This is a genomic window from Enterobacter sp. CPE_E863, from assembly GCF_046521465.1.
In the GTDB taxonomy this organism is placed as follows: domain Bacteria; phylum Pseudomonadota; class Gammaproteobacteria; order Enterobacterales; family Enterobacteriaceae; genus Enterobacter; species Enterobacter adelaidei.
In genome coordinates this window covers 1,152,073-1,209,743 of the sequence record NZ_JBKFZX010000001.1, presented here as the reverse complement: position 1 = coordinate 1,209,743, position 57,671 = coordinate 1,152,073, and the positions used below count along the sequence as shown (strand labels likewise).

Sequence of the window (57,671 nt, the reverse complement as noted above, 5' to 3'; positions counted from 1 at the left end):
CACGCTCACCGCTAACACCCATCTACGCGCGACAAATTTAACCATTGTGTTCTCCTGCCTGTTGTAAGTTATAGCCGCGAAAAGGCGTTGTCCTGACGCGGGGGGGCCACAAAATGGCCCGGACCGACTTCACGCAGCGTGACTCGCTCTACGACCTCGCCGCGTTTACGAATATTGCCCGGCATTTCATCCTGCAGCAGCACGCGCTGGCCGTGACGATGCGCCGGATCGGCAACCGGTACAGCAGCGATAAGCTTGCGCGTGTACGGATGCTGTGGGTTCTCAAACACCGCCCTTCGCGGACCAATCTCCACGATTTGCCCCATCAACATAACTGCCACGCGATGGCTGATACGTTCTACCACCGCCATATCGTGAGAGATAAACAGGAAGGCGATGCCCATATCCCGCTGTAAATCGAGCAATAAATTGATGATTTGCGCGCGGATAGAGACATCCAGCGCCGAGACGGACTCATCGGCAATCACCACTTTCGGGTTTAACGCCAGCGCACGGGCAATGCAAATACGTTGCCGCTGACCGCCGGAAAACTCGTGCGGATAACGCCAGGCATGTTCCGGCTTCAGGCCGACGCGTTCCAGCAGCCAGGCCACGCGACGCTGTGCCGCGTCGCCATCGAGCAGGTTATGTACCCGCAGCGGCTCCATAATCGAGTATCCCACCGTATGGCGTGGATCGAGGGAGGCGTACGGATCCTGAAATATAAACTGGATATCCCGCCTTATCGCCTGCAGCTTACTGTCTGGCAACGTATCAATACGTTCTCCGTTAAAGGTAATGCTACCTTCCTGAGATTCCACCAGCCGGAGCAACGCGCGCCCGGTAGTGGATTTCCCACAGCCTGACTCCCCCACCAGCGCCAGCGTTTCGCCTGGCCATAAATCAAAACTGACGTTTTCCACTGCATGCACTTCGCGCTTCACGCGATTAAGAATGCCGCTGCGCAGTGGAAAACGGGTGACCAGATCGCGCACCTCCAGAATAGGCTTGCCTGGCACCACCGTGTCCTGCTCGCGTTCCTCCACTTCCGGCCCTGTTGCTTCAGGGGAAATCAACGGGAAGCGGCGCGGTAAATCACTGCCGTTCATGGCCCCAAGACGCGGGACCGCCGCCAGCAGCGCTTTGGTGTAAGGGTGAACGGGCGCGTGGAAGATTTGCTCAACCGTACCGGTTTCCACCGCATTGCCCTTGTGCATCACCAGAACGCGATCGGCAATATCGGCGACCACGCCCATATCATGGGTGATGAAAATCACCCCCATTTCCATCTCCTGTTGCAGCACCTTGATGAGCTGCAGGATCTGCGCCTGGATCGTCACGTCCAGCGCCGTGGTCGGTTCATCGGCGATCAGCACTGCCGGGCGACAGGAGAGCGCCATCGCAATCATCACCCGCTGGCGCATGCCGCCAGAAAGTTGATGCGGATAACGTGCCAGAATGGTCTGTGCCTCCGGAATGCGCACCAGCTCAAGCATCCGTCTGGCTTCTTTGAGTGCTTCATCGCCGCTCAAGCCCTGATGTAACCGGATGGATTCGGCAATCTGTTCCCCGACCGGGAAGACCGGGTTCAGGGAGGTCATCGGCTCCTGGAAGATCATCGCAATATCCGCCCCGCGCACGCCCTGCATCTGGGCGCCGCTCAGCGTGTTTAAATCAATCACCTGGCGGTTGCGACGGCGCAGGAGTATTTTCTCGCTGCTGATTTGCCCACCGGTCTGTTCCAGCAGGCGCATCAATGCCAGCGCGGTGACCGATTTTCCGGAACCGGATTCACCGACAATGGCCAGCGTTTCGCCGCGCCTGAGCGCGAACGATAAATTCTGTACTGCGGGGATGAACTGCCGCTCTTCCTGAAACGCAATATTCAGTTGATGGACAGCCAGCACTTCGCGGTTGTCCAGCTCTTCACTGTGCGGCACGTGTTGCCCCCTTATTCACGATAGATCCCGGTACTGGGTTCATCACCGGCATATCCCCATGCGCGGTACATGCCTTCGCTGTTGAACGGCAATGCCACATTGCCCTCACGATCCACCGCAATGAGCCCGCCGACGCCGCCGAGCGCAGGCAGTTTTTCCATGACTACCCGCTCGCAGGCCTCAGCCAGACTTAAACCACCGTAATCCATCAGCGCGGTGATGTCATAGGCCGCGAGCGCGCGAATAAACACTTCCCCGGTTCCGGTACACGATACGGCCGCCGTCGCGTTATTGGCATAGCAGCCGGCACCGGGCAATGGACTGTCGCCGACACGTCCCGGCAGTTTGTTGGTCATTCCACCCGTGGAGGTGGCTGCCGCGAGGTTCCCGGCTTTATCGAGTGCCACCGCGCCAACCGTGCCCATTTTGGTGGTTTCATCGAGCGGTGTAGTGTGGTCAAGCTGCGTCATGCCCGCCGAACGGGCTTCCAGAAGCTGCTGGTAACGCTCCGGCGTTGAAAACAGGTCAGGAGAAACAGATTCCATCCCATGTTCAATGGCAAATTTTTCCGCGCCTGCGCCCGTCAGCAGCACATGCGGACTCTCTTCCATGACCAGACGCGCAGCCAGCACCGGGTTCCGTAGATGGCTGACACCTGCCACGGCCCCTGCTTTCAGGGTAATACCGTCCATCACGCAGGCATCCAGTTCGTGCGTTTCATCCCGGGTAAAGACCGAACCGATCCCCGCGTTAAATAACGGGCACTCTTCCAGCAGACGAACCGCCTCGGTGACCACATCCAGCGCGCTTTCGCCCGCTGCCAGCATTTTCTGGCCTGTTTCCACAATGGCATACAGCGCGTCTATATAGCGCTTTTCCTGTTCGGGACTAAGCTGTGCACGGGTGATTGCCCCGGCGCCGCCATGAATTGCGATTACCGCATTACCCATTCGCATCACCCGTTAGCCTGATTCGCGGCTTTTTCTATAAATATCATTATCGTCGATGAAACTTCAGATGATTTTTGAATATAGAAAGACGCAACTGTGATGTAAAGCGTACACCCATCGGGTCATACAGTTAGCCGCACTTTTCTGCCATAATGAGCGCTTTCGTTGTTACTGTGCAGGAGCCCACCATGGATTTTACCGCCGGACTGATGCCGCTTGAGACGGCACTCACGCAGATGCTTGACCGAATTTCCCCGCTGCATGACGTTGAGACGCTGCCTCTCGTGCGCTGTTTTGGCCGTATTGCCGCGCGCGATATCGTATCTCCGCTTAACGTGCCGGGATTCGATAACTCCGCGATGGACGGTTACGCGGTACGCCTGGTGGATCTCCAGACGGGTAACGCCCTGCCGGTGGCAGGTAAAGCCTTTGCGGGTCAGCCGTTTAGCGGTGAATGGCCCGCGGGCACCTGCGTGCGCATCATGACTGGAGCACCCGTTCCGGCAGGCTGCGACGCGGTCGTGATGCAGGAAGAGACTGAACAGACGGACGACGGCGTGCGCTTTATCGCTGGCGTTAAAGCGGGTCAGAATATCCGCCGCACGGGCGAAGACATCACCCTCGGTGCGACCGTTTTTGCCGCCGGGCAAAAGCTGACGGTGGCGGAGCTGCCGGTGCTGGCCTCGCTCGGCATCGCGGACATCGACGTCGTTCGCAAGGTGCGCGTCGCTGTATTCTCCACCGGCGACGAGCTGCAGCTTCCGGGCCAGCCGCTGCGGGACGGCCAGATTTATGACACCAATCGTCTGGCGGTACACCTGATGCTGGAGCAGCTGGGCTGTGAAGTGATTAATCTCGGGATTATTCCAGACGATCCGGAACAACTTCGCGCGGCGTTTATCGAGGCGGATAAATCTGCCGACGTGGTCATCAGTTCCGGCGGCGTCTCCGTGGGCGAAGCGGATTACACCAAAACCATTCTTGAAGAGCTGGGCGAGATCGCCTTCTGGAAGCTGGCTATCAAGCCAGGCAAACCGTTCGCGTTTGGCAAGCTCACGCACAGCTGGTTCTGCGGCCTGCCGGGTAACCCGGTCTCTGCCGCGTTGACCTTCTACCAGCTGGTGATCCCGCTGCTGGCAAAACTTTCGGGCAACCACGCCAGCCCGCTGCCGATGCGCCAGCGCGTACGTGCCGCCACGCGCCTGAAAAAATCACCGGGTCGTCTCGATTTCCAGCGCGGTATTCTGGCGCGCAACGCGGACGGTGAACTGGAAGTGAGCACCACCGGACACCAGGGTTCGCACATCTTCAGTTCCTTCAGCCAGGGCAACTGCTTTATCGTGCTGGAGCGCGAACGTGGCAACGTGGAAGCCGGTGAATGGGTTGAGGTTGAGCGCTTTAACCACCTGTTCGGAGGCTAAGATGACGGGGGAACTGACTGACCAGGAGATGATGCGCTACAACCGCCAGATTGTGCTGCGTGGTTTTGATTTCGAGGGCCAGGAAGCGCTCAAGGCGGCCAGCGTGCTGGTCGTCGGTCTTGGCGGTCTGGGCTGCGCCGCCGCGCAGTACCTTGCCGCAGCGGGCGTGGGCAGGATGACGCTGCTGGATTTTGATACCGTGTCAGTGTCTAACCTGCAGCGCCAGACGCTGCACAGCGATGCGACAATTGGCCAGCCGAAAGTGGACTCTGCCCGCACGGCGCTGGCTCGCATCAACCCCAACGTTCAGTTCACCCTGATTAACGCGATACTGGATGACGACGCGTTGCGCGCCCAGATTGCGCAGCACGATTTAGTACTCGACTGCACCGATAACGTGGCTATCCGTAATCAGCTAAATGCAGGCTGTTTTGTCCATAAAACCCCGCTGGTGTCCGGCGCGGCGATCCGCATGGAGGGGCAAATCAGCGTCTTCACTTACGCTGAGGGAGAACCCTGCTACCGCTGCCTGAGCCGTCTGTTTGGCGAGAACGCGCTGACCTGCGTCGAAGCGGGCGTGATGGCGCCATTAGTCGGCGTGATCGGCTCATTGCAGGCGATGGAAGCGATCAAAGTGCTGACGCACTACGGCACGTCTGCAGCAGGGAAAATCGTGATGTATGACGCGATGACCTGTCAGTTTCGCGAGATGAAGCTGACGCGTAACCCGGGGTGTGAGGTTTGCGGAGGTTAAAGCAAACGGCAACCTTCAGGTTGCCGTTTTAGTGTTTGCTCCCTCTCCCTGTGGGAGAGGGTTGGGGTGAGGGCATCAGGCCGCCCCTGTCAGATAGACGTCCGCCCAAACGCCCCCTGCCAGTCCTGCTCAAACTTCACAATCGCCGCATCCACTGCCGGAGAGGTAATAAACTGCTGCGCCACGTCCAGCGGCAGAGTAATAGACTCACAGCCCGCCAGCAGGCAGTCCAGCGCCTGACGCGGGGTTTTAAAACTCGCGGCCAGCACTTTTGACTGCGGGGCATGCAGCGTCAGCAGCTGCTGCAGTTCAACCACGGTCTGGATCCCGTCCCCGCCCTGCGCGTCCACGCGGTTAACGTAAGGGGCAACATACTCTGCGCCCGCCAGCGCCGACAGCATCCCCTGTGCAGCGCCGTAGACCGCCGTACCCAGCGTCGGGATCCCTTCCGCTTTCAGCATTTTGATTGCCGCCAGCCCTTCCGCCGTTACTGGCACTTTCACGACCAGATCGTGAATAATCGCACGTAGCTTACGTGCATCCTCAACCATCCCGTCTGCGGTCGTTGCCATGACTTGTGCAAACAGACGCCCCTTCCCACCCAGTGCGTCATGTAGTTCCGGGAGCAAAACATCCAGCGGCGTTTTACCCGCAGCAACAATACTTGGGTTGGTGGTCACGCCCGCCAGCGGGAAGATACGCGCCAGCTTTTTAACTGCCGCAACGTCAGATGTGTCGAGATAAAGTTCCATGATGTCACCCTCAAAATTAGCCTGCATTTACCCTATCACAGCAAAACCTGCTCAGGAGTTGACCTGCATCAAGATAACTTTCATTCGAAAGTAATTTAATCTTCATATGCAATAAAAGAGGCGAAAACATGATCTTCAATATTCAGCGTTACTCCACCCACGATGGCCCCGGTATTCGGACCGTGGTGTTCCTGAAAGGCTGCTCGCTGGGCTGTCGCTGGTGCCAGAACCCGGAAAGCCGCTCCCGCAGCCGGGACGTGCTGTTTGATGCGCGCCTTTGCCTGGACGGCTGCGACCTATGTCAGCAGGCGGCACCGGGCTGTATCGAGCGTGCGCTGAATGGCCTGGTCATCCACCGTGAGAAGCTTGATGAAGCCACGATCAACGCCCTTACCAACTGCTGCCCGACGCAGGCACTTACCGTCTGCGGTGAAGAGAAGCAGGTGGAAGAAATTATGGCAACCGTGCTGCGCGACAAACCCTTTTATGATCGCAGCGGCGGCGGGATCACGCTTTCCGGCGGCGAGCCGTTTATGAACCCTGAGCTGGCTCAGGCTCTGTTTAAAGCTAGCCACGAACAGGGGATCCACACCGCCGTTGAAACCTGCCTTCACGTGCCGTGGCACTATATCGAGCCCTCATTACCGTATGTTGATCTGTTTCTGGCCGACCTGAAGCATGTGGATGGCGAGGTATTCAAACAGTGGACGGACGGCTCGGCCAAACGGATCCTGAACAACCTGAAACGCCTGGCCACTGCCGGGAAAAAAATCACCATTCGCGTGCCGCTGATTCAGGGCTTCAACGCCGATGAAGCTTCTATTACCGCCATTACCAACTTTGCCGCCGACGAACTCGGCGTCGACGATATTCATTTTCTGCCATACCACACGCTGGGCATGAACAAATACACCCTGCTCGGCCAACCCTATTCTGCCCCTGACAAACCGCTTGATAACCCTGCGCTACTGGTCTTCGCTCAGCAGTATGCCTGCCAGAAAGGGTTAACCGCGACCTTACGAGGATAAACCTATGACGACCCTGAATCTCAACACCCTTAGCGAGCGCATTAAAGCGCACAAAAATGCCCTCGTACATATCGTTAAGCCGCCGGTCTGTACCGAGCGCGCCCAGCATTACACCGAAATGTACCAGCAGCATATGGACAAACCGACCCCGGTGCGCCGTGCTCTTGCGCTGGCACATCACCTGGCGGAACGTACTATCTGGATCAAACACGATGAGCTGATCATCGGTAACCAGGCAAGCGAAGTGCGCGCCGCGCCGATTTTCCCGGAATACACCGTCTCGTGGATTGAGAAAGAGATCGACGATCTGGCAGACCGCCCGGGCGCGGGCTTTGCGGTAAGCGAAGAGAACAAACGCGTGCTGCATGAAATCTGCCCATGGTGGCGCGGGCAGACAGTACAAGATCGCTGCTACGGCATGTTCACCGACGAGCAGAAAGGCCTGCTGGAAACCGGCATTATTAAGGCAGAAGGCAACATGACGTCAGGTGATGCACACCTGGCCGTTAACTTCCCGCTGGTGCTGGAGAAAGGTCTCGACGGCCTGCGCGCCAAAGTGGCCGAACGCCGCTCGCGCATCAACCTGACGGTGCTGGAAGACCTGCACGGCGATCAGTTCCTGAAGGCGATTGATATCGTGCTGGAAGCGGTAAGCCTGCACATCAAACGCTTCGCCGATCTGGCGCTCGAGATGGCCTCTACCGAGACCCGCGAAAGCCGCCGCGACGAGCTGCTGGCGATGGCAGAAAACTGTGACGTGATTGCTCACGAGCCGCCAAAAACCTTCTGGCAGGCGCTGCAGCTGTGCTACTTCATTCAGCTGATCCTGCAGATCGAGTCCAACGGCCACTCCGTCTCCTTCGCGCGTATGGATCAGTATCTCTATCCGTACTACCGTCGCGACGTGGAGCTGAACCAGAGTCTTGACCGCGAGCACGCGATCGAACTGCTCCACAGCTGCTGGCTGAAATTGCTCGAAGTGAACAAGATCCGCTCCGGCTCGCACTCTAAAGCCTCTGCCGGCAGCCCGCTTTACCAGAACGTCACTATCGGCGGCCAGAAGCTGGTGAACGGTGAGCCGATGGACGCGGTGAACCCGCTCTCCTATGCCATTCTGGAATCCTGCGGTCGTCTGCGCTCCACCCAGCCGAACCTAAGCGTGCGTTACCACGCGGGCATGAGCAACGACTTCCTCGACGCCTGCGTGCAGGTGATCCGCTGCGGCTTCGGTATGCCCGCGTTCAACAACGATGAAATCGTGATCCCGGAATTCATCAAGCTCGGCGTTGAACGAGACGATGCTTACGACTATGCGGCAATCGGCTGTATCGAAACAGCGGTGGGCGGCAAGTGGGGTTATCGCTGCACCGGCATGAGTTTCATTAACTTTGCCCGCGTGATGCTCGCCGCGCTGGAAGGCGGTCGCGATGCCACCAGCGGCAAAGTCTTCCTGCCGCAGGAGAAAGCGCTCTCTGCCGGTAATTTCGATAACTTCGACGAAGTGATGGCGGCATGGGATAGCCAGATCCGCTACTACACCCGTAAATCTATTGAGATTGAGTATGTGGTGGATACGATGCTGGAAGAAAATGTTCACGACATTCTCTGCTCGGCTCTGGTGGACGACTGCATCGAGCGCGCGAAAAGCATCAAGCAGGGCGGCGCAAAGTATGACTGGGTTTCCGGCCTGCAGGTGGGGATCGCCAACCTCGGCAACAGCCTGGCGGCGGTGAAGAAGCTGGTCTTCGAGCAAGGAACAATTGGTCAGCAGCAGCTTGCCGCTGCCCTGGCAGATGATTTCGACGGGCTGACCCACGAGCAGCTGCGCCAGCGCCTGATCAACGGTGCGCCGAAGTACGGCAACGACGATGACAGCGTGGATATGCTGCTTACCCGCGCCTACGAAACCTATATCGAAGAGCTGAAGCAGTACCACAACCCGCGCTATGGTCGCGGCCCGATTGGCGGTAACTACTACGCGGGTACCTCGTCCATCTCCGCAAACGTGCCGTTTGGTGCAGCAACGATGGCGACCCCGGACGGACGTAAGGCGCACACTCCGCTGGCGGAAGGGGCAAGCCCGGCCTCCGGTACGGACCACCTTGGCCCGACTGCGGTGATCGGCTCCGTGGGTAAACTGCCGACGGAAGCGATTCTCGGTGGTGTACTGTTAAACCAGAAGCTGAACCCGTCGACGCTGGAAAACGACAGCGATCGCCAGAAGCTAATGGTGCTGCTGCGCACCTTCTTTGAGGTGCATAAAGGCTGGCATATTCAGTACAACATCGTCTCGCGCGAAACGCTGCTGGAAGCGAAGAAACATCCTGACCAGTATCGTGACCTGGTGGTACGCGTGGCGGGCTACTCGGCGTTCTTCACCGCCCTGTCGCCGGATGCGCAGGACGATATTATTGCGCGTACTGAACATACGCTGTAACGGTGCATCCTCTAAGGGGAAATGCGCAGGCTGATGCCCTCACCCCGCCCTCTCCCACGGGGAGAGGGAGAAAACACTAAAAACGGCAGCCCTGGTTGCCGTTTTGCTTTTACTTTCGAATGAAATTAAATTTGTGCTCTCCGTCACCTTGTTATTAGAATGTTTCAAACGCAGTGATCCAGGAGCGCAATGTATGACCGTAAAAGTTATCGTCACCGATATGGACGGAACTTTCCTTAATGATGCCAAGCAGTACGATCGTGACCGCTTCCAGGCGCAGTTTGAACAGCTTAAAGCCCGTGATATTGAATTCGTTGTCGCCAGCGGCAACCAGTATTACCAGCTCATCTCCTTCTTTCCGGAGCTGAAAGATCGGATATCCTTCGTGGCCGAAAACGGTGCACTGGTGTTCGACCACGGCGAGCAGATTTTCCACGGCGAGCTGACGCGTCATGAATCGCAAATCGTGATTGGCGAACTGCTGAAAGACAAAGGGCTGAACTTTGTGGCCTGCGGGCTGGAGAGTGCTTACGTTAGCGACAAAGCTCCGGACGCGTTCGTGGCGCTAATGTCAAAGCACTATCACCGTTTAAAACGCATCAGTGACTACCACGAAATCGACGACGTGCTGTTTAAGTTCTCCCTGAACCTGCCGGACAGCGATATCCCGAATCTTATCGACAAACTGCATGTGTCGCTGGATGGCATTATGAAGCCCGTCACCAGCGGCTTTGGTTTTGTCGATTTGATTATCCCCGGCCTGCACAAGGCCAACGGCATTAGCCGTCTGCTGAAGCGCTGGAAGATCTCCCCGCAGGAGTGCGTGGCTATTGGCGACAGCGGCAACGATGCCGAGATGCTGAAGCTGGTGAAATATTCCTTTGCGATGGGCAACGCGGCAGAAAGCATCAAAGAGATCAGCCGCTACAGCACCGACGATAACAATCATCAGGGTGCGCTGAATGTCATTCAGGCAGTGCTCGACGACCATTCTCCTTTCGACGCGTAATCCTCTCCTTGCCGGGGCTTTGCTCCGGCTTTTCCCTTCTTTTCCATCCTGTGGCACACGTCAAGTTTTTAAACTTGCATTAACTTATTTTTAACTTAAAGTATCACTTGTAGATATTTTTACTTTCGAATGAAAGATGCGAGGCGATTATGACGTTTACCAGTGAAATTTTGCCAGCAGATCACAAAGCAGCAATTCGCCAGATGAAGCGTGAATTACGCGCCCAGATTGGCGACGTTCAGGCAGTATTCAACAAGCTCAGCGATAAAATCGCCACTCGCGTGGCGGAAATCAACGCGCTGAAGAACAAAGGCGAAACCGTCTGGCCGGTGATCCCATTTGCCGATGTAAAAAACGGCACGATTGGTGCGGAACAGCGTGAAGCCGTTAAACGTCGTGGCTGTGCGGTCATCAAGAATCACTTCCCGCGCGAGCAGGCGCTGGCGTGGGATCAGTCGATGCTCGACTACCTCGATTTGAACAAGTTTGACGAGGTATATAAAGGACCAGGCGATAACTTCTTCGGCACCTTGACGGCTTCTCGCCCGGAAATTTACCCGATCTACTGGTCGCAGGCACAAATGCAGGCGCGCCAGAGCGAAAAGATGGCGCAGGTGCAGTCGTTCCTGAACCGTTTATGGACATTCGAGAGCAACGGCAAACAGTGGTTCGACCCGGACGTGAGTGTGATTTACCCGGACCGCATCCGCCGCCGCCCGCCGGGAACCACCTCGAAAGGACTGGGCGCGCATACTGACTCCGGCGCGCTGGAGCGCTGGCTGTTACCGGCCTATCAGCAGGTGTTTGCCCGAGTCTTCGACGGCAACGTCGATAAATACGATCCTTGGAACGCCGCGCACCGTACCGAAGTGGAAGAGTACACAGTCGATAACACCACCAAATGTTCGGTGTTCCGTACCTTCCAGGGCTGGACGGCGCTGTCGGACATGATTCCGGGTCAGGGGTTGCTGCACGTTGTGCCGATCCCGGAAGCGATGGCTTATATTCTGCTGCGTCCGCTGCTGGATGACGTGCCGGAAGATGAGCTGTGCGGCGTGGCTCCGGGGCGCGTGCTGCCGGTTTCCGAGAAATGGCACCCGCTGCTGATCGAGGCGCTGACCAGCATCCCGGCACTCGAAGCGGGCGATTCCGTATGGTGGCACTGCGATGTTATCCACTCCGTCGCACCGGTGGAAAACCAGCAGGGCTGGGGCAACGTGATGTACATTCCTGCCGCACCGATGTGCGAGAAAAACCTCGCCTATGCGAAGAAGGTCAAGGAAGCGCTGGAAACCGGCGCGTCACCGGGCGATTTCCCGCGTGAAGATTATGAAAAAAGCTGGCAGGACCGCTTTACCGTGAACGATCTCAACATCCACGGCAAGCGCGCGCTGGGCATGGTTTAACTGTCGTATAGCCCTTCCCGCTCAACGGCGGTGCGTCGTTTCCCCTGACGTATCCGCCGTACCGATTCCCGCACGGTCAGCGTGCCGTTGAGCAGCAATGTTCCTACAGGCGCGTCCGGTCGCATCAGCCGCTGCTGAAGCATATGTACCGCTTCCGTTCCCAGTTCATCACGCGGAACATGCACGGCCGTCAGAGGCACATCCTGAATCGCCGCCAGATTAAACCCGTCGATACTCATCACCGACACGTCCTGCGGCACGCGAAGACCGTGGTTTTGCAGCGCGCTGATGGTGCCCGCCGCCATAAAGTCGCCCCCCACCAAAAACGCGGTAGGTAAATCCTTCCCCTGCATGTCGTCGAGCCAGCTGCTGACCAGCTGTTCCGTTTCGCGTGCACTGAAGCTGGGTACCACCAGCAGATCATGTTTATCGCTGAACTTCAGGTTATGGGACAGCCACGCATCGCGGATCCCCGACAGACGCTGCTCCATAGTGTAGCGTCGCAGACACAGCACGTTCATCACCTCACGGTGTCCCATCTCGAACAGATATTCCGCCGCCCGCTCGCCAATGGCGCGATGATCCGGCGCGACGGCTGGCAGACGCATATGGCGGTCACGACAGTTAATCAGCATGCAGGGTTTACCCACATCCACCGCCAGATCGTGGATATGCGGATCGTCAATGCCGAGCAGAATGGCTGCCTGGGTATCCGGTTCGTTCATGCGTGCCAGAAAAAGTTGCGCGTCGCTGTCGTTCTCTTCCAGCGCGCAGTAGCGTAACCGCACTTCATGGGATGCCAGCCCTTTACCTACACTCTGGATCACACGGTAGTAAAAGATGTCGGACCGCTCGTCAAACGCCCTCTGGGGGGCAAAAACCACCAGGCTGTTAAGCAGCAGACGCCCTGCCGCCATGCCGTCCATTACCCCCAGCTCGCGCGCGCACGCCAGCACCTTTGTACGCGCTTTTTCGCTGGTATTCGCTTTTCCCGCCAGCACACGCGATACGGTGCTGATTGAGAGCTGCGTTCGGGCGGCGATTTCGGTGATTTTTAGCCTTTTGTCCATTTTGTGATCTGGCTCCATTTGCGAAATGAAAAAATTTTCATAGCGTATCTATCCGGCAGTAACTGACATAAAAGCCATCATGCCAGAGGGTTCAGGTCAGTTATGAGAAATTTTGCACAAAATCCACTATTGCCCACTCATTTTCTCCCTTAAGGTGAACTTGTCACACAACTTCCATACTAGTTGTATACCAATTAAGGCAGTATAACCGGATAGAAATCAAAGCCATAAAAAACTGTGTGACACCTGAACCTCCGTCCCCTTACCGTCCGTCTTGTGGAGAGTAAAATGAGTCAGGACATCAATAACACTGTTGCGGCAAGCAAAACCCGTCGCATCATCAAGAACCTGCGCTGGTACGTGCTGGTGCTGTTCTTACTTGGCGTCACCGTTAACTACATCACCCGAAACTCATTAGGGATCCTCGCCCCGGAACTGAAAGAGAGCCTCGGGATCACCACCGAGCAATACTCCTGGATCGTGGGAGCATTCCAGATCGCCTACACCATTTTCCAGCCTCTGTGCGGCTGGTTGATTGACGTCATCGGCCTGAAGATTGGCTTTATGGTCTGCGCCGGGATCTGGGCGCTGATGTGTATTTTCCATGCAGGTGCCGGAAGCTGGCTGCACCTGGCTATTCTGCGCTTCTTTATGGGTGCCTCTGAAGCCGCAGCTACCCCGGCGAACGCCAAAACCATCGGTGAATGGTTCCCGAAATCAGAGCGACCTGTTGCCGCCGGCTGGGCGGGTGTGGGCTTCTCCATCGGCGCGATGCTGGCTCCGCCTATCATCTACTTTGCTCACGCCTCGTTCGGCTGGCAGGGCGCGTTTATGTTCACCGGCGTGCTGGCGCTGCTGTGGGTGATCCTGTGGTGGGCGTTCTACCATAACCCGGAGCAGCACCCGAACCTGAGCAAAGACGAGCTGGCGTTTATCAAGCAGGATAACGAACCGCCTGCGGTGAAACTGCCCTTCCTGACCGCGCTGAAAACCGTCTCGAAGAACAAACGTTTCTACGGCATCGCCATTCCGGCCTTTATGGCGGAACCCGCCTGGGCGGTACTGAGCTTCTGGGTGCCGCTGTACCTCGCCAAAGAGCACGGCATGGATCTGAAGCAGATTGCGATGTTTGCCTGGCTGCCGTTCCTCGCCGCGGATCTCGGTAGCGTGGCGAGCGGCTACCTGACGCGTCTGTACACCCGTCTGTTCGGCTGCTCCCGCGTTAACTCGGTGGTCGCAAGCTCCGTGACGGGCGCGTTCCTGATGATCTCTCTGGGCATCGTCGCCATTACCCGCGACCCGTATATCACCATCGTGCTGATCTCCATCGGCGGCTTCGGGCACCAGATTATCTCCTGCATGCTCAGCGCCCTGGTCGTTGAGTCGTTCGACAAAGGCCAGATGGCGACCGTCAACGGCATGCGCGGCTCGGCGGCGTGGATCGCCAGCTTCCTGTTCTCGCTGTTAATCGGTGTAACCGCCGACAAAATCGGCTTTAACCCGCTCTTTATTGCCATGGGCTTCTTTGACCTGATTGGCGCTGTCTTCCTGGTAGCATTTATTGCTGAACGTCGCGCCAAGCGCGCCTGATAGTGGATGTAGTGATTATGAAAACCCTGAAAAACTGGACCATTGATACGCAGTCGGCAAACCATCTGGAACTGCTGGTCGATAACCAGCACCACTTGTGCCTGTATGTGCTGGAAGAGAATCTGTTCCGTGTACTGATCAAACGCAAAGGCGAACTGGCGCTGGACCGTACCTGGAGCATTGCCCCGGAGCATGACGTGCCGTGGGAAGGTCGCCGTCGCGATGATTTAAGCGGTTTCACTTGTCCTGTCTGGACGCTGACGCAGCAGGATGAGACGTTAACCGTGGCAACCGAACAGCTGCGCGTGACCGTACACCAGCCGCTGTGGCTCGAATGGCACTACCGTAACGATGCAGGTGAATGGCAACCGCTGGTGAATGACCGTCCGACCAGCGCTTACCTGCTGAACGCCCACGGCGACGGCGTGGCGCACTACCTCAGCCGCCGCAAGGACGAGCGTTTCTACGGCCTGGGCGAAAAAGCGGGCGATCTGCAGCGCAACGGCAAGCGCTACGAGATGCGCAACCTCGACGCAATGGGTTATAACGCAGCAAGCACCGACCCGCTGTACAAGCATATTCCCTTCACTATCACCCGTCGCGATGACGTGAGTTACGGCCTGTTCTACGACAACCTGAGCAGCTGCTGGCTGGATCTGGGTAACGAAATCGACAACTACCACACCGCCTATCGTCGCTGGCAGGCGGAAGCGGGTGATATTGATTACTACATCTTCACCGGTAAACGCGTTCTGGACGTTACCAAAGCGTTTGTGCGCCTGACCGGGAAAACGCTGTTCGGGCCAAAATGGAGCCTCGGGTACAGCGGCTCGACCATGCACTACACCGACGCGCCGGACGCGCAAAACCAGCTGATGAATTTCATTCGCCTGTGTGAAGAGCACGCCATTCCATGCGACTCGTTCCAGCTCTCGTCGGGCTATACCTCGATCAACGGCAAACGTTACGTCTTTAACTGGAACTACGACAAGGTGCCCCAGCCGAAGGTGATGAGCCAGGCATTCCACGACGCGGGGCTGAAACTTGCCGCGAACATCAAGCCGTGCTTGCTGCAGGATCATCCGCGCTATAACGAAGTGGCAGAAAGCGGCCTGTTCATTCGTGATTCAGAAACCGATGCACCTGAACGTTCCAGCTTCTGGGATGACGAAGGCTCGCACCTCGATTTTACCAACCCGCAGACGGTGCAATGGTGGCAGGAAGGCGTGACCACGCAACTGCTGGAAATGGGCATCGACTCCACCTGGAACGACAATAACGAGTATGAGGTATGGGATGGTGAAGCCCGCTGTTATGGTTTCGGTAAAGAGATCGCCATCAAGCATATTCGCCCGGTGATGCCGCTTTTGATGATGCGCGCCTCGCTGGAAGCGCAGCAGCGTTTCGCGCCGGAAAAACGTCCGTATCTGATCTCCCGCTCCGGCTGCGCCGGGATGCAGCGCTACGTTCAGACCTGGAGCGGCGACAACCGCACCAACTGGGACACCCTGCGCTATAACATCCGCATGGGGCTTGGCATGAGCCTGTCCGGGCTGTTCAACGTCGGTCACGACGTGGGCGGTTTCTCCGGCGACAAGCCGGACGCCGAGCTGTTCGTGCGCTGGGTGCAGAACGGCGTGATGCATCCGCGCTTTACCATTCACTCGTGGAATGACGATCACACGGTGAACGAGCCGTGGATGTACCCTGGCGTCACGCCAGCCATTCGTAGCGCCATTGAGCTGCGCTATCGTCTGCTGCCGTATCTCTACACCCTGCTCTGGCAGGCGCACGCTGACGACGAGCCGATGCTGCGCCCGACGTTCCTCGACCACGAACACGATGCGCAAACCTTCGAAGAGTGCGATGAGTTCCTGCTGGGCCGCGACCTGCTGGTGGCCAGCGTGGTCGAAGCCGGTCAACGCGAGCGCCGTGTCTGGCTGCCGGATAACGACACCGGCTGGTATGATTTTTACACCCACGCGTGGTTTGCTGGCGGCCAGTCGATCGTCCTCGACGCACCGCTGGAAAAACTGCCGATGCTGGTGCGCGCCGGTGCCGGTCTGCCGCTCAGCGAACGCATTACCCACGTGTCCGCTGAAAAAGACGATACCCGCGAGCTGAAGCTGTTCCCGGTGAAGGGCGTCGGGACCACCTCGGGCATGCTGTTTGAAGACGACGGCGAAAGCTGGGGCTACCAGAACGGCAATGCACTGTGGGTGGAATGGGAAATGGTGTGCGATGGCGCATCCATCAACCTGAAGGTAAACGCGCGCGGGGATTATCGTCCGGCGTGGAAAGCGCTGAAGGTGTCGCTGCCTGTAGGGGAAAAACGTACGCTGCTGGTGAACGGGGTTGAAGGGGGTGAGTGGGTGCTTTGAGCATTGCCGGGTGGCGGCTTCGCCTTACCCGGCCTACAAACTGACTCGTAGGCCCGGTAAGCGTAGCGCCACCGGGCTTTTTTTAGTTCTCGATACCTTTACTGCGCAGGTAATCTTCGTAGTTACCGGTGAAGTCCACCACGCGTTCTGGCGTAATTTCGATCACGCGGGTCGCCAGCGAGCTGACGAATTCACGGTCATGAGAGACGAAGATCAGAGTACCCTGGTACATCTCCAGCGCCATGTTCAGCGATTCGATAGATTCCATATCCAGGTGGTTGGTTGGTTCGTCCATCACCAGGATATTTGGTTTTTCCATCATGAGCTTGCCAAACAGCATACGCCCCTTCTCACCACCGGAGAGCACTTTGGCTGGTTTTTTGATGTCGTCCTGGCTGAACAGCAGACGGCCCAGAATACTGCGTACCGCCTGCTCGTCGTCGCCTTCCTGCTTCCACTGGCTCATCCAGTCAAAGACGGTCAGGTCGTTTTCGAACTCGTATTCGTGATCCTGCGCGTAATAACCAATCTGCGCGTTTTCAGACCACTTCACGGTGCCATTGTCCGGCTGCAGTTCGCCGACCAGGGTTTTGAGCATGGTGGATTTACCCACGCCGTTGGCACCGAGGATGGCAATCTTCTCACCCACTTCCAGCAGTAAATTGAAGTTTTTGAACAGCGGACCTTCATCGAAACCTTTAGTAAGGGCTTCCACTTCCAGTGCGTTACGGAACAGTTTCTTATCCTGCTCGAAACGAATGAACGGGTTCTGACGGCTGGACGCTTTGACTTCTTCCAGCTTGATTTTATCGATCTGGCGCGCACGCGAGGTCGCCTGACGGGATTTAGAGGCGTTAGCGCTAAAGCGGCTGACGAAGGACTGCAGGTCAGCAATTTGCGCTTTCTTCTTGGCGTTATCGGCCAGCAGACGTTCACGCGCCTGGGTTGCAGCCGTCATGTACTCATCGTAGTTGCCCGGATAAACGCGCAGCTCGCCGTAATCCAGATCCGCCATGTGCGTACACACCATATTCAGGAAGTGACGGTCGTGCGAAATGATGATCATGGTGCTGTCGCGATCGTTCAGCGTCTGCTCAAGCCAGCGGATGGTATCGATGTCCAGGTTGTTCGTCGGTTCATCGAGCAACAGGATGTCCGGGTTGGAGAACAGGGCCTGCGCCAGCAGCACACGCAGTTTCCAGCCTGGCGCGACTTCGCTCATCGGGCCGTAGTGTTGTTCTACCGGAATGCCAACGCCCAGCAGCAGTTCACCTGCACGCGCTTCCGCAGAATAACCGTCCATCTCACCGTATTGCGTTTCCAGTTCGGCCACTTTATAGCCGTCTTCTTCGCTCATCTCGGCCAGCGCGTAAATACGATCGCGCTCTTGTTTTACTTCCCACAGCTCCGCGTGTCCCATGATCACCGTGTCGAGCACGGTGAATTCTTCGAAGGCGAACTGATCCTGACGCAGCTTACCGATACGCTCGTTGGGATCGAGCGATACGTTGCCGAGCGTCGGCTCCAGGTCACCGCCGAGGATCTTCATAAAGGTGGATTTACCGCTACCGTTGGCACCAATCAGGCCGTAACGGTTGCCGCCGCCAAATTTGACGGAAATGTTTTCGAACAGCGGCTTACTGCCAAACTGCATAGTGACGTTGCTGGTAACTAACACGGAGAGATTCCTGCGAAAAGTGTGATAAACACGGCATTATGCCACAATTCCGAATTGAGATCCCGCGTTGCCGCAATCCACTAAACTTTAACAAAATCGAAAAAAGTGTGATTTCGTACACATCTGAATTCCCTGTTAGCGGGAATGCACATATAATGCGCTCCCATCACAGATTCAGACTTATCAACTCATCGCCAGAATGGCTTAGATACCTCGCACAACATGAACATGAAATTAACAACGCTTTTTGCGGCGGCGTTAGCCGTAGTAGGTTTTTGTAAGACCGCGTCTGCGGTGACGTATCCCCTGCCAACAGACGGTAGCCGTCTGGTAGGCCAGAACCAGGTGGTGACGGTACCAGAAGGTAACTCTCAGCCACTGGAGTATTTCGCTGCACAGTACCAGCTGGGCCTGTCTAACATGCTGGAAGCGAACCCGGGCGTTGACCCGTATCTGCCGAAAGCGGGTACCGTGCTGAATATTCCACAGCAGCTGATCCTGCCGGATACCGTTCACGAAGGTATCGTCATTAACAGCGCGGAAATGCGTCTGTATTACTACCCGAAAGGCACCAACACCGTTATTGTGCTGCCAATCGGTATCGGCCAGTTGGGCAAAGACACGCCAATGAACTGGACCACTAAAGTTGAGCGTAAGAAAGCAGGCCCAACCTGGACGCCGACGGCCAAAATGCACGCGGAATACATCGCTGCGGGCGAACCGCTGCCAGCCGTTGTACCGGCAGGCCCGGATAACCCGATGGGTCTGTACGCGCTGTACATTGGCCGTCTATATGCGATCCACGGTACCAACGCTAACTTCGGTATTGGCCTGCGCGTTAGCCACGGTTGTGTGCGCCTGCGTAACGAAGACATCAAATTCCTGTTCGAAAACGTACCTGTCGGCACGCGCGTGCAGTTCATCAACGAACCGGTGAAAGCCACGTCTGAGCCTGATGGCAGCCGTTATATTGAAGTGCACAACCCGCTGTCCACCAGCGAAGATCAGATCAACAATAACGAAATCGTACCGGTTACGCTGAACAGCGCAGTGCAGTCAGTAACCTCTCAACCGGACGTAGAGACGACGATTGTTGACCAGGCCGTGCAGAACCGCTCCGGTATGCCGGTGCGTTTGAACTAATCAACCTGCTCCACATAAGTCTCTTAAAAAGACCCCGAGTTATCGGGGTCTTTTTGCTTTCCGAAACCGAACACTCTCATCATGTCTTAATAGCAATTTTGCCATAAGTCCCATTCTTGCCATTTTCTGCTAACCCGGCGGGGTTACATCCGCCCCTCTAAATGTTATGATGCGCGTACTTGTAAAATCAGTTTAATCTGTATTTATCAGGTTTTTTTATTTCCTGGAGCCCGCTCAGTTTGATGATCAGTATTAACTTAACAACGACAAAATCGCGTCTTTATCTCTGTTCGCAAACAGTGTGGTCACTGGCGAACCAGAGTAAAAAGGTCGATCAAATTGTTGTGTGGGTCTCCAGTACACCTTATCTCAGTGACGAAGGCATCACTGAAGAGCCTGAATGGGCGCAGAAAATTCGCCAGACGGGCACCAATCTGGTCTTTAAATGGGTTAAAAATACCGGACCATATCGGAAATTGTTTCCGGCGCTACAAGCAGCAACGGAAGACGATATTCTGATTTATGCTGACGATGACGCTATTTACAACGAAATTTGGGCGGAAACACTGCTGGATGATTTTTACCGCCACAATCAGGAATTTGTGGTGGCTGCGCGTGTGCGAGAAACGGTAAAAAAGAAGAAAGATCTTCTTGATACCTATCGTAATTTCCCGCTTATCACGGTCCCAAAAGTCGTTGAACAGAACTATATCATCACAGGTCTCGGGGGCGTTGTACTCAAGAAGAGAATGATCCCGGAATATTTCCATTATAACGAGGACTTCATTAAGGTTTGTCCTCGAGCGGATGATATTTGGATCAGCAAACTGATTCAGCTAACCAAAACACCTGTCTATGTTTCTGCACAAAGCATTCGTTTTGTTCATGAGATAATCCATGACTACGGATTATCACGTGACAATACCAGCAAAATAAAACGTTCCTGGCTTCAAAAAGTCCGTTTTACATTTAAGCCAGGTCAAATCCAGCATCTGTGCCAGAACGATCTTTATATACAAGACACCGACAGCTATTTCGAATCGTGCGCCTGACAGTGTAGCTAGCCGTTATTGACGATCACAATCCCGCCGTGATCGTAACGATAGTGACAGTGGGCATACTCCAGTGGTGTGCCATCTTCCAGATAAATAACCTGCTCCACTTCCAGTACGGGATCGGTCTGCTCGCAGACAAGATGTTGTCTGTCCAGCGTATTGGGTTTTAACGCCCGTACAATCCGGTACGACCCCATAATTTTCAGCCCCAGCGTCTCCTGGACGTACTGAAATACCGAACCCTCGAGATGGCTTTTCGTCAGGCCGGGGACCAGGTTCATTGGCATCACCGTTGAATCCAGCGACATAGGTTCACCGTTGAGCAAACGTAAACGAATAAAGTCATAGACAGGCGCATCGGCGTTAATCATCAGCGATACCTGCTCTTTCTCGTTCGGGAAACGCAGCTCAAAGTGCACCACCTGGCTGGTCACCGTTCCCAAATGTTCCCACGTTTTAGTCGCCCCAAAGTAATCACTGCCGGAGAGATCCCACTGTGAAAGCTGGAGGAAATTTTTGCGGATGAATGTCCCCTGCCCCTGGCGGGTATAAACCAGTCCTTCCACAATCAGCTGCCGCATTGCCTGCTGGATGGTCATCCGGCTGGAGTTGAACTCCGCCGCCAGCGCAAACTGATCCGGCAGCGGTTCATTGGCGGCATACTGCTGACTGATAATGCGTTTCTTAATTTCCCGCGCTATGGTGATGTACTTCGCCGCCATCGTCCTTCCTTTCTGCTAGTTTTCTATCCCGCTGTTTTTCAACGCCACTCTCTCGGCAATTTTGAGGAAAGGCAGGTAGAAGAATACACCAAAAACAATGATTGCCAACTGCACCACCACCGCTCGCCAGTCTCCTGCTGTCGCCAGCCAGGCACTCAGGATGGGTGGCGTTGTCCAGGGAATCATCACTACACAACGCGACATTAATCCCAGCGTGGTACAGAGCCAGGCAAAGTAGATGCCAATGGCAGGCAAAAGTACAAAGGGGATCATCAACGGCAGGTTAAACACTATCGGCAAGCCAAAAATGACCGGCTCGTTGATGTTAAACAGGCCTGGCGCCAGCGACAGGCGCGCCACCTGTTTCGCCGATTTTTGGCGCGAGAAGATAAAAATAGCTATCAACAGGGAAATAGTGCTGCCCGTGCCACCCACCATGCCAAACGTCGGCACGAAGATGTTGTTGATGATGTGCGGGATCGGCTGGCCGTTGGCGAAGGCCAGCATGTTCTCATTGGTGTTGATCAGCAGGAACGGCTCCAGCACCACGCTATTGACCACCGACTGATGAATACCGAGCGTAAACAGGAAATTACCAAAACTGTAGATAAAGATCGTGCCCGGCAGACTGGTGTTGATGAGTCGAAGTGGCTGCTGAATAAAGGTAGTGATCAGATGGATCAAATCCGTATGCAGCACGCTTGCCAGCAGAGCCGCCAGTACCGCAAACAGAGAGAGCGTGAAAATAGTTGGGATCAGCGCAGTAAACGATTTACTCACCGCAGGTGGCACATTCTCTCCGAGCGAAATATGCAGTGCTTTCAGGCGCGAAATAGCAATAAACAACTCCGTTGAAAGCAAACCAATCAACACCCCGGCGAAAATCCCGGTGGAGCCGATATTGGCAAACGTCAGCACCTGGGTGACGTTCACCGTGGTATCGCTGCCGACGGGCGTGAGCTGTAAGCGCATCGGCATCATGATGATAAAACTGCTGACGGCGATAACCACTGCCGAGACCGGATTGTCGAAATCTTTGTTGCGCGCCAGCGACCAGGCAATCATTGGAGCCAATAGCAGCGCAGCGATATTCAGCGTGCCGTTGATTATCGCCTCCCCCCACAGCTTACATTGTGCCAGCGTGTCGCCTTCAAAGATCCACGGAAAGACCACGTTATTCACCAGCACCGCCAGACCCGCGAGGATGAAAATCGGCATTACCGTGGCGAAAGCATCGCGCAGGGAACGCAGGTGCACCTGGTTTGCCAGACGCGCCGAGAACTCTACAAATTTATCGACAAAGGACTGCATATGCGGTGTTATTTTTGTTTCAGACATAGCGGATATTTCCCATCAATCAGTCACAAAAACGGCCCGGCAGCGTACAACTTACATCTCGCGTCCGTTGGTATGAATAACCTGTTTTAACCACGCGTAACTTTTCTTGGGCACACGTTTCAGGTCTTTCAGGTCATGGTTTTCACGGTTGACGTAAACCACACCGTAGCGTTTACGCATGTCCCCCTGAGAGCTGAGAATGTCGATGAGGCCCCAGCCGAGATAGCCGATCACTTCCGCCCCGTCCTCGAACATCGCCTCCTTCATGGCCTCGATATGCGCCCGGTGATAGTCGATACGGTAGGTGTCATCAATCGGGTTCACGCCGTCCCAGGACTCAATCACCCCAATGCCGTTCTCGATCGGGAACACCGGCAGGCGCCAGTCGTTGGCGTAGCGGGTGATGATGGTGCGGAAGCCCAGCGGATCGATCTGCCAGTTCCACTCGGTGGCCTTCAGGTACGGGTTGTTTTTCTCGCCGTGCAGCAGGTAATAGTTCACCGGTGTGCCTTCGGGGATTGCATCACTGTCCAGGGTTTTACTGGCGTAGTAGCTGAACGCCATGAAGTCGTTTTTAGTGCGCGCCAGAAGCTGGAGATCGTCGGCACGGTAGATGTCACTAAAGCCTTCCTGCTCCACCACTGCCAACACCGCCGGGCTGTAGCCCTGACCGGCAAACACTCGCAGCAGGTTTTGGTTGAGGAATTCATCGTATTGTTGTGCACAGAATATATCGCGCGGTTTGCAGGTGGCCGGATAGATCAGCTGATGCGCCAGCATGCCGCCCATCAATTTCCCCGGTTTGGTCTGGTGCAGATACTCAGTCAACGCCATGTGCGCCACCATTGTATGGTGCTGTAGCTCGTACAGCTCGCGCAGGGTTTTCTCCCCTTTCATGTAGCCGGATATCCGGAAGGCTTCCGGCATATGGAAGATGTTCTGCTCGTTGAAGGTCAGCCAGTACTTCACGCGATCGCCGAAGCAGTCGATCATCTTTTTGCCATAGCGAATAAAGGCATCCATCACATGGCGATCGTTAAAACCGTTGTACTCCTGCGCCAGCGCCAGCGGCATATCGAAGTGGTAGAGACAAATCATCGGCTCAATACCACGGGCAATCAGATCGTCAATAAAGCGGTCATAAAAGGCGATACCTTCGTCATTAAAGTCACCATCACCCTGCGGGCAGACGCGGCTCCAGGCGATCTGAAAGCGATAGCAATTCATGCCCAGGTCCTGCATCAGGTCGAAATCTTCCCGATAACGGTGGTAAGAGTCCGTTGCGACTTTCCAGTCGGAGACGTTTTCTCCGGCCTCACGAATGTCATATACCGACATCCCCTTCCCGCCCTCGTTCCATGCGCCTTCCGTCTGCATGCTCGACACCGAGTTACCCCATAAAAAGTTGGCTGGCAGTAATTGATTCATCGTCCCCTCCCTTATGACTAGTCATTTAAAATTTCATGACTAGTCATATAGGCGAAGATGAAAAATCAATCAAAGAGGAGGATCGTTTTTTGTGAGCAATGCAGGAAAAAAAACCGGTGAGCAAACTGTCACCGGGATAAGAAAGGTTACTGTTGCATTAACTGATTGCGGCGATATTCTCCCTGCCGCTCCAGCATCCAGCCAGGATACTCGCGTGGCAACGCGCTTACGGCATCGAGCTGTTTTAGCTCTGGTTCGCTCAGGCTGATCCCGGTCGCGGCAATATTATCGTCCAGTTGCTCAACACGTTTGGCACCAATTATCACGCTGGTCACGGCTTTTTGATGCAGCAGCCACGCCAGCGCGATTTGCGCGACGGAGACGCCCTTGCTTTCGGCGATAGTGCGCATCACGTCCACGCAGTCGAAGGCGCGCTCTTTATTCACCGGCGGGAAGTCGAACTCCAGACGACGGCCACCTGCTTCGCTCTGCCCGTCGCGGCCATATTTTCCGCTCAGCAGGCCGCCAGCCAGCGGGCTCCAGACCATCAGCCCGACCCCTTCGCTCTGCATCATCGGTACCAGCTCACGTTCAAGATCGCGTCCGGCAATGGTGTAATACGCCTGCAGTGACGCGAAACGCGCCAGCCCAAGACGTTCAGACATACCGAGCGCTTTGGTAATTTGCCACGCCGCCCAGTTCGAGACGCCGATATAACGTACATGGCCTTGCTGCACCAGATTATCCAGCGCATAGAGCGTCTCTTCGATGGGTGTTGCAGGGTCGAAACCGTGTAGCTGATAGAGATCGATATGTTCGAGCTGGAGGCGGCGCAGGCTCTCTTTTACGCTGCTGATGATGTGATAGCGGGAACTGCCGCGTGAGTTCACCCCTGCCGTGCCCGTTTCACCGAACACTTTGGTGGCAACCACCACGTTCTCGCGCGGTACTTTCAGGTTTTTCAGCGCCTGACCGGTGATCTCCTCTGACCGCCCTTCAGAGTAAACGTCCGCGGTGTCGATAAAGTTGATCCCGGCATCCAGCGCGCGGCCTACAAGCTGCTCGGCGTCGCGTTGCTGCAGTTGACCAATTTTGCCCCACATCCCCCCTTCTCCACCGAAGGTCATGGTGCCGAGGCACAGTTCGGAAACAAACAGACCGGTATTGCCCAGTTTTTGATAACGCATACGACACACCTCTCAATGTTCATCCAATGGCGACCAGAGAGTTATACCTCTCTGGTTCTCATTGCGAATGTGTCGTTTCTGTCTATTTCTTGCCCATTTCTCTAAAGCAGTAAAAAGCCTGCCAGTGCCGCCCAAATCAGCATTGGGATCGACCAGACATGGAAGCGCCACCAGATACGGCGATCGTTAGCCATACGCAAGGCAATCAAATTGGCCAGCGAACCGGGCAGGAGCCCAAATCCGCCGATGTTAACTGCCCAGGCCAGGAGCGTGTCAGGTGGCACATAGTTGAGCAGCAGGATGGTAGCAGGCACATTACTGATAAACTGAGACAGGCCAATCGCCGTCAGCCACAATCCAGGCTGGGAAAGCGTGCTGACACTGTGAAGAACATTTTGCAGTACCGGAAGCTGGATAAGGAGATGCACATCAATAAACATCGCCATGAAGACCAGCAGCAACGTCCAGTCCACGCTCACCAGAACGCGCCGCGCCAGGACGACAAACCCCGCGGCCACGAGCAGGACGCCAACCAGCTCATATTTCAGCTCCAGCGCGAACAGAAAGACGATATACAGTCCCAGGCAGCTCCAGACCAGACGAGGCTGCCACTGCGGGCCCGTGGTTCCGCTGTGGTATTGCAGTTTTTTATCAGGAAAAGCAAACCAGCAAACCGCCAGTAGCGACAGCATCATCGCCAGCGCCAGTGGGGTCATCTGCCAGGTAAAGGCGGCGAACGACAGACCGGAACGTCCCCAGAGAAGGATATTTTGTGGGTTACCAATGGGGGTCAAAAGAGAACCGGCATTCACGGCCAGCGCTTCAAAGATGATCAACCTGCTTACCGGGATCTCACAAAGCTTTCGCAGCGTGAGCGTGAGGGGCACGATGATAAACAGTGCTACGTCGTTGGTCAAAAAGGTCGACAGCACCGCGGCGGAGAAGACCATAAACAGTGACAACTTACGCTCGGTAGCAAAGCGGCGCACCATTTTGCGTCCCAGTACGTCAAAATAGCCGCTCAGCTCAACACCTTTGGTGAGCATCATTAAACCGCTCAGGGTAATGATGGTTCGCCAGTCAATCGCCGCAGGCCAGGCATGTGGCGCAAAAGGGACAAAGAGACTTAACCCTGCGCCAACAATTAATAAGAGATGAAAGAAACGGTCGCGTGCCAGGGCCTGTAATCCAGGAATGTTCATTCAGCGGAGGAACCATATTTAAGAGTAAATTCACGGAACTTAACCAGCGTCTCTTCGCTAACGTGGTGTTCCATTCCTTCCGCATCCCGGCGGGCGATCTCCGGGCTAACGCCCAGCACCAGTAAAAAGTTCTCAACGAGCTGGTGACGCTCGCGGCTCTCCTGCGCAAGCTTCTCCCCCTCCGGCGTCAGAAAAACACCGCGCCAGGGAATCATTTCAATGAGCCCCACAGAAGCCAGTCGCTTTAACATTTTAGCAACGGTAGGTTGCGAAACCCCCAGTCTGGCAGCCATATCAACCTGACGCGCTTCCCCGACCTCACGGATCAGATCGGAAATCAGTTCCACATAATCATCAATCAGTTCACGCCGGTGCGCTTCACGTACCTGGCGGAACCCTTCAACGTGCTCTTCAACATTCACCAGTTGCGTCGTTTTTCTCATCGTTGGCTTACCTGCGCGACGGTTCATTGTACTTCCTCAGTGGGGTGACGCTTCCAGCGCCCGGTATCGAGAGCGCACATTGTAAACCATCACTCTGTAAGCACAAAAAATTAACGAAATAGCCATAGATATACAATATAGCCTGTGCTATATCTGTATGTAATGCAGTCACCCTTCACGGATCGAAGGGATCTAAAATCAGGAGGTCTTATGAACGAATTCAAGAGGTGTATGACCGTGTTTACTCACTCCCCCTTCAAAGTGCGCTTAATGCTGTTGAACATGCTGTGCGATATGTTTAACAACAAGCCGCAACAGGACGACAAACCTTCTCACTAAGCGGCGTTGCGGTACGCCGCTTCATTTTTCCGTCACAATCCCCCTGTACAATGGCGTTTAGCCGCCTTATTCCCGATCTTTTTTACGGATTTGCAATCCCCTTCGCAAAACATCTGCTTAGCAACTGTTGATATTATTTACTACTCGCACTATCTTCTTGCAGCCCTGCACAATTTGCGGCTCGCTGAAGCGGACCCTCATTCCCTCTCCACGCACTGTCAGGCAGGTTATGACCCTTGACGCCAGGGTGAGCACATGGCGTTTTTATCCATGATAGTGACCTATGAATTTAACCCTGATAGATACCGTTGTTACCCGCAGCCGGGCCTTAAGCCCGTGGACGGGGTTTTACTTTTTGCAGTCATTGCTGATTAACTTTGCGCTTGGCTATCCCTTTAGTCTGCTCTATGCGGTCGCTTTCACCTGCATTTTGCATTTGCTGTGGCGAGCCGCACCGCGCGCGCAAAAAACGGTAATCGGGATCTGTTCCCTGGTCGCTGCGCTCTATTTCCCGTTTGGTCAGGCTTACGGCTCACCAAACTTTAATACCCTGCTGGCGCTGCACTCGACCAACATGGAAGAGTCGACGGAGATCCTGACGATCTTCCCGTGGTACAGCTATGTGGTAGGGCTCTTTATCTTCGCGTTGGGCGTTATCGCCATCCGCCGTCAGTCGGGCGAAAAAAAATCCTGGGGTAAGATCGAAATACTCTGTCTGGTGTTCAGCATTGCCGTGGCGTTTGTCGCCCCCATCCAGAATATTCCCTGGGACGGTAAGCTAAGGCTCATCAATATCGGGTATCCGGTTTTCCGCTTCGTGAAAGACGTCGTTGTAAATAATAAAGAGGTTCTCGACGAGCAGGCCCGCATGGCTGAACTCTCCAATATGAAAGACACCTGGAACGTGCTGGCCGTTAAGCCGAAATATCACACCTATGTGGTGGTGATTGGCGAAAGTGCACGTCGGGATGCCATGGGGGCGTTTGGAGGACACTGGGATAACACGCCGTTTGCCAGTTCGGTTAATGGCACACTGTTTACCGATTATGTCGCGGCCAGCGGTTCAACGCAGAAATCGCTCGGCCTGACGCTCAACCGTGTGGTTGATGGCAAGCCACAATATCAGGATAACTTTGTCACCCTGGCAAACCGCGCGGGTTTTCAGACATGGTGGTTCTCCAATCAGGGGCAAATTGGTGAATACGATACGGCCATTGCCAGTATCGCTAAGCGTGCTGATGAAGTGCAGTTCCTGAAAAGCGGCGACTTTGAAGCCGACAAAAATACGAAAGACGAAGCGCTGCTGAAAATGACGTCGCAGGTCTTTGCCACCCCGCGTACTCAGCCTCAGTTGATTGTCCTGCACCTGATGGGATCGCATCCTCAGGCCTGCGATCGCACTGGAGGGAAGTACGCCGAGTTCGTGCAGTCCAAAGAGACCTCTTGTTATCTCTATACCATGACGCAAACCGACGACTTGCTCAGCAAGCTGTATGAGCAGTTACGCAATACGGGTGACAGCTTCTCGCTGGTCTATTTCTCAGATCACGGGCTGGCGTTTAAAGAACGTGGAAAAGAGGTGCAGTATCTGGCGCACGATGACAAGTTCCAGCAGAACTTCCAGGTACCCTTTATGGTGTTGTCGAGTGACGATAAAACGCATCGCGTCATTAAAGCCCGACGTTCGGCTAATGATTTTCTGCAGTTCTTCTCGCAGTGGACGGGGATCTCTGCTGAGCAGATAAAAACGGGGTACCCCTTTGTCTCAGGTAAGAAGGCCCCCCCAGTTTACGTTACCAACTTCAAGTTACAGAAAGTTGACTACAACCATCTGGGTACGGATATCTTCGATATTAAGAGTAAGTAAGCTGAGCGGTAATGCCCTCATCCTGACCCTCTTCCACAAGAATAGGGAACGAAGATAAAAAAAATCCGCCACATTGGGCGGATTTTTTATTAGCTCACCGGAGTGATTAGAAACGGTAACCTACGCCCGCGATCCAGGTGCCAACGTCAACGTTGCGGATACGGCTCTGCTCATAAGAGAAGTCCAGAGCAACGTCCTGGATTGGGTTGAACTGCAGGCCTGCGCCATAGGAGAAGCCGTAGTCGCTGTTGCTTGCAGTGCGGTTCGCACCCTGGTTTTCGGTCTGCTGGAATTTACCGTAGCCAACACCTACAACACCGTAGATGCTTGCCCAGTCGTTCAGACGGTAAGCTGGACCAGCAGTGATGCCGTAGTACTGGCTTTTATTGTACGCGCCGTTGTCAGAACGATCTTTCTCGGTGTAGGTGAAAGAACCGATCACGCCCAGTGGGTTGTTGTCCTGCTCGTAGCGGTACTTCAGGTTGAAACCGTTAGCTTTGTTCATCACGCCCTGATAGTCGCTCTGAGCGTAACCACCGGTAACGGTAGAAGTCGCAGCTACAGCGGTACCTGCGGAAACAGCCAGTACAGCGGCCAGTGCTGAAAGACATGCAATTTTTTTCATAACCACCTCAAATGTGCTTCAAGTAAGTCCGTAAGTTTTAAATATATCAAAAAAATTTGCGAAACTCTTTGTGATTCGTGATGTCTAAAGGTTCCTTTCCTGTAACAGAACGTTTCCAGCTTCAGCTATCTCTTTCAAATCACATGTAATTTTCACTACAAAACGCCCATAGTGCGCGCCTGTGCTGTTACATTCATCCAGATTATTCCTAATCTGACAGGCGATAAATCCAACAACGCTTAACCATTTTACGGATTTCACATGGTTTTTTTTCAACAGCGCCTCAACCGTTGCAGCATATTTCCTTTACACTGCAACCTTTGCTTCATTTGACATAAGCTGACAGGAGAAAGGATGCCTGGGTTATCCCGCACATCGTCGGTCTGGTTGCCGGTCGCAGTCATACTCGTTGCCATGTTGTCCATTCAAAGTGGCGCCTCACTGGCAAAATCACTTTTTCCGCTGGTGGGTGCCCCTGGGGTCACTGCCCTGCGCATCGTGTTGGGAACGGCGATACTGGTGGTTATTTTCAAACCCTGGCGTTTACGCTTCAAAAAAGAGCAGCGTTTACCCTTGCTGTTTTATGGGCTTTCCCTGGGAGCGATGAACTACCTGTTCTATCTCTCCATCCAGACGATCCCGCTGGGGATTGCCGTTGCGCTGGAGTTTACCGGCCCGCTGGCCGTGGCGCTCTTCTCCTCGCGCCGCCCTGTTGATTTTATCTGGGTCGTATTAGCCGTTCTGGGGCTATGGTTCTTGCTGCCGTTGGGTCAGAATGTTTCTGAGATTGATCTGACAGGTGCGGCGCTGGCCTTAGGCGCCGGTGCCTGCTGGGCTATCTATATACTCACCGGTCAGCGCGCTGGGGAAGAGCATGGCCCGGCGACCGTCGCATTGGGTTCATTGATTGCAGCCATCGTGTTTGTGCCCATCGGTATGGCCCAGGCAACGGAATCTATCTGGCAATGGTCAGTCATGCCGATTGGTCTGGCGGTCGCTATTCTCTCGACCGCTCTCCCCTATTCTCTGGAAATGATCGCCCTTACGCGCCTGCCGACGCGTATTTTCGGCACCCTGATGAGTATGGAGCCTGCGCTTGCCGCAATCTCCGGGATGGTGTTTCTTGGCGAAACCCTGACATTGACCCAGACGCTGGCGCTCTGCTCGATTATAGCGGCCTCAATGGGTTCGACGCTGACCATGCGTTCTGAACCTAAAGTTGAAAAGGTCGATATCAACTAAGGCCATATATTCTGCATGGCTTCCGCGCCATGCAGAATAAAGCTCAACTCGCCAGGATTTATAATTTCGTTCACAGTTTGTCATATTATCGAAATATCTTTCCACACTCTTACACCCCAGTCAAAATTAAGAACAACCTGTATTGAATGGAATATTTCTATTTAATTTCAATACATTAAATACTCAACCTTCTTCTTGCTATTAAACTGATAGGTATAGCCAAACCGCAGACAAAAAACCGGTGCTATACTTAGTTCCGTAATTACCTGGGACATAAACATCAAGAGGATATGAGATTATGAGTACCGCTAAACTGGTGAAAACGAAAGCGTCTAATCTGCTTTATACCCGTAACGATGTATCGGATAGCGACAAAAAAGCGACCATTGAGTTGTTGAATCGCCAGGTGATCCAGTTCATCGATCTTTCGCTGATCACCAAACAGGCCCACTGGAATATGCGCGGTGCAAACTTTATTGCCGTTCATGAAATGCTGGATGGCTTCCGCACAGCACTGGTCACCCACCTTGACACGATGGCGGAACGTGCGGTTCAGCTAGGCGGCGTGGCGCTGGGCACCACGCAGGTGATCAACAGTAAAACCCCGCTGAAAAGTTACCCGCTGGATATCCATACCGTTCAGGATCACCTGAAAGAGCTGGCAGACCGCTACGCGATAGTCGCAAACGATGTCCGTAAAGCGATTGGCGAAGCGAAAGACGAAGATACCGCGGACATTTTCACCGCCGCGTCGCGCGATTTGGATCAGTTCCTGTGGTTCATCGAATCTAACATCGAATAATTCATACGAATTTTCTATCCAACCCTCGCCCTATGGTGAGGGTTTTGCACATCTGTGGTGCACGTTTTTGGCCTGAGAACGTGCAAAAGTGAAGAAATTGTAATAATCACCTCACACAACCGTTAACGGAAGATTGTTTTTTCGTCAGAATTTACGCTAAATATCTCCCCGTCAGTTGAGCCAAACGAGACGCACCAAAACGGTGCTTCACTTTGGTGCAATCAGCCATCATTGCCTCATTTATTGTGCAATGCATGACATCATCCCCTTTGCAAAACAATAGCTTGTAAAGTTGGCACGATTTTTTCATTGTGCCACCTGTTCTCGCAGGGGATCGCCCCGTGGATATAAAAGGAAATGCTATGAAGTCTGTATTAAAAGTTTCACTGGCTGCACTTACCCTGGCTTTTGCGGTGTCCTCTCAGGCTGCCGACAAACTGGTTGTGGCGACCGACACGGCGTTCGTTCCGTTTGAATTCAAACAGGGTGATAAATACGTTGGTTTTGATGTGGATCTGTGGGCCGCTGTCGCAAAAGAACTCAAACTGGATTACACCCTGAAGCCAATGGACTTCAGCGGCATCATCCCGGCACTGCAAACCAAAAACGTTGATCTGGCGCTGGCAGGCATCACCATTACCGATGAACGTAAAAAAGCGATCGACTTCTCTGACGGCTACTACAAAAGCGGCCTGCTGGTGATGGTCAAAGCTGACAATAACGACGTAAAAAGCGTGAAAGATCTCGACGGTAAAGTGGTGGCAGTGAAGAGCGGCACCGGTTCTGTTGATTACGCAAAAGCAAATATTAAAACCAAAGACCTGCGTCAGTTCCCGAACATCGACAACGCATACATGGAACTCGGCACCAACCGTGCTGACGCAGTTCTGCATGATACGCCAAACATCCTTTACTTCATCAAAACAGCGGGCAACGGCAAGTTCAAAGCTGTCGGTGAATCACTGGAAGCGCAGCAGTACGGTATCGCGTTCCCTAAAGGCAGCGATGACCTGCGTACAAAAGTTAACGGCGCGCTGAAAACGCTGAAAGAGAACGGCACCTACAACGAAATCTACAAAAAATGGTTCGGTACTGAGCCTAAATAATAATACGTAACAATGACGTTCACTCGGGGGCGACCTTTCGCCCCTGATATTTTTGAAACACGGTAACAGTAACAGGAAAATATCATGCAGTTTGACTGGAGCGCCATCTGGCCTGCCATTCCACTCTTGCTTGAAGGCGCCAAGATGACCCTGTGGATTTCGGTCCTGGGTCTGGTTGGTGGGTTGATTATCGGTCTTGTCGCCGGTTTCGCCCGCACCTACGGTGGCTGGATTGCAAACCACATCGCACTGGTTTTCATCGAAGTGATCCGCGGCACCCCTATTGTCGTGCAGGTCATGTTCATCTACTTCGCCCTGCCCATGGCCTTCACCGATCTGCGTATCGATCCGTTCAGCGCGGCCGTCGTGACCATTATGATCAACTCAGGCGCCTACATTGCGGAAATCACCCGCGGTGCGGTGCTGTCGATTCATAAAGGTTTCAGCGAAGCCGGTCTGGCGCTAGGCCTCTCACGTCGCGAAACGATTCGCCACGTGATTTTGCCGCTGGCGCTGCGTCGCATGCTGCCACCGCTCGGTAACCAGTGGATCATCAGCATTAAAGATACGTCGCTGTTCATCGTTATCGGCGTAGCTGAGCTGACCCGTCAGGGTCAGGAGATCATCGCTGGCAACTTCCGCGCGCTGGAAATCTGGAGTGCGGTGGCCGTTGTCTACCTGATCATTACTCTGGTTCTCAGCTTCGTTCTGCGTCGTCTTGAAAGAAGGATGAAAATCCTGTGATTGAATTTAAAAACGTTTCCAAGCACTTTGGCCCAACCCAGGTGCTGCACAATATTGATTTGAACATTAAGCAGGGTGAAGTGGTGGTCATTATCGGGCCATCCGGTTCCGGTAAATCAACGCTGCTGCGCTGCATCAACAAGCTGGAAGAGATCACCAGCGGCGATCTGATCGTCGATGGTCTGAAGGTGAATGACCCGAAAGTGGACGACCGCCTGATTCGTCAGGAAGCGGGCATGGTGTTTCAGCAGTTCTACCTGTTCCCGCACCTGACGGCGCTGGAGAACGTGATGTTTGGCCCACTTCGCGTGCGCGGTGCCAACAAAGCGGCGGCGGAAGCGCTGGCAAAAGATCTGCTCGCTAAAGTCGGCCTGGCCGAACGTGCGCATCACTATCCTTCCGAGCTTTCCGGCGGTCAACAGCAGCGTGTGGCTATCGCCCGCGCGCTGGCGGTTAAACCGAAAATGATGCTGTTTGATGAGCCAACCTCTGCGCTTGACCCGGAGCTTCGCCACGAAGTGCTGAAAGTCATGCAGGATCTGGCAGAAGAGGGGATGACGATGGTTATCGTGACCCACGAAATCGGCTTTGCTGAGAAAGTGGCGTCCCGCCTGATCTTTATTGATAAAGGCCGTATCGCGGAAGACGGTAACCCGCAGGAATTGATTGCGAACCCGCCAAGCCAGCGTTTGCAGGAGTTCCTGCAGCACGTCTCCTGATCTCTCGCTTTATACGTAAGCCGGGCATGCCCGGCTTTTTTACGCCAGATTGTTCCCAAAAAATCCCCTCTGCTCTCCGCACTCTATACTTATCATTTTGCACGATATTTTCACCGGAGGACGCCGTGCCGTGGTTCCTGCTGCTGTTGATAAGCCTGTTTAGTGCGCCATCTCTCGCCGTGGCGATCCCCGGAGTCACCTCCGGGACCACGGCTACCCAGCAAAATGCGCCGCCGGCGGAACCGGATGTTGAACAAAAAAAAGCGGCTTACGGCGCGCTTGCTGACGTCCTTGAGAACGACGCCTCCCGGCAGGAACTCATTGGTCAGTTGCGGAAAGCCGCCGCCACGCCGCCGCAGGCGTCGGTGCCAACCCTCACACCTCCGCAAGTGGAGGAGCAAAAAACGGTGCTGGAAAACGTCACCGACGTGAGCCGCCACTACGGGGAAGCACTCTCCTCGCGCTTCGCTCAGCTTTACCGCAACCTGATTGGCTCGCCGCATAAGCCCTTTAACCCACAAACGTTTACCGCCGCTGCGACACAGTTCCTGATGCTGGCGGGCGCGGTATTCCTTTTTTACTGGCTGGTGCGCCTGTGCGCGTGGCCGCTGTACCGCAAAATGGGGCAATGGGGACGCAGGAAGAATCAGCAGAAAAGCAGCTGGTTGCACCTGCCGTTGATGATAGCCTCAGCGTTTATCATTGATTTACTGCTGCTGGCGTTGACGCTGTTTTTAGGCCAGATGCTGGCCGATAAGCTGAATGCAGGCAACAAAACCATCGCCTTCCAGCAATCACTTTTCCTGAATGCCTTTGCCCTGATCGAATTTTTTAAAGCTCTGCTGCGGTTATTATTTTGTCCGCGCGTACCGGCGCTGCGACCTTTCACCATCGGGGATGTGAGCGCAAAATACTGGGCGCTGCGTCTCAGCGTGCTCAGCGGGTTGATTGGCTATGGTCTGCTGGTTGCCGTGCCGATCATCTCCAACCAGGTGAACGTCCAGTTTGGCGCGCTGGCAAACGTGCTGATTATGCTTTGTATTACCGTCTGGTCGCTGTACCTTATCTTCCATAACAAAAAGGCCATTACTGAGAGCCTGCTGCACCTGGCCGATCGTTCCCTCTCGTTCTTTAGCCTCTTTATTCGCGCTTTTGCGCTGGTGTGGCACTGGCTGGCAAGCGCTTATTTCATCGTACTGTGCTTCTTCTCGCTGTTCGATCCCGGCAACAGCCTGAAATTTATGATGGGGGCGACGTTCAAAAGTCTGGCCATTATCGGCATCGCGGCATTTGTGTCGGGATTGTTGTCCCGCTGGATCTCGAAAACCATCACCCTCTCGCCGCAGGTCCAGCGTAATTACCCGGAACTGCAAAAACGGGTTAACGGCTGGATGTCGGTATCGCTCAAAGTAGCGCGTATTCTTACCGTCTGCGTGGCGATTATGCTGCTCCTGAATGCGTGGAGCCTGTTTGATTTCTGGAACTGGCTGCACAACGGTGCGGGTGAAAAAACGGTCGATATCCTGATTCGCATCGCGTTGATTTTGTTCTTCTCCGCCGTCGGCTGGACGCTGCTGGCGAGCCTTATTGAGAACCGTCTGGTTTCGGATATACACGGCAGACCGCTGCCCAGCGCGCGAGCAAGAACGCTGTTAACCCTGTTCCGCAACGCGCTGGCGGTCATTATCAGCACCATCACCATCATGATTGTGCTCTCGGAAATCGGCGTGAATATCGCCCCGCTGCTGGCGGGTGCGGGTGCCCTGGGGCTGGCCATCTCCTTCGGTTCGCAAACGCTGGTGAAGGATATTATTACCGGCATCTTTATTCAGTTTGAGAACGGGATGAATACGGGCGATCTGGTCACGATTGGGCCATTAACCGGCACGGTAGAGCGGATGTCCATTCGCTCTGTCGGCGTGCGTCAGGACACCGGTGCATACCATATTATCCCCTGGTCTTCGATCACCACCTTCGCCAACTTTGTACGCGGCATTGGTTCCGTCGTGGCGAACTACGATGTGGACCGTCATGAAGATGCAGACAAAGCTAAACAGGCGCTGCGCGATGCGGTGGAAGAACTGATGCAGATGGAGGATATTCGCGGGCTGGTGATCGGGGAGCCGTCATTTGCCGGCATCGTCGGGCTGACAAACACGGCATTTACCCTGCGCGTGTCGTTCACCACCCAGCCGCTGAAGCAGTGGACGGTGCGCTTTGCCCTCGACAGCATGGTGAAAAAACACTTTGACCTGGCGAATGTGCGGATGCCGGTACAGACCTATCAGGTACTGCCGCCCCCCTCATCGCCGCTCCCACCGCAGGAGCCGACGCTGTAATCTGGTTGCCGGGTGGCGGCTTCGCCTGACCCGGACTGCGAGACATATTATTTGCGGCGCTTGTTATCGTCCATGAATGACCAGGCAATAAAGCGGCTCTGTTTCTGACCTTGCGCCATCTCTTTTTTCACCACTTTTACGGCCCCCGCTTCTGTGAGAGCGCGGTAGAGTGGCGGCAGGTTATCCCCCCGGGAAACCAGCGTCGTGAACCACTTCACCTGACGACCAAACTGCTTGCTTTCCTCAATCATGCGCAGGATAAAGGCGACTTCACCGCCCTCACACCACAACTCCTGCTGCTGTCCGCCAAAGTTCAGTGCAGCATCTTCCGCCTGACCCAGATTGCGGCGCTTGCGTTCGCTGCCCGCACGAGCCGCTGCCGCTGAATCATGGAACGGGGGGTTGCACATCGTGGCATCGTAGCTTTCGTTTTTGTGAATAATGCCGTTGAAGATCGAGGCCGCCTCTTTCTGACGACGCAGGCGAATGGCGCGGCTTAACCCAGGGTTGGCGCTGATAATCGCCTGCGCGCTGGCAAAGGCCTCAGCGCCGATTTCACTCCCGGTAAAACGCCAGTGGTACTCATGAGCGCCAATCAACGGATAGATCAGGTTTGCCCCGGTACCGATATCCAGGATAGTGGCTTGCTGCGGAACTACACCGCCACGGTCGTCAGCAAGAAGATCGGCCAGATGGTGAATGTAATCAGCACGCCCCGGTACAGGAGGACAGAGAAAGCCTTCCGGAATATCCCAGTGAGCCACACCGTAAAAATGCGCCAGCAGGGCTTTATTCAGCATTTTAACTGCCCGGGGGTCAGCAAAGTTCACCGAAGGCTCGCCCGCAGGCGTCTGGACAATATAGTCCTGCAGTGGAGGGCAGCTCTGGCATAACGCATTCATGTCGTAGCGGCTGCGATGGCGATTTCGTGGGTGCAATCCCGGCTTTTGGGAAGTCATGGCATTCTCCTTTAAACAGCGGCGTAAGATACCCTTTGCAGGCCCAACGGTAAATCTTTCTCTGCGACGCGCAAAAACTTGCCATTTATCAGACACCTTTATGTCTATGATCCGTCAGCGAATTGTCAATTTAGATCGTTCAAAAAATAAGCAGATCATCATCAAATATTTGCGCTAAGTCACATTCGTCAGGCTTCTAAACTTAAAGGGAAATCACCTGTTGTTTCCTCATGAGGATGTGATTATGAAAAAGTACCTGACCCTTGCTGTAATCGCAGCCGCCCTGGCGACCGCGTCATTCTCCGCTATGGCCGTTCAGTCACTGACCCAAAGTACCGATACTAGCCAGCTACGTCCTGCGGGCACCGTTTCGGTTAGCCGGGCGAGTAACCTTGACGATTTGCAGGATAAATTGGCCGAAAAAGCGCGCCAGGAAGGTGCCAAAGGATATGAGATTAATTCTGCGAGCGGCAATAACCATCTGTTTGGCACTGCGACCATCTATAAATAATCCGACGTCCACGCAACACACTGCATCTGCAACACAGATGCAGTTTTCCCTCCCCCATACCTTGATTGTTCATTTTTTAACCCCATATTGAGCGTATCACTTCAAAAGACTCCAGGAGGAGTTCATGGCTTCCGGTTGGGCGAATGACGACGCCGTTAACGAACAGATCAACAGTACGATTGAAGATGCCGTTGCCCGTGCTCGCGGCGAAATTCCGCGCGGCGAAAGTTTATCGGAATGCGAAGAATGCGGAGAACCCATTCCGGAGGCACGACGTAAAGCCATGCCGGGCGTGCGGTTATGCATAACCTGCCAGCAGGATAAAGATTCAAAAGCGTCATTAAATTCGGGATATAATCGCAGAGGTTCGAAAGACAGCCAGTTACGTTGACTCTCCTTTACGTAAGCTAACCACCCAAGCGCATTCCTTTACTCTCACGATTTTTAGCGGAACGCGTAGCAAAATGTGCCCTTCTCAACGCGACTGTAAAGCACTTCAACAAGAAGTGTAAAGCGGCACTTTGAATTTATTAATATTCAATAAGTTATTTGTCATTCAATTTTTTTGAGCAACCACGTCAATTCTCTTCGATTTTATCCTCCACAAAAAAGCGTGATACTTATCACATCGACGGAACATCGTCCCCTTAACAGAATAACCTGCGAGAGATTAACTATGAAAACCATCAAATATGCTGTTGCTGCTGTTGCCCTGTCCGCTCTGTCTTTTGGCGCATTTGCTGCAGAGCCTGTCTCTTCTACTCAGGCCCAGGGCATGAATAAAATCGGTGTGGTAAGTGCAGAAGGCGCGACCACGCTGGACGGTCTGGAAGCCAAACTGGCTGAGAAAGCCGCAGCTGCCGGTGCAAGCGGGTACACCATCACCTCCGCTAACACCAACAACAAGCTGAGCGGTACTGCGGTTATTTACAAATAATCGAACGAATTGTGCTCCACCCTCACCGTACCCTCTTGGTGAGCTGCTCCAACCCTCATTGACCTGTTGTTACCCTTGCTTGCCCGTCCGCCACTGGACGGGCTTTTTTTTTGCTTAAAACGTCTCTTCAACGCGTTTCAGCCCTGCTTCGATCGTTTCAACTTCCCCGGTAGCCAGCAAACAACAGGCCATCTGTAGCTTGAGGGAATGCGGAACGGGCACATTTCCGGCAAGGCACTGCTCAATCCAGTGCGCGGTGGTGTGCGGATCTTTTGCCTCAGGCAATATCACGCCGCTATTTTCGTCCCCACGCTCCAGAATGGCGCGCGTACCGACGGAATCAATCAGCACCACCTGAGGGCAGCGCTGCGGGTTAGCATAAACTTCGCCCTCTGTACCCTGCGTCAACAATGCCCTGCCCCCAATGTCCTCGAAAAATTTACCCACACGCGCAACATATTCCGGGTGAGAAACGCTGGAAAGACGCAGAGCGGCATCTTCACCAAAAGGTGTCGCCAGTTTCGCCAGGGTGTGTGCGCTGTTACGCACCCCCATGCGCCAGCGCATATCAAGCTGCTTTTCCAGCGGTGGGCAAAGTGCACCGACAGGGATGTAAACCGGTTGATGGCCATCCAGTTTCGCCTGTGCCTGGCCAGCATGTCGTGTTGGCGCGATCCCCAGCATCCCGAAAATAGTCTCCGTCAGTACGCGCGTAGGATCTTCGCTCACGCCGTGAACCACCACCGGAAACCCGAGTTTGTGTAATAAGATAGCCAGCAGTGGAGTGAGGTTTGCCTGCTTGCGCGCACCGTTATAGCTCGGGATCACAATCGGCATCGGTTTTGCCACCGGCGGCGTTAAGCGCAGCGTATGCGCCTGCATGGCTTCATAGAAGCCGCGCATCTCCGCTTCACCTTCACCCTTGATACGCAGCGCAATCAGAATGCCCCCCATCTCCAGGTCAGGAACCTCACCATTGAGCATATGGGTGTAAAGCGCACGAGCGGTTTCATGGTCCAGATCGCGGGCATGATTTTTTCCGCGCCCTACTTCTTTGATAATTTTGCGATAATCCACGACATCTCTCCTGAAAACATCATCTTGTTAACAATATAGCCCTGAAGAACCTACAGACGTTAGTTTTTTTCAACCGGATCAACCTTCTGTTTTTATGATGAAAAGTGAAACTCAAGCACTATTTCAATTATTTGTAATTCCGCCAGAAGATTCTTAATACGTCATTATTTGCTTAAATAGTCAGCGGAAAGTCATTAAGGGTCACCGGTGAAAACGTCCAGGCAGCGTTCTCACCAGAAACATACCAGGATTTGTTATGAACAAGGTTGCTTTAGGTTTATTCATCGCCGCAACAGTGGGATGTTCTGCATCTGCATTAGCGGCAACAAACGGTGAAGGTCAGATAAACTTCACCGGGGAAATAATTGATTCTGCGTGTCAGGTGGTTAATGGGTTAAGTAATCCATTAAATGTTCAGCTAGGTAAAGTGTCTAAAACGGTATTTACCGGTGCGGGCTCTACCAGCACGTTAACGAAGTTCGATATTCAGCTAAAAGATTGTCCGGAAACCGTTACCTCCGCAGCGATTAACTTCGGCGGAACGCCGGATGCGAATAATAACGCCACGCTGGCATTAACGCCGGATGTGGATGCTGCAACAGGTGTGGCTATTCAACTGGTTGATGCTTCTGAACAACCCGTGAGTCTGTATACGCCGTCTCAGCAATATCCTTTAGCCTCCGGCACGACGGTCAACGACCTGATATTCGGCGCACGGTATATTCAAACCGGGGCCGCAATTACCGCAGGTCCGGCTAACTCTGTATCGACCTTCACCGTTATCTATAACTGATATTATCCATCCTGAGATATTAACGTTTTTATCGGCGTTAATATCTCTTCTTTTTTTGAGAAATAGTTATGCGCCACGGTTATTTACTGAGCACTCTTTTACTGGCAGCCGCCACTGCGCATGCAGGTGTTATTATTAATGGCACCCGTCTGGTCTACCATGGAGATAAAAAGGAGTCCTCTCTTGGCGTTTCAAACCCAGATACCACGGATTATCTGGTACAGTCCTGGGTCGATTCTGGCGGTAAAACCCCGGGCAAAGCGCCCTTTCTGATTACACCACCGCTTTTTCGTCTTGATGCAAAAGAGGATAACGTGCTGCGCGTGGTACGTACCGGTGGCAATCTACCGGAAGATCGTGAATCGCTGTACTGGTTAAATATCAAAGCCATTCCCTCCTCAAAACATGTTGAAGGGATGAATACCCTGCAAATTGCCATTAATACGCGCATAAAATTGTTGTATCGCCCTACTTCAGTTAAAGGCAAACCTGAAGATGTCGCAAATAAACTTGAGTGGCATCGTGAAGGCAACGATCTGGTCGTCAATAACCCAACGCCATTCTATATGAATTTCCAGAAGGTGACGCTGAACGGCCATAAAGTGGATAAAGCCACGTGGGCAATACCTGAAACGGAAACACATTTTGCCTTACCTGGCAACGTCAGCGGTTCCACTGTCGCGTATTCCATTATTACGGATTACGGCAGTATCAGCCAGACATGGTCGAAATCAGTCCACTAATATTATGTGCAGACAATTACTATAATCATGTACAGCCATAAAAAGCCGTTCACCTGCCGAATTTCATCACTGCTGGTCATTTTATGTGGCCTGGCGCTGGCGATCTTTGCACAGCAGGTTATGGCTGATGATTATTTTAACCCGGCATTACTGGATATTGATAATCCTCAACAGGGAAAGACCGACCTGTCCGTTTACGAAAAAGGGCCAGGGCAGGCACCGGGAAAATATCAGGTCGCCATTTTTATTAATAACAATAAAATTGATACACGCGACGTCACGTTCAAATTACAAAAAGATCCGCAAGGTAATAACTCTCTTCAGCCCTGCTTTAGTCTGAGCGACTTAAAAAGCCTGGGTATCAAAACCCAAAAATATCCAGAGCTGATGGCAAAAGGCCAGTGCGCTGATTTAAACACCATCCCGGCAGCCTCCACGTCGTTCCACGTTCGCAATCAACAGCTGCTGCTCAGTGTTCCGCAACTGGCACTAGGCCAGGTTCCACGGGGCTATATCGACCCAAAAGAGTTCGATGAAGGGATCACGGCTGGTCTGCTCAATTACAGTGCGACCGCGAGCCAAAGCCACGCGCTGCAACAGGGTGAACAGGATACCAGCAGCCAGTACGTCAATCTCCGGCCTGGCCTTAACATTGGCGCATGGCGGTTGAGAAACTACTCGACATGGAACCGCAGCACCACGGGTAAAGAACAACAGCAGACGTTTTCATCCATTTATACCTACGCCCAGCGCGATATTGTGGCGATGAAAAGCAGCCTGACGGTCGGACAAAGTTCTTCCCCTGCCGACGTGTTTGATAGCGTGCCTTATACCGGCGTACAGCTTAACTCCGACAGCGACATGCTCCCGGACAGCGAGAAAGGGTATGCCCCGATTATTCGCGGTACAGCACACAGTAACGCTCTGGTGATGGTGCGACAGAACGGTTACGTCATTTATCAAAATACCGTTGCGCCCGGTGCGTTTGAGATCAACGACCTCTACCCGACGGGCAGCAGCGGCGATCTTCAGGTGACGGTAAAAGAAACCGACGGCAGCGAAAGCCATTTCGTGGTGCCCTACGCTTCAGTACCGGTACTCCAGCGTGAACATAACCTGCGCTATAGCGTCACTGCTGGCCGTTATCGATCATATGACAGCGATGTAGAGAAAACGCCGTTTGCCCAGGGCAGCGCAATTTATGGTTTACCGTATGGTTTCACCGCCTATGGCGGCGTACAACAGAGCAGCCATTATCAATCTCAGGCGCTGGGCGCGGGAAAAAACATGGGTGATTTAGGCGCCTTTTCCATCGACGTGACCCGCGCGAAAGCACTGCTTAAAAAGCAACAGGCCAGCAAAGGCCAGTCCTGGCGTGTACGTTACAGCAAAGATTTTGCCGGCTCCGGTACCAACTTCTCTCTCGCGGGGTATCGCTACAACAGCAAAGGGTTTTACACCATGGAAGACACCATGGAGTCCTGGACCCGCTCGGACGACTGGTCGGCCCCACAGCAGCGTCGCGCGCGGGCTGAAGCCACCGTCGACCAGACGCTGCCCAAAGGGTGGGGTTCCGTCACCCTGAGCATGGTGAAAGAGACCTACTGGAGCCAGAGTCAGGACATGACCTCCATGAGCGTCAGCTACAACAACAGCTGGCACGGCGTGAGCTACAGCCTGAGCTACAGCATGAACAAAAATACTGACGACAGCGACGAGAACGGGGAGTCAGTTACCAACGACAACCAGTTCTCTCTGAGTGTCTCCGTTCCGCTTGACCGCTGGATGCACAACACGTGGGCTACGTACAATCTGAATAACACTAAAGAGGGTACCACGCAGAATATTGGCCTGAACGGCACGGCGCTAAAAGAAGAGAACCTCAACTGGAATATTCAGGAAGGTCTGAGCACAACCGGCAGCGGCAATTCCACCAGCGTGAATGCCGACTATAAGGCGACCTATGGCGAAGTGAGCGGCGGTATTAGTCAGGATAAATATCAGCGCACGGTGAATATGGGCCTGCAGGGTGGCGTCGTGGCGCATGCTAACGGCATCACGTTAAGTCAGCCGCTAGGGGAAACCATCGCTCTGGTAAAAGCGCCGGGGACCCATGGCACACATATCACCAACCAGACGGGAGTCGAGACCGATTTCCGTGGCTATACCGTTGTGCCATTTGTCACTGCCTATCGCCATAACACCATTTCGCTGGACACCGAAACGCTACCAGAGGATGCCGACGTGACCCACGCCGCGCAGATTGTCACCCCGACACGTGGGGCAGTCGTTCGGGCGAGCTTCAACACCCGTGTGGGACGTCGGGTATTGATGACGTTGACACAAAACGGTAAACCGCTTCCCTTTGGCGCAACCGTCACCACCGACGATAAGGACAGCGAGTTCATTGTGGGCAGCGACGGCCAGACCTATCTCTCCGGTTTACCTCAGCACGGGAAACTCTCTGTCAGCTGGGGGCCAGATGTCAGCGAGCATTGCAGCGCTGCATACGCGCTAACGGATGAGAAAGATAAATCCACCATCATTCATGCTGGCGCGCAGTGTCAGTGATCCACCGCTCAGGTTCAATATTATGCAATTGATTAAACACTGCTTTTTTCTACTGATTCTGGGAGCCGCTGCATTATTTATGCCGCATGCTAAAGCGACCTGTACCACCCCGGACCTGCCAAAAATGATCAACATCGCGTCGGTCTCGGTTTCCACAACGCTGGCCGTTGGGGCGACCATTCCCGGCTCGGAAAATACCGTTCATGTTGCAGGAAACTGCGATCAAAGCATTGATAGTGGCCTGGAGATCGTGTCCTGCTATTACGGTACGGGGGCTGAAATACCGGGCATGACTGGCGTCTATGACTCCGGCGTGCCCGGGGTTGGTATCGCATTGATGAACGACAAAGGCCAGCGTATTAGCGGAGCTGGCGGCGTACAGTGCGATTCGCGCAGCACCCCCATAGGGTATGTCTCCACCGATGGACAACAATCATTCAGTTTTGACGTCACGCTGGAGCTGGTAAAAACCAGCAATGCGATCTCTTCAGGTACTCTGGTTCAGGCCCAAACCCGGTTTGGCATTGGCGTATTTGGTCATGAAGGGATTGGCGACCCCAATAATATTTCTTACGCGGGAAATATCACGGTGCACGAGGTGACCTGCTCCGTATCCCCAAAAAGCCTGACAATCAAATTAGGGGATTTTCCGGTCAGCGCATTTACCGGTGCGGGTTCAATAGCTCCCTACAGGACGTTTGACGTGGACGTGAATTGTACCGACACCGTGCAGCCGGAGGTCATGATAACAAGTGCAAATGGCTATGATACGAACTTCCCGGGCGTCATCAACCTGACTCAGGAAACCGGCGTCGCAACGGGTATAGGGGTTCAAATGCTGTTTGACGGAGAAGTCCCTGATTTTGGTACCTACAGGAGTACTGCCGCAGTTGCGCAAGCGAATGAAACGCTGGCGATTCCTTTTCAGGTACGTTACGAGCAAACCGCAGCCGACGTCACACCCGGCAGCGCCAACAGCATTGCCACCATCACGCTGGGGTATAAATGACAAAATATCTTCCTGTTTTGCTGCTTGCTTTGACACCTCACGCCTTTGCAGAGGAAATACAGGTGCTCATGCAGGGCAATATTTTTGCCAATACCTGTTCCGTCGACAGCGCCAGCCAGAATTTGACTGTCGATCTCGGTCAGGCATCGTCAGGTGATTTTAAAGACATCGGCGACACGGGGGTATGGAAAAACGTAGATCTGACACTCTCAAAATGCCCTGCCACCACAACCCTTGCCACCGCCACGTTTCACGGACAGGCGGATGGCGCACATCCGACAAAATTTGCGAATAACGGCACGGCTGGCGGCCTGGCTCTCGAACTTGCCGATCGTCAGGATCACATCCTTATCGCTCCTCAGGCCAGCTTTAGCGTACTGATCAATCAAAGCGATCATACGGCAGACTTCCCCTTAGCTGCGCGTTACTACGCCACCTCAATGCCCGTCACCGCCGGCACGTTCAACAGCGTCGTGCAGGTGACCTTCACTTACCAGTAGGACCGCGCCCCTTAGCACGGAGGCTTTTCTTGCGCCCGACAGGCAATTTGGCCGGGCGTTTTATTACCTCAGGCACTTCCGGTTGTTCGATGGGGAAAACGGGCAAAGCATTCAACAGCCGCTGACCGTAATTTTTGGTGAGCAAGCGTTTGTCGTAAATCACCACCTCACCCCAACAACCATGGCTACGGATCAGACGCCCCACCTGCTGGATCAGGTTAAACGATGCCGCGGGTAAGCTCTGCACCTCAAACGGATAGCGGTTAAGGCTTTTCAGCCATTCCCCTTCGGTGATCACTACCGGGCTGTCGATCGGCGGGAAGGCGATTTTATGGATATGCACCTGCGTCAGGTAGTCCCCTTTCAAATCCAGACCTTCAGCAAACGACTGCAAACCTACCAGCACGCTGCGCTCACCGTTATCAATGCGTTTACGGTGCGTCTCCACCAGCCGATAGCGCGGCTGATCGCCCTGCACCAGTAACAGTAAACGCAGATCGGTAACGTGCTCCAGGAAACGCAGCATCGCCCGCCCACTGGCAAATAACACCAGCATCCCGGGGTACTTTTTGCTTTCAACCTGCTCGCGGAAGTAGGCTGCCATCTCGGCAATATGCTGCTCTTCGTTGTCGATAAGCGGCTCATACTTCATGCGCGGGATCACCAACTTGCCCTGCTCACAGTGGTTAAACGGTGAGTCCAGCGCCACAAAGCGATCGCCCGCTTTCTCTTTCAGGCCGCTCATCTCCTGCAAACGCGAAAAACTGTTCAGGGAACGCAGTGTGGCCGATGTGACCACCACATGCGGCACGCTTCGCCAGATAAGTTTTTCCAGCTGATCGGCCACGCGAATACCTACGCAGTGGAAAAAGAGGTGCACTTGTCCGTCACGCACTTCACGGGTGGCCCATTTGGTGACCGGTGCGCCCGAAGCCTGTGCCATCGAGGCCAGCCGCCACAGCTTGCTTTGCGCTTCAAACATACCGAGTGCACGGTTCATCTGGAGCAATATGCGGTGCAATCGCACCACATCGTGTGAACCGGTTTTCTCACTGAGATCGTTTAAAAACATCTCCGCCAGCCCGCGTAGCTTTTCAAGATGCTTCGCCAGTTGCTGACAAATCTCCATCACTTCATCCGGGAGTTCGCCCATCGCAAAGCGGTGTTCAGCCTCCTGCGTTGCCGGAAGCCAGAGATTGAGGATGTTATTGAGTGAGGCAATAAGGCTATACACCTCTTCGCAGTGTTCGCTAAGACGCTCAGGCACCGCCAGCGGTGGCGTGGTTTTCGGGCGGAACTGCTCCATGCAGGTCGCCACCAGCTTGCAAAAGAGATCCAGCTGCAGGCGGAACCACGGTGCGGTAATTTCGGCACTCATTTCCAGCGCGTCCCGCGCCACGTCCGGCAGATGGTGACCTTCATCAAGCACCAGAAGCAGGTTTTTGGGCTCCGGCAGCACCGCTTCGCTCTCGAGCGCCGCCATCACCAGCGCATGGTTGGCGACCACCACTTCCGCTTCCTGAATCTCACGTCGGGCGACAAAGAACGGGCACTCCCGATAGTAGTGGCAGTTGCGGTTCAGACAACTCGCTTTATCGGTGCTGAGCCTGCGCCATAAGTCATCGCTAATTGCCTGGCTGGTGTGATCGCGCAGACCATCCCATTTGTAGCCATCGAGATCGGCTTTTAGCTTTGCACACTGCTCCTGCTCGGCCTTGTTGTTCGGCGTCAGTTCGTCATCGAGAAACGCCAGCAAATCTTGCTGATTAGGCTCGCTGCTGGCAAGTGCCGCCAGGTTACGCGGGCAGACGTAGCGCCCGCGTCCGAAAGCGGCCGTAAAACGCAGATCGGGGATGATTTTGCGCAGCAGCGGTAAATCTTTGCTGAAGATCTGATCCTGCAGCGCCACGTTGGCGGTGCTGACCACCAGCGTTTTGTCCTCTTCCCGCGCAATCGCGATGCCGGGAATGAGATACGACAAGGTTTTCCCGACGCCGGTTGGGGCTTCAATCGCCAGATGTCGCCCGTCGTCCCCGGCGAGCGTTTTTGCCACGTCAGCAATCATCTGCCGCTGCGGCGCTCGGGGGATAAAGTCGGGTATCTGCTGCTGTAGCGCCTTATACCATGCGCCAATTTGCGCCTTGAGCGCAGCGGTTAAAGCCATTGGAAAACCTGAAATACTGTATAAACAGCCACTATTGTGGCACTTTCTCTTTGCTGTCGCAAAAAGAAAAGCCCGGCTTTACGACCGGGCTTCCAGATTACTGCGGGTTAGCAGGTTTACGCGGGCGGCGTCGGCGCTGCCCTTCCCCTGCTGGCTTGCCTTCGCCGCTGCGCCACGGGTTTTCACCGGCGGGTTTGGCTTCGTTGCTACGACGCGGCGGTTTGCCTGCTGATTTCGGTGCACCACCGTCGGCACGACGCGGCTGCTGACCGCGGCCACCGCCGCCCTGACCACGTCCCCCCTGACGACCGTTCTGAATTGGCTCAGCTTTAATCGACGGGTCAACTTCATAGCCCGGCGTTTCAATGCGCGGGATCTCTTTCTTCAGCAGGCGTTCGATATCACGCAGCAGCTTGTGCTCATCCACGCAAACCAGAGAAAGCGCTTCACCGGTTGCCGCCGCACGACCGGTACGGCCGATACGGTGGACATAATCTTCCGGCACGTTTGGCAGCTCGTAGTTCACCACGTGCGGCAGCTCTTCAATATCGAGACCACGGGCGGCAATGTCGGTCGCCACCAGCACGCGGATGTCGCCAGATTTGAAGTCCGCCAGCGCGCGGGTACGTGCGCCCTGGCTCTTGTTACCGTGAATGGCGGCACTGCGGATGCCATCTTTATTCAGCTGTTCCGCCAGGTGGTTCGCGCCGTGCTTGGTGCGGGTAAAGACCAGCACCTGCTGCCAGTTGCCCTGGCCGATCATCTGGGAGAGCAGTTCCCGCTTACGCTTTTTGTCAACGAAGTGAACGTGCTGGGTGACCTGCTCAGAGGCGGTGTTGCGACGCGCCACTTCCACTTCCAGCGGGTTATGCAGCAGCTTTTCTGCTAGCGCCTTGATCTCGTCGGAGAAGGTCGCGGAGAAGAGCAGATTCTGACGACGCGGTGGCAGTTTAGCCAGCACGCGGCGAATGTCGTGAATAAAGCCCATGTCGAGCATGCGGTCGGCTTCGTCCAGCACCAGAATTTCGACGTTATCCAGTTTCACCGCGTTCTGGTGTTCCAGATCCAGCAGACGACCCGGCGTTGCCACCAGCACGTCCACACCGCCGCGCAACTTCATCATCTGCGGGTTAATGCTTACACCGCCGAAAACGACCAGCGAGCGAATGTTGAGATAGCGGCTGTAGTCACGCACGTTCTCGCCAATCTGGGCTGCCAGCTCACGAGTTGGGGTGAGGATCAGCGCACGAACCGGACGACGGCCTTTGGCGTGCGGCTGGTTTTTTACCAGCAGCTCTAACAGCGGCAGCGTAAAGCCCGCGGTTTTACCGGTACCGGTCTGGGCGCTGGCCATCAGATCGCGGCCCTGCAAGACGGCGGGGATAGCCTGCTGCTGGATTGGGGTTGGCTCAACGTAGCCCTGCTCTGCGATCGCGCGCAGAATTTCCGGGTTCAGGCCAAGGGAATCAAAAGACATAAAAACTCCGAACCGCCCCGACCATCACAGGTGTAGTTTTCAGGGAGATATAACGAATAGGCGAGGACAAAAACCACAATGTCGCGAAGGGGCGGAGTGTAGCAGCTTTTGTGACGTAGCGCATAAAATATCCCTCGGTTCCCTCGACGAGGGCGTGAATCAGGCATAGTCTTAATCAATCGATTGATTAATTTTTAATGCCGCTATGAATACGACCCCGACGACATCAAAAGGTGAACAGGCCAAAAGCCAGCTTATTGCCGCGGCGCTGGCGCAGTTTGGCGAGTACGGACTGCATGCCACGACGCGCGATATTGCGGCACTGGCCGGGCAGAACATTGCAGCCATACCCTACTATTTTGGCTCAAAAGAGGATTTATACCTCGCCTGTGCCGAGTGGATCGCCGATTTTATCGGCACGCAATTTCGCCCGCACGTTGAGGAAGCCACCGCGCTGCTCGGCCAGCCGTCGCCCGATCGCGCCGCCATTCGGCAGCTGATCCTCAACGCCTGCCACAATATGATCCGCCTGCTGACGCACGACGATACGCTCAACCTGAGTAAATTTATCTCCCGCGAGCAGCTCTCCCCTTCTGCCGCGTACCAGCTCGTGCACGATCGGGTGATTGCCCCGATGCATACTCACCTGACCCGGCTGATCGCCGCCTATACCGGGCGGGATGCCAACGATACCGAGACAATTTTGCATACCCATGCCCTGCTGGGTGAAATCCTCGCCTTCCGTCTGGGGCGGGAGACTATCCTTTTACGCACCGGCTGGACACAATTTGATGAGGATAAAGCCGCGCAGATTATTCAGGTCATCACCTGTCATCTCGATCTGATCCTGCAAGGTTTAACGCAAAGGAGCCTGAAGTCATGAAAAAACCTGTCGCCATCGTTCTGGTGGTTGTTGTTTTGCTTACTGCGGGAGTCGGTGGCTGGCTGTGGTATCAGAGTCATCAGGATAAAGCCCTGACGCTGTACGGTAACGTTGATATTCGCACGGTGAATATGAGCTTCCGCGTGGGGGGGCGTCTGGCATCGCTTAACGTTGATGAAGGCGACACAATTACGCGCGGTCAGACGCTGGGTATGCTGGATAAATCCCCTTACGAGAACGCGCTGATGCAGGCAAAGGCAGGCGTATCTGTCGCCCAGGCACAATATGACCTGATGCTGGCGGGTTATCGCGATGAAGAGATTGCCCAGGCCGCCGCAGCGGTCAAACAGGCGCAGGCGGCTTACGACTACGCGCAGAATTTCTATGCCCGCCAGCAGGGGCTGTGGAAAAGCCGCACCATTTCAGCCAACGATCTGGAAAACGCCCGTTCATCACGCGATCAGGCCCAGGCCACGCTGAAATCCGCTCAGGACAAACTAAGCCAGTACCACACCGGTAATCGCCCGCAGGATATTGCCCAGGCGAAAGCCAGCCTTGAACAGGCTCAGGCGCAACTTGCCCAGGCCAAACTGGATCTTCACGATACCACTCTGGTTGCACCGTCTGACGGTACGCTGATGACCCGCGCCGTGGAGCCAGGCAGCATACTCAGCGCGGGCAGCACCGTTTTAACGCTCTCCCTGACCCGCCCTGTGTGGGTGCGCGCGTACATCGACGAGCCGAATCTCGGCCAGATGCAGCCAGGACGCGAGCTGTTGCTCTATACCGATGGTCGACCGGACAAGCCGTATCACGGCAAGGTGGGCTTCGTTTCCCCAACCGCCGAATTCACACCGAAAACCGTTGAAACGCCGGACCTGCGTACCGACCTGGTCTATCGCCTGCGTATCATCGTGACTGATGCGGACGACGCGCTGCGTCAAGGCATGCCTGTCACCGTAAAAGTAAACAACGGGGAACGACATGAATGACGCGGTTATTGAGCTCAGCAATCTGGTCAAACGCTTCCCGGGAATGGACAAACCGGCCGTCGCACCGCTGAATTGCACCATTCAGAAGGGCTATGTCACCGGACTGGTCGGTCCGGACGGTGCCGGCAAAACCACGCTAATGCGAATGCTGGCGGGGTTGCTTAAGCCGGATGACGGAACCGCCAGCGTGCTCGGGCTCGACCCGATCAAGGATGACAGCGCGCTCCATGCCATGCTCGGCTATATGCCGCAGAAGTTTGGTCTGTATGAAGATCTGACGGTAATGGAAAACCTGAATCTGTATGCCGACCTGCGCAGCGTGACCGGCGACATTCGCCAGAAGACCTTTGCTCGTTTGCTGGAGTTTACTTCACTCGGTCCGTTCACTGGCCGGCTGGCGGGTAAGCTCTCCGGCGGCATGAAACAGAAACTGGGGCTGGCCTGTACGCTGGTCGGTGAACCGAAAGTTCTGCTTCTGGATGAACCGGGTGTCGGCGTTGACCCCATCTCTCGCCGTGAATTGTGGCAGATGGTGCACGAACTGGCAGGCGACGGGATGCTGATCCTCTGGAGCACCTCCTACCTTGACGAAGCGGAGCAGTGCCGGGATGTGCTGCTGATGAACGAAGGTGAACTGCTTTATCAGGGCGAGCCGACGACACTGACACAAAGTATGGCCGGACGCAGTTTTCTGTTGCACAGCCCGCAGGAATCCAACCGCAAGCTGTTACAGCGGGTGCTGAAATTGCCGCAGGTCAGTGACGGGATGATTCAGGGCCGTTCGGTACGCGTGATCCTCAAGAAAGAGGCAACCGTCGACGACATTCGCCGTGCGCAAGGTATGCCTGAGATCGAGATGGAAGAGACCGCACCGCGCTTCGAAGATGCGTTTATCGATCTGCTGGGCGGCGCGGGAACGTCAGAATCTCCCCTCGGGGCGATCCTGCACACGGTTGAAGGTACGCCGGGCGAAACGGTGATTGAAGCCAAATCCCTCACTAAAAAGTTTGGTGATTTCGCCGCCACCGATAACGTGAATTTCGCGGTGAAGCGCGGTGAGATTTTTGGCCTGCTCGGGCCGAATGGCGCCGGGAAATCCACCACCTTTAAGATGATGTGCGGTTTGCTGGTCCCCACTGCCGGTAAAGCGCTGGTACTGGATATGGACCTGAAGGTCAGTTCCGGCAAAGCGCGTCAGCATCTGGGCTATATGGCGCAGAAGTTCTCCCTCTATGGCAACCTGACGGTCGAACAGAATCTGCGCTTTTTCTCCGGCGTGTACGGCCTGCGCGGGCGGGCACAGAACGAGAAAATCCGCCGTATGAGCGACGCCTTCGGGCTAACCAGCATTGCCTCTCACGCAACGGATGAACTGCCGCTCGGCTTCAAACAGCGGCTGGCGCTGGCCTGCTCGCTGATGCATGAGCCCGATATTCTGTTTCTTGATGAGCCTACGTCCGGCGTTGACCCCCTCACCCGTCGCGAGTTCTGGCTGCACATCAACAGCATGGTTGAAAAAGGGGTTACCGTGATGGTGACAACCCACTTTATGGATGAGGCTGAGTACTGCGACCGTATCGGGCTGGTCTATCGCGGCAAGCTGATTGCCCACGGAACGCCAGATGACCTGAAAGCACAGGCCGCCGACGATGAAGTCCCGGACCCGACGATGGAGCAGGCGTTTATCACCCTCATCCACGACTGGGATAAGGAGAATGCCCATGCACAATAACGCCATTTCCTGGCGCAGGGTGCGCGCGCTGTGCATCAAAGAGACACGCCAGATCGTGCGTGACCCCAGCAGCTGGCTGATTGCGGTAGTGATCCCCCTGCTATTGCTGTTTATCTTTGGCTACGGTATTAACCTCGACTCCAGCAAGCTCAGAGTCGGTATTTTGCTGGAACAGCAGAGCAAAGAGGCGCTGGATTTCACCCACGCGATGACCGGCTCACCCTACATTGACGCCACCATCAGCGACAATCGTCAGGAACTGATCCAGAAGATGCAGGCCGGGAAGATTCGCGGTCTGATCGTCATTCCGGTGGATTTTGCCGCCAATATGGCGCGGGCAAATACCGATGCACCGATCCAGGTGATCACCGACGGCAGCGAGCCAAACACCGCGAACTTTGTGCAGGGTTACGTGGAGGGGATCTGGCAGCTGTGGCAGATGCAGCGCGCTGAAGACCGGGGGGAAACGTTCGACCCTCTGATCGACGTGCAGACCCGCTACTGGTTTAACCCCGCCGCAATCAGTCAGCACTTTATTATTCCTGGCGCGGTGACGATTATCATGACGGTCATTGGCGCGATCCTGACCTCGCTGGTGATCGCCCGCGAGTGGGAGCGCGGCACCATGGAGGCGCTGCTTTCTACCGAAGTGACGCGTGTCGAGCTGCTGCTGTGCAAACTTATCCCCTACTACTTCCTCGGCATGCTGGCGATGCTGCTCTGTATGCTTGTGTCGGTATTTATTCTCGGTGTGCCGTACCGCGGCTCGCTGGTCGTGCTGTTCTTTATCACCAGCCTGTTTCTGCTCAGCACGCTCGGCATGGGGCTGCTTATCTCCACCGTCACCCGCAACCAGTTTAACGCCGCCCAGGTGGCGCTCAACGCCGCTTTTTTACCGTCGATTATGCTGTCCGGGTTTATTTTCCAGATCGACAGCATGCCCGCCGTGATCCGCGCCGTGACCTACATTATTCCGGCGCGCTACTTCGTGAGCACGCTGCAAAGCCTGTTCCTCGCGGGAAATATTCCGGTGGTGCTGATTATCAACACGCTGTTCCTGATGGCGTCGGCAACGATGTTTATTGGCCTGACGTGGATAAAAACCAAACGGCGGCTGGATTAAGGAGCGAACATGTTTCACCGTTTATGGACATTGATCCGCAAAGAGCTGCAATCGCTGCTGCGCGAGCCGCAAACCCGTGCCATTCTGGTGTTGCCGGTACTTATTCAGGTTTTACTGTTTCCGTTTGCCGCCACGCTTGAGGTGACGAACGCCACCATTGCCATCTACAACGAAGACAACGGTAAACACGCCGTTGAGCTGACGCAGCGTTTTGCACGCGCAAAAGCCTTTACCCATATTCTGCTGCTGAAAAGCCCGCAGGAAATCCAGCCCACTATCGACACGCAAAAAGCGCTGCTGCTGGTGAGATTCCCGGCAGATTTTTCCCGTAACCTGGACACTTTCCAGACCGCCCCCATGCAGTTGATCCTCGACGGACGTAACTCCAACAGCGCCCAGATCGCGGCCAACTACCTGCAACAGGTGGTCAAGAATTACCAGCAGGAGCTGATGGAGGGCAAACCCAAACCCAATAACAGCGAGCTGGTGGTGCGTAACTGGTATAACCCGAATCTGGATTACAAATGGTTTGTGGTACCGTCGCTGATCGCCATGATCACCACCATTGGGGTGATGATCGTCACCTCTCTGTCCGTCGCCCGCGAGCGCGAACAAGGGACACTGGATCAGCTGCTGGTTTCTCCGCTCGCCACCTGGCAAATTTTCGTCGGTAAAGCGGTTCCGGCCCTGATTGTTGCCACCTTTCAGGCCACCATTGTACTGGGCGTGGGTATTTGGGCGTACCAGATCCCCTTCGCCGGATCGCTGGCGCTGTTTTACTTCACGATGGTGATTTATGGTCTGTCACTGGTGGGATTTGGACTGCTGATTTCAGCGCTCTGCTCCACGCAACAGCAGGCGTTCATCGGGGTGTTCGTCTTTATGATGCCAGCGATTTTGCTTTCGGGGTATGTTTCCCCTGTCGAGAACATGCCGGTGTGGTTGCAGGATTTAACGTGGATAAACCCGATTCGACACTTTACGGATATCACCAAGCAAATTTATCTGAAGGATGCGAGTCTGGATATTGTGTGGGGAAGTTTGTGGCCGCTACTGGTCATAGCGGCCACAACGGGCTCAGTGGCGTACGCGATGTTTAGACGCAACATTGCGTAGCTTTTTCTCTTTGGTCAGTAACGAGACCACCGCAGGCCCTGCGAGGATTGCCAGACCGGCCAGGGCCAGCAGCAGGTTGTTTTGCAGCACACGGGACAACAACCAAAGCACAATCATCGCGGCACCAAAGTACCAGGTGGTGGTGAGCTCTTCGAGCACATCACCCACCTCACGCCAGCGTGCTTCATGGTGGCGCTGTAAGAACAACATCGACAGTACGGTGACGCCGTAGAGGACGCACAGTCCCAGGCCAACACGCACCAGCGTGCCGCTCATCCAGCCCATCACCAGTACGGCCACGACCAGTAAATGCAACATTATCTGCCAGCAACTGAGGCCAGTTGCGACACGAACACGTTGTTGCCACTTCATGGCTTCTCTCCTGAAGGATTTTTCTCTGCTTATTCAGACTACCGCACTTTACGGAAAATTCCGTAACACCGCATCTTTTTGTGACGCCGACTACACTTTATTTTCATCGGGATAGACACTCAGGAAGGAGCTTATGACGCCAAAAATGCAGCATTTCTCGCTTAACGTGCTGACAATAAACATTCATAAAGGCTTCACAGCATTTAACCGCCGCTTCATTTTACCGGAGCTGCGCGACGCGGTACGCACCGTCAATGCGGACATTGTTTGCCTGCAGGAGGTAATGGGCGCACACGAAGTGCATCCGCTTCACGTTGAGAACTGGCCCGACACGCCCCACTACGAATTTCTGGCCGACACCATGTGGAGTGATTACGCTTACGGACGCAACGCGGTCTATCCGGAAGGCCATCACGGCAACGCGGTGCTGTCACGTTTCCCGATTGAATATTACGAGAACCGCGATGTTTCCGTAGGGGAAAGCGAAAAACGCGGCCTGCTTTACTGCCGTATCACTCCGCCCGACCTTGAGCTTCCCCTCCATGTCGGCTGTGTTCATCTCGGTCTGCGCGAAGCCCATCGCCAGGCGCAGCTGAACATGCTGGCAGAGTGGGCTAATGCACTTCCCGAAGGTGAACCGGTGATCGTGGCCGGTGATTTCAACGACTGGCGACAGCGGGCGAACCATCCGTTGAAAGTGAATGCCGGGCTGGAGGAAATTTTCACCCGCGCGAACGGCAGACCCGCGCGCACCTTTCCGGTACGTTTCCCCTTGCTGCGTCTTGACCGGATCTACGTGAAAAATGCTCACGCCAGCAGTCCTACCGCCCTGGCGCTACTCAACTGGCGACATCTCTCCGACCATGCCCCGCTCAGTGCGGAGATCCACTTATGAAATGTTCCTGGCAAGATGGCAACCGGATCACGCTGCTGGTTAATGGGGACGAGTATTACCCGGCCGTGTTCAAAGCGATTGACCATGCAAAGCAGAAAGTGATCCTCGAAACCTTTATCTGGTTCGAAGATGACGTCGGTAAACAATTGCACAGCGTGCTGCTGCGCGCCGCCCGGCGTGGCGTCAATATTGAAGTCCTCCTCGATGGCTATGGTTCACCGGATCTCAGCGACGCCTTCGTCAATGAACTCACTTCAGCGGGTGTGATCTTCCGCTACTACGATCCCGGCACTCGCCTGTTCGGCATGCGTACCAACCTTTTCCGCCGGATGCACCGCAAAATTGTGGTGGTGGATGAGACGGTGGCGTTTGTTGGCGGCATTAACTACTCCGCTGAACATATGTCCGATTACGGCCCGGAAGCGAAACAGGATTATGCGATCCGCATCGAAGGGCCTGTAGTTCAGGATATCCTGTTGTTCGAACTGGAAAACTTGCCCGGTAAAGAGGTTGCACGTCGCTGGTGGAAACGCCGCCATCGTCCGGAAGAGAACCGGAATCCCGGAGAAGCGCAGGCGCTGTTCGTCTGGCGGGATAACGCCGAGCACAGAAACGACATTGAGCGTCATTATCTGAAGATGCTCGCCAACGCGAAGCGCGAGGTCATCATCGCCAACGCCTACTTTTTCCCGGGCTATCGTCTGCTGCATGCCATGCGCAATGCGGCCCGACGGGGTGTGCGTGTGAAGCTGATTGTGCAGGGCGAGCCGGATATGCCGATAGTCAAAGTCGGCGCGCGGCTGCTGTATCACTATCTGGTGAAAGGCGGCGTGCAGATTTACGAATACCGCCGTCGCCCGCTGCACGGCAAAGTTGCGCTGATGGACGATCACTGGGCAACCGTGGGCTCCAGTAACCTTGATCCGCTAAGTTTATCGCTCAATCTTGAAGCGAACCTGATCATTTACGATCGCCAGTTTAACCAGACCCTTCGGGATAACCTGCAGGCGTTGATCGTCAACGACTGCGTGCGCGTGGATGAATCCATGGTACCCAAACGCACCTGGTGGAACCTGGGCATCAGCGTGCTGGTGTTCCAC

50 protein-coding genes and 1 pseudogene (2 of these 51 only partly in view) are annotated in these 57,671 nt (G+C 54.7%); 33 read left to right on the top strand and 18 right to left on the bottom strand.

All coding sequences use genetic code 11. The features are described from left to right. The 3 genes and pseudogenes from gsiB to iaaA form a co-directional block, all read right to left on the bottom strand. Positions 1-45 carry the 5' portion of a glutathione ABC transporter substrate-binding protein GsiB gene (gene gsiB, locus ACLHV8_RS05835; RefSeq protein WP_134707355.1) on the bottom strand. The gene continues 1,494 nt to the left of window position 1, outside the view, so the window shows 45 of its 1,539 coding nt (coding positions 1-45); the start codon lies at positions 43-45; the stop codon falls past the left edge of the window. A gap of 23 nt (positions 46-68) precedes the next feature. Beyond that, a complete protein-coding gene (gene gsiA / locus ACLHV8_RS05830; RefSeq protein ID WP_208593773.1) occupies positions 69-1,940 on the bottom strand; it encodes a glutathione ABC transporter ATP-binding protein GsiA in 1,872 nt (623 codons plus the stop codon). After that, positions 1,927-2,890 (bottom strand): annotated as a pseudogene (gene iaaA / locus ACLHV8_RS05825) (beta-aspartyl-peptidase). The gene gsiA and the pseudogene iaaA overlap by 14 nt, the downstream one beginning before the upstream one ends. Before the next feature lie 188 nt (positions 2,891-3,078). On the opposite strand from iaaA, the gene moeA reads away from it, so the two are divergent. Both moeA and moeB read left to right on the top strand, forming a co-directional pair. After that, positions 3,079-4,311 carry a molybdopterin molybdotransferase MoeA gene (gene moeA, locus ACLHV8_RS05820; protein WP_208593774.1) on the top strand — a complete coding sequence of 411 codons (1,233 nt, stop codon included), beginning with the start codon at positions 3,079-3,081 and terminating at the stop codon, positions 4,309-4,311. Between the two features lies 1 nt (position 4,312). Further along, entirely contained in the window at positions 4,313-5,065 is a 753-nt protein-coding gene (gene moeB, locus ACLHV8_RS05815; RefSeq protein WP_208593775.1) for a molybdopterin-synthase adenylyltransferase MoeB, read from the top strand. Between the two features lie 89 nt (positions 5,066-5,154). Here the strand turns inward: moeB and fsa are convergent, their stop codons facing one another. Continuing rightward, positions 5,155-5,817: a fructose-6-phosphate aldolase gene (fsa, locus tag ACLHV8_RS05810; RefSeq protein ID WP_208593776.1), complete on the bottom strand. Its 663-nt coding sequence runs from the start codon at positions 5,815-5,817 to the stop codon at positions 5,155-5,157. Between the two features lie 128 nt (positions 5,818-5,945). Here fsa and ACLHV8_RS05805 point away from each other — a divergent pair, with 128 nt between their 5' ends. From ACLHV8_RS05805 to ACLHV8_RS05790, 4 genes are all read left to right on the top strand, one after another. Further along, positions 5,946-6,845, top strand: a complete 900-nt coding sequence (locus ACLHV8_RS05805; protein ID WP_208593777.1) for a glycyl-radical enzyme activating protein — start codon at positions 5,946-5,948, stop codon at positions 6,843-6,845. A 4-nt stretch (positions 6,846-6,849) separates the two neighbouring features. Then, a complete protein-coding gene (locus ACLHV8_RS05800; protein WP_410376827.1) occupies positions 6,850-9,282 on the top strand; it encodes a formate C-acetyltransferase/glycerol dehydratase family glycyl radical enzyme in 2,433 nt (810 codons plus the stop codon). 193 nt (positions 9,283-9,475) lie between these two features. Next, a complete protein-coding gene (locus tag ACLHV8_RS05795; RefSeq protein ID WP_208593779.1) occupies positions 9,476-10,291 on the top strand; it encodes a Cof-type HAD-IIB family hydrolase in 816 nt (271 codons plus the stop codon). Positions 10,292-10,440: 149 nt separating this feature from the next. Beyond that, entirely contained in the window at positions 10,441-11,697 is a 1,257-nt protein-coding gene (locus ACLHV8_RS05790) for a DUF1479 domain-containing protein (RefSeq protein WP_208593780.1), read from the top strand. On the opposite strand, the gene ACLHV8_RS05785 is transcribed toward ACLHV8_RS05790, so the two are convergent. Next, positions 11,694-12,767, bottom strand: a complete 1,074-nt coding sequence (locus ACLHV8_RS05785) for a LacI family DNA-binding transcriptional regulator (protein WP_032667016.1) — start codon at positions 12,765-12,767, stop codon at positions 11,694-11,696. The two genes, ACLHV8_RS05790 and ACLHV8_RS05785, sit on opposite strands and share 4 nt — an antisense overlap. A 288-nt stretch (positions 12,768-13,055) precedes the next feature. Between ACLHV8_RS05785 and ACLHV8_RS05780 the strand changes: the two genes are divergently transcribed. Further along, on the top strand, positions 13,056-14,357 hold the full coding sequence (locus ACLHV8_RS05780; protein ID WP_208593781.1) for an MFS transporter: 1,302 nt from the start codon (positions 13,056-13,058) through the stop codon (positions 14,355-14,357). 17 nt (positions 14,358-14,374) lie between these two features. After that, positions 14,375-16,738 carry a TIM-barrel domain-containing protein gene (locus tag ACLHV8_RS05775; RefSeq protein ID WP_208593782.1) on the top strand — a complete coding sequence of 788 codons (2,364 nt, stop codon included), beginning with the start codon at positions 14,375-14,377 and terminating at the stop codon, positions 16,736-16,738. 82 nt (positions 16,739-16,820) lie between these two features. On the opposite strand, the gene ACLHV8_RS05770 is transcribed toward ACLHV8_RS05775, so the two are convergent. Continuing rightward, positions 16,821-18,416, bottom strand: a complete 1,596-nt coding sequence (locus ACLHV8_RS05770) for an ABC-F family ATPase (RefSeq protein ID WP_028021392.1) — start codon at positions 18,414-18,416, stop codon at positions 16,821-16,823. Positions 18,417-18,638: 222 nt separating this feature from the next. Here ACLHV8_RS05770 and ldtB point away from each other — a divergent pair, with 222 nt between their 5' ends. Together ldtB and ACLHV8_RS05760 are read left to right on the top strand one after the other, a co-directional pair. Next, entirely contained in the window at positions 18,639-19,559 is a 921-nt protein-coding gene (gene ldtB / locus ACLHV8_RS05765) for a L,D-transpeptidase (RefSeq protein WP_028019354.1), read from the top strand. Between the two features lie 242 nt (positions 19,560-19,801). Further along, complete coding sequence (locus tag ACLHV8_RS05760; protein WP_028019355.1) at positions 19,802-20,611, top strand: glycosyltransferase; 810 nt, start codon at positions 19,802-19,804, stop codon at positions 20,609-20,611. A gap of 8 nt (positions 20,612-20,619) precedes the next feature. On the opposite strand, the gene ACLHV8_RS05755 is transcribed toward ACLHV8_RS05760, so the two are convergent. The 6 genes from ACLHV8_RS05755 to mntR all read right to left on the bottom strand — a co-directional run bounded on the left by ACLHV8_RS05755 (position 20,620) and on the right by mntR (position 26,961). Next, a complete protein-coding gene (locus tag ACLHV8_RS05755; protein WP_208593783.1) occupies positions 20,620-21,336 on the bottom strand; it encodes a GntR family transcriptional regulator in 717 nt (238 codons plus the stop codon). Between the two features lie 15 nt (positions 21,337-21,351). Further along, positions 21,352-22,674, bottom strand: a complete 1,323-nt coding sequence (locus ACLHV8_RS05750) for a PTS sugar transporter subunit IIC (RefSeq protein ID WP_208593784.1) — start codon at positions 22,672-22,674, stop codon at positions 21,352-21,354. A 51-nt stretch (positions 22,675-22,725) separates the two neighbouring features. Beyond that, positions 22,726-24,102 (bottom strand): glycoside hydrolase family 1 protein, encoded by a 1,377-nt coding sequence (locus tag ACLHV8_RS05745; RefSeq protein ID WP_028019358.1) that lies wholly within the window; start codon positions 24,100-24,102, stop codon positions 22,726-22,728. Between the two features lie 146 nt (positions 24,103-24,248). Beyond that, positions 24,249-25,289 (bottom strand): aldo/keto reductase, encoded by a 1,041-nt coding sequence (locus ACLHV8_RS05740; protein WP_208593785.1) that lies wholly within the window; start codon positions 25,287-25,289, stop codon positions 24,249-24,251. A gap of 101 nt (positions 25,290-25,390) precedes the next feature. After that, the gene (locus ACLHV8_RS05735) at positions 25,391-26,491 is read right to left on the bottom strand and encodes an anion transporter (protein ID WP_129323517.1); all 1,101 of its coding nucleotides are present in this window, start codon (positions 26,489-26,491) and stop codon (positions 25,391-25,393) included. Then, the gene (gene mntR, locus ACLHV8_RS05730; protein ID WP_028019361.1) at positions 26,488-26,961 is read right to left on the bottom strand and encodes a manganese-binding transcriptional regulator MntR; all 474 of its coding nucleotides are present in this window, start codon (positions 26,959-26,961) and stop codon (positions 26,488-26,490) included. The genes ACLHV8_RS05735 and mntR overlap by 4 nt, the downstream gene beginning before the upstream one ends. A gap of 183 nt (positions 26,962-27,144) precedes the next feature. Between mntR and mntS the strand changes: the two genes are divergently transcribed. Next, the gene (mntS, locus tag ACLHV8_RS05725) at positions 27,145-27,273 is read left to right on the top strand and encodes a manganase accumulation protein MntS (RefSeq protein WP_032667017.1); all 129 of its coding nucleotides are present in this window, start codon (positions 27,145-27,147) and stop codon (positions 27,271-27,273) included. A gap of 283 nt (positions 27,274-27,556) precedes the next feature. Next, a complete protein-coding gene (locus ACLHV8_RS05720; protein WP_028019362.1) occupies positions 27,557-29,140 on the top strand; it encodes a phosphoethanolamine transferase in 1,584 nt (527 codons plus the stop codon). 106 nt (positions 29,141-29,246) lie between these two features. Here the strand turns inward: ACLHV8_RS05720 and ompX are convergent, their stop codons facing one another. Continuing rightward, positions 29,247-29,765: an outer membrane protein OmpX gene (gene ompX / locus ACLHV8_RS05715; protein WP_028019363.1), complete on the bottom strand. Its 519-nt coding sequence runs from the start codon at positions 29,763-29,765 to the stop codon at positions 29,247-29,249. Positions 29,766-30,119: 354 nt separating this feature from the next. On the opposite strand from ompX, the gene rhtA reads away from it, so the two are divergent. From rhtA to ybiO, 6 genes are all read left to right on the top strand, one after another. After that, positions 30,120-31,007, top strand: a complete 888-nt coding sequence (gene rhtA / locus ACLHV8_RS05710) for a threonine/homoserine exporter RhtA (RefSeq protein ID WP_208593786.1) — start codon at positions 30,120-30,122, stop codon at positions 31,005-31,007. Between the two features lie 298 nt (positions 31,008-31,305). After that, entirely contained in the window at positions 31,306-31,809 is a 504-nt protein-coding gene (dps, locus tag ACLHV8_RS05705) for a DNA starvation/stationary phase protection protein Dps (RefSeq protein ID WP_010428924.1), read from the top strand. 362 nt (positions 31,810-32,171) lie between these two features. Then, entirely contained in the window at positions 32,172-32,915 is a 744-nt protein-coding gene (glnH, locus tag ACLHV8_RS05700) for a glutamine ABC transporter substrate-binding protein GlnH (protein ID WP_023310880.1), read from the top strand. 84 nt (positions 32,916-32,999) lie between these two features. Then, positions 33,000-33,659: a glutamine ABC transporter permease GlnP gene (gene glnP, locus ACLHV8_RS05695; RefSeq protein ID WP_003858462.1), complete on the top strand. Its 660-nt coding sequence runs from the start codon at positions 33,000-33,002 to the stop codon at positions 33,657-33,659. Continuing rightward, on the top strand, positions 33,656-34,378 hold the full coding sequence (glnQ, locus tag ACLHV8_RS05690) for a glutamine ABC transporter ATP-binding protein GlnQ (protein ID WP_014069454.1): 723 nt from the start codon (positions 33,656-33,658) through the stop codon (positions 34,376-34,378). The genes glnP and glnQ overlap by 4 nt, the downstream gene beginning before the upstream one ends. Positions 34,379-34,503: 125 nt before the next feature. Then, positions 34,504-36,717, top strand: a complete 2,214-nt coding sequence (gene ybiO / locus ACLHV8_RS05685) for a mechanosensitive channel protein (RefSeq protein WP_208593787.1) — start codon at positions 34,504-34,506, stop codon at positions 36,715-36,717. A gap of 47 nt (positions 36,718-36,764) precedes the next feature. Here the strand turns inward: ybiO and rlmF are convergent, their stop codons facing one another. Continuing rightward, the gene (gene rlmF, locus ACLHV8_RS05680) at positions 36,765-37,676 is read right to left on the bottom strand and encodes a 23S rRNA (adenine(1618)-N(6))-methyltransferase RlmF (protein ID WP_208593788.1); all 912 of its coding nucleotides are present in this window, start codon (positions 37,674-37,676) and stop codon (positions 36,765-36,767) included. A gap of 244 nt (positions 37,677-37,920) precedes the next feature. On the opposite strand from rlmF, the gene bhsA reads away from it, so the two are divergent. The 3 genes from bhsA to ybiJ all read left to right on the top strand — a co-directional run bounded on the left by bhsA (position 37,921) and on the right by ybiJ (position 39,124). After that, the gene (bhsA, locus tag ACLHV8_RS05675; RefSeq protein WP_208593789.1) at positions 37,921-38,187 is read left to right on the top strand and encodes a multiple stress resistance protein BhsA; all 267 of its coding nucleotides are present in this window, start codon (positions 37,921-37,923) and stop codon (positions 38,185-38,187) included. 124 nt (positions 38,188-38,311) lie between these two features. Next, entirely contained in the window at positions 38,312-38,578 is a 267-nt protein-coding gene (locus ACLHV8_RS05670; RefSeq protein WP_208593790.1) for a DksA/TraR family C4-type zinc finger protein, read from the top strand. Between the two features lie 285 nt (positions 38,579-38,863). Next, positions 38,864-39,124 carry a DUF1471 family protein YbiJ gene (gene ybiJ, locus ACLHV8_RS05665; protein WP_028019369.1) on the top strand — a complete coding sequence of 87 codons (261 nt, stop codon included), beginning with the start codon at positions 38,864-38,866 and terminating at the stop codon, positions 39,122-39,124. Between the two features lie 114 nt (positions 39,125-39,238). On the opposite strand, the gene ybiB is transcribed toward ybiJ, so the two are convergent. Beyond that, positions 39,239-40,201, bottom strand: a complete 963-nt coding sequence (gene ybiB / locus ACLHV8_RS05660; RefSeq protein WP_208593791.1) for a DNA-binding protein YbiB — start codon at positions 40,199-40,201, stop codon at positions 39,239-39,241. A 256-nt stretch (positions 40,202-40,457) separates the two neighbouring features. On the opposite strand from ybiB, the gene ACLHV8_RS05655 reads away from it, so the two are divergent. The 5 genes from ACLHV8_RS05655 (at position 40,458) to ACLHV8_RS05635 (ending at position 45,817) form a co-directional block, all read left to right on the top strand. Beyond that, positions 40,458-40,994 carry a fimbrial protein gene (locus ACLHV8_RS05655; protein WP_049008658.1) on the top strand — a complete coding sequence of 179 codons (537 nt, stop codon included), beginning with the start codon at positions 40,458-40,460 and terminating at the stop codon, positions 40,992-40,994. A gap of 68 nt (positions 40,995-41,062) precedes the next feature. Next, a complete protein-coding gene (locus tag ACLHV8_RS05650) occupies positions 41,063-41,737 on the top strand; it encodes a molecular chaperone (RefSeq protein ID WP_208593792.1) in 675 nt (224 codons plus the stop codon). 27 nt (positions 41,738-41,764) lie between these two features. Beyond that, positions 41,765-44,308, top strand: a complete 2,544-nt coding sequence (locus ACLHV8_RS05645) for a fimbria/pilus outer membrane usher protein (protein ID WP_208593793.1) — start codon at positions 41,765-41,767, stop codon at positions 44,306-44,308. 22 nt (positions 44,309-44,330) lie between these two features. Continuing rightward, positions 44,331-45,317, top strand: a complete 987-nt coding sequence (locus ACLHV8_RS05640) for a fimbrial protein (RefSeq protein WP_208593794.1) — start codon at positions 44,331-44,333, stop codon at positions 45,315-45,317. Beyond that, positions 45,314-45,817, top strand: coding sequence for a fimbrial protein (locus ACLHV8_RS05635; protein WP_208593795.1), 504 nt, complete (start codon positions 45,314-45,316; stop codon positions 45,815-45,817). The genes ACLHV8_RS05640 and ACLHV8_RS05635 overlap by 4 nt, the downstream gene beginning before the upstream one ends. Here the strand turns inward: ACLHV8_RS05635 and dinG are convergent. After that, positions 45,804-47,981 (bottom strand): ATP-dependent DNA helicase DinG, encoded by a 2,178-nt coding sequence (dinG, locus tag ACLHV8_RS05630; RefSeq protein ID WP_208593796.1) that lies wholly within the window; start codon positions 47,979-47,981, stop codon positions 45,804-45,806. The two genes, ACLHV8_RS05635 and dinG, sit on opposite strands and share 14 nt — an antisense overlap. Before the next feature lie 97 nt (positions 47,982-48,078). Next, positions 48,079-49,458, bottom strand: coding sequence for an ATP-dependent RNA helicase RhlE (rhlE, locus tag ACLHV8_RS05625; protein WP_049008675.1), 1,380 nt, complete (start codon positions 49,456-49,458; stop codon positions 48,079-48,081). 205 nt (positions 49,459-49,663) lie between these two features. On the opposite strand from rhlE, the gene cecR reads away from it, so the two are divergent. Genes cecR through ACLHV8_RS05600 form a run of 5 tightly spaced genes read left to right on the top strand, consistent with a single transcriptional unit; the run spans position 49,664 to position 55,304 of the window. Continuing rightward, positions 49,664-50,341: a transcriptional regulator CecR gene (gene cecR, locus ACLHV8_RS05620; protein WP_208593797.1), complete on the top strand. Its 678-nt coding sequence runs from the start codon at positions 49,664-49,666 to the stop codon at positions 50,339-50,341. Then, positions 50,338-51,333 (top strand): secretion protein HlyD, encoded by a 996-nt coding sequence (gene hlyD, locus ACLHV8_RS05615; protein ID WP_410376826.1) that lies wholly within the window; start codon positions 50,338-50,340, stop codon positions 51,331-51,333. Before cecR ends, hlyD begins: the two co-directional genes overlap by 4 nt. After that, entirely contained in the window at positions 51,326-53,065 is a 1,740-nt protein-coding gene (locus ACLHV8_RS05610) for an ATP-binding cassette domain-containing protein (protein ID WP_208593799.1), read from the top strand. Before hlyD ends, ACLHV8_RS05610 begins: the two co-directional genes overlap by 8 nt. Further along, on the top strand, positions 53,055-54,188 hold the full coding sequence (locus ACLHV8_RS05605) for an ABC transporter permease (protein ID WP_108090552.1): 1,134 nt from the start codon (positions 53,055-53,057) through the stop codon (positions 54,186-54,188). Before ACLHV8_RS05610 ends, ACLHV8_RS05605 begins: the two co-directional genes overlap by 11 nt. Positions 54,189-54,197: 9 nt before the next feature. Then, complete coding sequence (locus ACLHV8_RS05600; RefSeq protein WP_028019382.1) at positions 54,198-55,304, top strand: ABC transporter permease; 1,107 nt, start codon at positions 54,198-54,200, stop codon at positions 55,302-55,304. On the opposite strand, the gene ACLHV8_RS05595 is transcribed toward ACLHV8_RS05600, so the two are convergent. Then, positions 55,266-55,676, bottom strand: coding sequence for a YbhQ family protein (locus ACLHV8_RS05595; protein WP_014883088.1), 411 nt, complete (start codon positions 55,674-55,676; stop codon positions 55,266-55,268). The genes ACLHV8_RS05600 and ACLHV8_RS05595 overlap by 39 nt on opposite strands. 133 nt (positions 55,677-55,809) lie before the next feature. Here ACLHV8_RS05595 and ACLHV8_RS05590 point away from each other — a divergent pair, with 133 nt between their 5' ends. After that, positions 55,810-56,571 (top strand): endonuclease/exonuclease/phosphatase family protein, encoded by a 762-nt coding sequence (locus tag ACLHV8_RS05590; protein WP_129323534.1) that lies wholly within the window; start codon positions 55,810-55,812, stop codon positions 56,569-56,571. Continuing rightward, positions 56,568-57,671, top strand: the 5' portion of a protein-coding gene (clsB, locus tag ACLHV8_RS05585; protein ID WP_208593800.1) for a cardiolipin synthase ClsB. It continues 135 nt past the right edge of the window; the window shows 1,104 of its 1,239 coding nt (coding positions 1-1,104); it begins with the start codon at positions 56,568-56,570; the stop codon falls past the right edge of the window. The genes ACLHV8_RS05590 and clsB overlap by 4 nt, the downstream gene beginning before the upstream one ends.

What these genes read in the sequence shown, in the direction of transcription:
- mntR (WP_028019361.1), bottom strand. Translation starts at nt 26,961, where the DNA reads ATGAACCGTCGCGCAGGTAAGCCAACGATGAGAAAAACGACGCAACTG.
- ACLHV8_RS05595 (WP_014883088.1), bottom strand. Translation starts at nt 55,676, where the DNA reads ATGAAGTGGCAACAACGTGTTCGTGTCGCAACTGGCCTCAGTTGCTGG.
- ACLHV8_RS05650 (WP_208593792.1), top strand. Translation starts at nt 41,063, where the DNA reads ATGCGCCACGGTTATTTACTGAGCACTCTTTTACTGGCAGCCGCCACT.
- ACLHV8_RS05800 (WP_410376827.1), top strand. Translation starts at nt 6,850, where the DNA reads ATGACGACCCTGAATCTCAACACCCTTAGCGAGCGCATTAAAGCGCAC.
- rhlE (WP_049008675.1), bottom strand. Translation starts at nt 49,458, where the DNA reads ATGTCTTTTGATTCCCTTGGCCTGAACCCGGAAATTCTGCGCGCGATC.
- ACLHV8_RS05735 (WP_129323517.1), bottom strand. Translation starts at nt 26,491, where the DNA reads ATGAACATTCCTGGATTACAGGCCCTGGCACGCGACCGTTTCTTTCAT.
- ACLHV8_RS05605 (WP_108090552.1), top strand. Translation starts at nt 53,055, where the DNA reads ATGCACAATAACGCCATTTCCTGGCGCAGGGTGCGCGCGCTGTGCATC.
- ACLHV8_RS05740 (WP_208593785.1), bottom strand. Translation starts at nt 25,289, where the DNA reads ATGCGTTATCAAAAACTGGGCAATACCGGTCTGTTTGTTTCCGAACTG.
- ACLHV8_RS05780 (WP_208593781.1), top strand. Translation starts at nt 13,056, where the DNA reads ATGAGTCAGGACATCAATAACACTGTTGCGGCAAGCAAAACCCGTCGC.
- rhtA (WP_208593786.1), top strand. Translation starts at nt 30,120, where the DNA reads ATGCCTGGGTTATCCCGCACATCGTCGGTCTGGTTGCCGGTCGCAGTC.
- moeA (WP_208593774.1), top strand. Translation starts at nt 3,079, where the DNA reads ATGGATTTTACCGCCGGACTGATGCCGCTTGAGACGGCACTCACGCAG.
- dinG (WP_208593796.1), bottom strand. Translation starts at nt 47,981, where the DNA reads ATGGCTTTAACCGCTGCGCTCAAGGCGCAAATTGGCGCATGGTATAAG.
- ACLHV8_RS05760 (WP_028019355.1), top strand. Translation starts at nt 19,802, where the DNA reads ATGATCAGTATTAACTTAACAACGACAAAATCGCGTCTTTATCTCTGT.
- ACLHV8_RS05785 (WP_032667016.1), bottom strand. Translation starts at nt 12,767, where the DNA reads ATGGACAAAAGGCTAAAAATCACCGAAATCGCCGCCCGAACGCAGCTC.
- dps (WP_010428924.1), top strand. Translation starts at nt 31,306, where the DNA reads ATGAGTACCGCTAAACTGGTGAAAACGAAAGCGTCTAATCTGCTTTAT.
- ACLHV8_RS05635 (WP_208593795.1), top strand. Translation starts at nt 45,314, where the DNA reads ATGACAAAATATCTTCCTGTTTTGCTGCTTGCTTTGACACCTCACGCC.
- glnP (WP_003858462.1), top strand. Translation starts at nt 33,000, where the DNA reads ATGCAGTTTGACTGGAGCGCCATCTGGCCTGCCATTCCACTCTTGCTT.
- ACLHV8_RS05590 (WP_129323534.1), top strand. Translation starts at nt 55,810, where the DNA reads ATGACGCCAAAAATGCAGCATTTCTCGCTTAACGTGCTGACAATAAAC.
- ACLHV8_RS05755 (WP_208593783.1), bottom strand. Translation starts at nt 21,336, where the DNA reads ATGGCGGCGAAGTACATCACCATAGCGCGGGAAATTAAGAAACGCATT.
- ACLHV8_RS05790 (WP_208593780.1), top strand. Translation starts at nt 10,441, where the DNA reads ATGACGTTTACCAGTGAAATTTTGCCAGCAGATCACAAAGCAGCAATT.
- ACLHV8_RS05775 (WP_208593782.1), top strand. Translation starts at nt 14,375, where the DNA reads ATGAAAACCCTGAAAAACTGGACCATTGATACGCAGTCGGCAAACCAT.
- ompX (WP_028019363.1), bottom strand. Translation starts at nt 29,765, where the DNA reads ATGAAAAAAATTGCATGTCTTTCAGCACTGGCCGCTGTACTGGCTGTT.
- cecR (WP_208593797.1), top strand. Translation starts at nt 49,664, where the DNA reads ATGAATACGACCCCGACGACATCAAAAGGTGAACAGGCCAAAAGCCAG.
- rlmF (WP_208593788.1), bottom strand. Translation starts at nt 37,676, where the DNA reads ATGACTTCCCAAAAGCCGGGATTGCACCCACGAAATCGCCATCGCAGC.
- ACLHV8_RS05655 (WP_049008658.1), top strand. Translation starts at nt 40,458, where the DNA reads ATGAACAAGGTTGCTTTAGGTTTATTCATCGCCGCAACAGTGGGATGT.
- ACLHV8_RS05600 (WP_028019382.1), top strand. Translation starts at nt 54,198, where the DNA reads ATGTTTCACCGTTTATGGACATTGATCCGCAAAGAGCTGCAATCGCTG.
- ACLHV8_RS05640 (WP_208593794.1), top strand. Translation starts at nt 44,331, where the DNA reads ATGCAATTGATTAAACACTGCTTTTTTCTACTGATTCTGGGAGCCGCT.
- ACLHV8_RS05795 (WP_208593779.1), top strand. Translation starts at nt 9,476, where the DNA reads ATGACCGTAAAAGTTATCGTCACCGATATGGACGGAACTTTCCTTAAT.
- ACLHV8_RS05670 (WP_208593790.1), top strand. Translation starts at nt 38,312, where the DNA reads ATGGCTTCCGGTTGGGCGAATGACGACGCCGTTAACGAACAGATCAAC.
- glnH (WP_023310880.1), top strand. Translation starts at nt 32,172, where the DNA reads ATGAAGTCTGTATTAAAAGTTTCACTGGCTGCACTTACCCTGGCTTTT.
- ldtB (WP_028019354.1), top strand. Translation starts at nt 18,639, where the DNA reads ATGAACATGAAATTAACAACGCTTTTTGCGGCGGCGTTAGCCGTAGTA.
- ACLHV8_RS05610 (WP_208593799.1), top strand. Translation starts at nt 51,326, where the DNA reads ATGAATGACGCGGTTATTGAGCTCAGCAATCTGGTCAAACGCTTCCCG.
- ACLHV8_RS05750 (WP_208593784.1), bottom strand. Translation starts at nt 22,674, where the DNA reads ATGTCTGAAACAAAAATAACACCGCATATGCAGTCCTTTGTCGATAAA.
- moeB (WP_208593775.1), top strand. Translation starts at nt 4,313, where the DNA reads ATGACGGGGGAACTGACTGACCAGGAGATGATGCGCTACAACCGCCAG.
- ybiJ (WP_028019369.1), top strand. Translation starts at nt 38,864, where the DNA reads ATGAAAACCATCAAATATGCTGTTGCTGCTGTTGCCCTGTCCGCTCTG.
- ACLHV8_RS05720 (WP_028019362.1), top strand. Translation starts at nt 27,557, where the DNA reads ATGAATTTAACCCTGATAGATACCGTTGTTACCCGCAGCCGGGCCTTA.
- hlyD (WP_410376826.1), top strand. Translation starts at nt 50,338, where the DNA reads ATGAAAAAACCTGTCGCCATCGTTCTGGTGGTTGTTGTTTTGCTTACT.
- ACLHV8_RS05645 (WP_208593793.1), top strand. Translation starts at nt 41,765, where the DNA reads ATGTACAGCCATAAAAAGCCGTTCACCTGCCGAATTTCATCACTGCTG.
- fsa (WP_208593776.1), bottom strand. Translation starts at nt 5,817, where the DNA reads ATGGAACTTTATCTCGACACATCTGACGTTGCGGCAGTTAAAAAGCTG.
- ACLHV8_RS05745 (WP_028019358.1), bottom strand. Translation starts at nt 24,102, where the DNA reads ATGAATCAATTACTGCCAGCCAACTTTTTATGGGGTAACTCGGTGTCG.
- mntS (WP_032667017.1), top strand. Translation starts at nt 27,145, where the DNA reads ATGAACGAATTCAAGAGGTGTATGACCGTGTTTACTCACTCCCCCTTC.
- ACLHV8_RS05805 (WP_208593777.1), top strand. Translation starts at nt 5,946, where the DNA reads ATGATCTTCAATATTCAGCGTTACTCCACCCACGATGGCCCCGGTATT.
- bhsA (WP_208593789.1), top strand. Translation starts at nt 37,921, where the DNA reads ATGAAAAAGTACCTGACCCTTGCTGTAATCGCAGCCGCCCTGGCGACC.